General features: G+C 57.7%; 41 protein-coding genes. 18 read left to right on the top strand and 23 right to left on the bottom strand.

The window, feature by feature from the left end; all coding sequences use genetic code 11:
• Positions 1 to 1,284, top strand: a 1,284-nt coding sequence (locus tag WD429_RS03495; protein WP_368420781.1) for a PQQ-binding-like beta-propeller repeat protein, incomplete at its 5' end; no start/stop codon positions are given.
• Between the two features lie 230 nt (positions 1,285 to 1,514).
• Entirely contained in the window at positions 1,515 to 1,883 is a 369-nt protein-coding gene (locus WD429_RS03490) for an EF-hand domain-containing protein (RefSeq protein WP_368420780.1), read from the top strand.
• A gap of 16 nt (positions 1,884 to 1,899) precedes the next feature.
• Here the strand turns inward: WD429_RS03490 and WD429_RS03485 are convergent, their stop codons facing one another.
• The gene (locus tag WD429_RS03485; RefSeq protein WP_368420779.1) at positions 1,900 to 2,928 is read right to left on the bottom strand and encodes an ion channel; all 1,029 of its coding nucleotides are present in this window, start codon (positions 2,926 to 2,928) and stop codon (positions 1,900 to 1,902) included.
• 141 nt (positions 2,929 to 3,069) lie between these two features.
• On the opposite strand from WD429_RS03485, the gene WD429_RS03480 reads away from it, so the two are divergent.
• The 3 genes from WD429_RS03480 to WD429_RS03470 all read left to right on the top strand — a co-directional run bounded on the left by WD429_RS03480 (position 3,070) and on the right by WD429_RS03470 (position 8,276).
• Positions 3,070 to 3,954, top strand: a complete 885-nt coding sequence (locus WD429_RS03480) for an SDR family oxidoreductase (RefSeq protein WP_368420778.1) — start codon at positions 3,070 to 3,072, stop codon at positions 3,952 to 3,954.
• A 41-nt stretch (positions 3,955 to 3,995) separates the two neighbouring features.
• Positions 3,996 to 6,089: a catalase gene (locus WD429_RS03475; RefSeq protein WP_368420777.1), complete on the top strand. Its 2,094-nt coding sequence runs from the start codon at positions 3,996 to 3,998 to the stop codon at positions 6,087 to 6,089.
• Positions 6,090 to 6,164: 75 nt separating this feature from the next.
• Positions 6,165 to 8,276, top strand: a complete 2,112-nt coding sequence (locus WD429_RS03470) for a putative bifunctional diguanylate cyclase/phosphodiesterase (protein WP_368420776.1) — start codon at positions 6,165 to 6,167, stop codon at positions 8,274 to 8,276.
• Between the two features lie 184 nt (positions 8,277 to 8,460).
• Here the strand turns inward: WD429_RS03470 and WD429_RS03465 are convergent, their stop codons facing one another.
• Positions 8,461 to 9,231, bottom strand: coding sequence for a ferredoxin--NADP reductase (locus WD429_RS03465; protein ID WP_368420775.1), 771 nt, complete (start codon positions 9,229 to 9,231; stop codon positions 8,461 to 8,463).
• A 143-nt stretch (positions 9,232 to 9,374) separates the two neighbouring features.
• On the opposite strand from WD429_RS03465, the gene WD429_RS03460 reads away from it, so the two are divergent.
• Positions 9,375 to 10,256: a LysR family transcriptional regulator gene (locus WD429_RS03460; RefSeq protein WP_368420774.1), complete on the top strand. Its 882-nt coding sequence runs from the start codon at positions 9,375 to 9,377 to the stop codon at positions 10,254 to 10,256.
• Here the strand turns inward: WD429_RS03460 and WD429_RS03455 are convergent.
• Positions 10,251 to 10,856: a tRNA-(ms[2]io[6]A)-hydroxylase gene (locus WD429_RS03455; RefSeq protein ID WP_368420773.1), complete on the bottom strand. Its 606-nt coding sequence runs from the start codon at positions 10,854 to 10,856 to the stop codon at positions 10,251 to 10,253. The two genes, WD429_RS03460 and WD429_RS03455, sit on opposite strands and share 6 nt — an antisense overlap.
• Before the next feature lie 194 nt (positions 10,857 to 11,050).
• On the opposite strand from WD429_RS03455, the gene WD429_RS03450 reads away from it, so the two are divergent.
• Entirely contained in the window at positions 11,051 to 13,645 is a 2,595-nt protein-coding gene (locus WD429_RS03450; RefSeq protein ID WP_368420785.1) for a bifunctional aconitate hydratase 2/2-methylisocitrate dehydratase, read from the top strand.
• A gap of 175 nt (positions 13,646 to 13,820) precedes the next feature.
• On the opposite strand, the gene putP is transcribed toward WD429_RS03450, so the two are convergent.
• The 12 genes from putP to WD429_RS03390 form a co-directional block, all read right to left on the bottom strand.
• Positions 13,821 to 15,311, bottom strand: coding sequence for a sodium/proline symporter PutP (gene putP, locus WD429_RS03445; protein ID WP_368420772.1), 1,491 nt, complete (start codon positions 15,309 to 15,311; stop codon positions 13,821 to 13,823).
• Positions 15,312 to 15,809: 498 nt separating this feature from the next.
• Positions 15,810 to 16,589, bottom strand: coding sequence for an AraC family transcriptional regulator (locus WD429_RS03440; RefSeq protein ID WP_368420771.1), 780 nt, complete (start codon positions 16,587 to 16,589; stop codon positions 15,810 to 15,812).
• Positions 16,583 to 17,230, bottom strand: coding sequence for a dTMP kinase (gene tmk / locus WD429_RS03435; protein ID WP_368420770.1), 648 nt, complete (start codon positions 17,228 to 17,230; stop codon positions 16,583 to 16,585). Before tmk ends, WD429_RS03440 begins: the two co-directional genes overlap by 7 nt.
• Entirely contained in the window at positions 17,227 to 18,282 is a 1,056-nt protein-coding gene (gene mltG / locus WD429_RS03430; RefSeq protein WP_368420769.1) for an endolytic transglycosylase MltG, read from the bottom strand. The genes tmk and mltG overlap by 4 nt, the downstream gene beginning before the upstream one ends.
• A complete protein-coding gene (pabC, locus tag WD429_RS03425) occupies positions 18,279 to 19,094 on the bottom strand; it encodes an aminodeoxychorismate lyase (RefSeq protein WP_368420768.1) in 816 nt (271 codons plus the stop codon). Before pabC ends, mltG begins: the two co-directional genes overlap by 4 nt.
• A gap of 9 nt (positions 19,095 to 19,103) precedes the next feature.
• On the bottom strand, positions 19,104 to 20,351 hold the full coding sequence (fabF, locus tag WD429_RS03420) for a beta-ketoacyl-ACP synthase II (RefSeq protein ID WP_368420767.1): 1,248 nt from the start codon (positions 20,349 to 20,351) through the stop codon (positions 19,104 to 19,106).
• Between the two features lie 130 nt (positions 20,352 to 20,481).
• A complete protein-coding gene (gene acpP / locus WD429_RS03415) occupies positions 20,482 to 20,715 on the bottom strand; it encodes an acyl carrier protein (RefSeq protein ID WP_012136033.1) in 234 nt (77 codons plus the stop codon).
• A gap of 134 nt (positions 20,716 to 20,849) precedes the next feature.
• Positions 20,850 to 21,593 carry a 3-oxoacyl-ACP reductase FabG gene (gene fabG / locus WD429_RS03410; protein ID WP_368420766.1) on the bottom strand — a complete coding sequence of 248 codons (744 nt, stop codon included), beginning with the start codon at positions 21,591 to 21,593 and terminating at the stop codon, positions 20,850 to 20,852.
• Between the two features lie 16 nt (positions 21,594 to 21,609).
• A complete protein-coding gene (fabD, locus tag WD429_RS03405) occupies positions 21,610 to 22,548 on the bottom strand; it encodes an ACP S-malonyltransferase (RefSeq protein ID WP_368420765.1) in 939 nt (312 codons plus the stop codon).
• Positions 22,549 to 22,662: 114 nt separating this feature from the next.
• On the bottom strand, positions 22,663 to 23,664 hold the full coding sequence (plsX, locus tag WD429_RS03400) for a phosphate acyltransferase PlsX (RefSeq protein WP_368420784.1): 1,002 nt from the start codon (positions 23,662 to 23,664) through the stop codon (positions 22,663 to 22,665).
• A gap of 43 nt (positions 23,665 to 23,707) precedes the next feature.
• Entirely contained in the window at positions 23,708 to 23,887 is a 180-nt protein-coding gene (rpmF, locus tag WD429_RS03395; RefSeq protein WP_368420764.1) for a 50S ribosomal protein L32, read from the bottom strand.
• A gap of 89 nt (positions 23,888 to 23,976) precedes the next feature.
• The gene (locus WD429_RS03390; protein WP_368420763.1) at positions 23,977 to 24,531 is read right to left on the bottom strand and encodes a YceD family protein; all 555 of its coding nucleotides are present in this window, start codon (positions 24,529 to 24,531) and stop codon (positions 23,977 to 23,979) included.
• Positions 24,532 to 24,661: 130 nt separating this feature from the next.
• Here WD429_RS03390 and WD429_RS03385 point away from each other — a divergent pair, with 130 nt between their 5' ends.
• A complete protein-coding gene (locus WD429_RS03385; RefSeq protein ID WP_368420762.1) occupies positions 24,662 to 25,261 on the top strand; it encodes a nucleoside triphosphate pyrophosphatase in 600 nt (199 codons plus the stop codon).
• A gap of 6 nt (positions 25,262 to 25,267) precedes the next feature.
• Here WD429_RS03385 and WD429_RS03380 read toward each other — a convergent pair whose 3' ends face one another.
• The 3 genes from WD429_RS03380 to rluC are packed head-to-tail and all read right to left on the bottom strand — an operon-like array spanning position 25,268 to position 27,991.
• Positions 25,268 to 26,299 (bottom strand): S49 family peptidase, encoded by a 1,032-nt coding sequence (locus WD429_RS03380; RefSeq protein ID WP_368420761.1) that lies wholly within the window; start codon positions 26,297 to 26,299, stop codon positions 25,268 to 25,270.
• Between the two features lie 42 nt (positions 26,300 to 26,341).
• A complete protein-coding gene (locus WD429_RS03375; protein ID WP_368420760.1) occupies positions 26,342 to 26,989 on the bottom strand; it encodes an HAD family hydrolase in 648 nt (215 codons plus the stop codon).
• A 30-nt stretch (positions 26,990 to 27,019) separates the two neighbouring features.
• Positions 27,020 to 27,991 (bottom strand): 23S rRNA pseudouridine(955/2504/2580) synthase RluC, encoded by a 972-nt coding sequence (rluC, locus tag WD429_RS03370; RefSeq protein WP_368420783.1) that lies wholly within the window; start codon positions 27,989 to 27,991, stop codon positions 27,020 to 27,022.
• A gap of 734 nt (positions 27,992 to 28,725) precedes the next feature.
• On the opposite strand from rluC, the gene rne reads away from it, so the two are divergent.
• Both rne and WD429_RS03360 read left to right on the top strand, forming a co-directional pair.
• Positions 28,726 to 31,755, top strand: a complete 3,030-nt coding sequence (gene rne, locus WD429_RS03365) for a ribonuclease E (protein ID WP_368420759.1) — start codon at positions 28,726 to 28,728, stop codon at positions 31,753 to 31,755.
• Positions 31,756 to 31,758: 3 nt separating this feature from the next.
• Positions 31,759 to 32,301 (top strand): YecA family protein, encoded by a 543-nt coding sequence (locus WD429_RS03360; RefSeq protein ID WP_368420758.1) that lies wholly within the window; start codon positions 31,759 to 31,761, stop codon positions 32,299 to 32,301.
• Here the strand turns inward: WD429_RS03360 and WD429_RS03355 are convergent.
• Positions 32,286 to 33,176 carry a PHP domain-containing protein gene (locus WD429_RS03355; RefSeq protein ID WP_368420757.1) on the bottom strand — a complete coding sequence of 297 codons (891 nt, stop codon included), beginning with the start codon at positions 33,174 to 33,176 and terminating at the stop codon, positions 32,286 to 32,288. The two genes, WD429_RS03360 and WD429_RS03355, sit on opposite strands and share 16 nt — an antisense overlap.
• A gap of 87 nt (positions 33,177 to 33,263) precedes the next feature.
• Here WD429_RS03355 and WD429_RS03350 point away from each other — a divergent pair, with 87 nt between their 5' ends.
• From WD429_RS03350 to WD429_RS03340, 3 genes are all read left to right on the top strand, one after another.
• A complete protein-coding gene (locus WD429_RS03350) occupies positions 33,264 to 33,563 on the top strand; it encodes a YciI family protein (protein WP_368420756.1) in 300 nt (99 codons plus the stop codon).
• Positions 33,564 to 33,657: 94 nt separating this feature from the next.
• Positions 33,658 to 34,329 carry a TIGR04211 family SH3 domain-containing protein gene (locus WD429_RS03345; protein WP_368420755.1) on the top strand — a complete coding sequence of 224 codons (672 nt, stop codon included), beginning with the start codon at positions 33,658 to 33,660 and terminating at the stop codon, positions 34,327 to 34,329.
• 4 nt (positions 34,330 to 34,333) lie between these two features.
• Positions 34,334 to 34,624 (top strand): PilZ domain-containing protein, encoded by a 291-nt coding sequence (locus WD429_RS03340; RefSeq protein ID WP_368420754.1) that lies wholly within the window; start codon positions 34,334 to 34,336, stop codon positions 34,622 to 34,624.
• Between the two features lie 57 nt (positions 34,625 to 34,681).
• On the opposite strand, the gene rraA is transcribed toward WD429_RS03340, so the two are convergent.
• Together rraA and ppsA are read right to left on the bottom strand one after the other, a co-directional pair.
• A complete protein-coding gene (rraA, locus tag WD429_RS03335) occupies positions 34,682 to 35,161 on the bottom strand; it encodes a ribonuclease E activity regulator RraA (protein WP_368420753.1) in 480 nt (159 codons plus the stop codon).
• Positions 35,162 to 35,190: 29 nt separating this feature from the next.
• Positions 35,191 to 37,563 carry a phosphoenolpyruvate synthase gene (ppsA, locus tag WD429_RS03330; protein ID WP_368420752.1) on the bottom strand — a complete coding sequence of 791 codons (2,373 nt, stop codon included), beginning with the start codon at positions 37,561 to 37,563 and terminating at the stop codon, positions 35,191 to 35,193.
• Between the two features lie 124 nt (positions 37,564 to 37,687).
• Here ppsA and WD429_RS03325 point away from each other — a divergent pair, with 124 nt between their 5' ends.
• The gene (locus WD429_RS03325; RefSeq protein WP_368420751.1) at positions 37,688 to 38,503 is read left to right on the top strand and encodes a pyruvate, water dikinase regulatory protein; all 816 of its coding nucleotides are present in this window, start codon (positions 37,688 to 37,690) and stop codon (positions 38,501 to 38,503) included.
• 18 nt (positions 38,504 to 38,521) lie between these two features.
• Here WD429_RS03325 and WD429_RS03320 read toward each other — a convergent pair whose 3' ends face one another.
• Positions 38,522 to 41,446 carry an insulinase family protein gene (locus WD429_RS03320; protein WP_368420750.1) on the bottom strand — a complete coding sequence of 975 codons (2,925 nt, stop codon included), beginning with the start codon at positions 41,444 to 41,446 and terminating at the stop codon, positions 38,522 to 38,524.
• Positions 41,447 to 41,545: 99 nt separating this feature from the next.
• Between WD429_RS03320 and WD429_RS03315 the strand changes: the two genes are divergently transcribed.
• From WD429_RS03315 to WD429_RS03305, 3 genes are all read left to right on the top strand, one after another.
• The gene (locus WD429_RS03315) at positions 41,546 to 42,019 is read left to right on the top strand and encodes a hypothetical protein (protein ID WP_368420749.1); all 474 of its coding nucleotides are present in this window, start codon (positions 41,546 to 41,548) and stop codon (positions 42,017 to 42,019) included.
• A 102-nt stretch (positions 42,020 to 42,121) separates the two neighbouring features.
• Entirely contained in the window at positions 42,122 to 42,829 is a 708-nt protein-coding gene (locus WD429_RS03310; protein WP_368420748.1) for an MORN repeat-containing protein, read from the top strand.
• 50 nt (positions 42,830 to 42,879) lie between these two features.
• Positions 42,880 to 43,980 carry a response regulator gene (locus tag WD429_RS03305; protein WP_368420747.1) on the top strand — a complete coding sequence of 367 codons (1,101 nt, stop codon included), beginning with the start codon at positions 42,880 to 42,882 and terminating at the stop codon, positions 43,978 to 43,980.
• On the opposite strand, the gene WD429_RS03300 is transcribed toward WD429_RS03305, so the two are convergent.
• Positions 43,940 to 44,575, bottom strand: coding sequence for an NTP transferase domain-containing protein (locus tag WD429_RS03300; protein WP_368420782.1), 636 nt, complete (start codon positions 44,573 to 44,575; stop codon positions 43,940 to 43,942). The two genes, WD429_RS03305 and WD429_RS03300, sit on opposite strands and share 41 nt — an antisense overlap.
• Positions 44,576 to 44,707: 132 nt before the next feature.
• On the opposite strand from WD429_RS03300, the gene WD429_RS03295 reads away from it, so the two are divergent.
• Positions 44,708 to 45,559 (top strand): 6-pyruvoyl tetrahydropterin synthase family protein, encoded by an 852-nt coding sequence (locus tag WD429_RS03295; RefSeq protein ID WP_368420746.1) that lies wholly within the window; start codon positions 44,708 to 44,710, stop codon positions 45,557 to 45,559.
• Positions 45,560 to 45,854: the final 295 nt, after the last annotated feature.

Here is a 45,854-nt window from a genome sequence, read left to right as displayed (position 1 = left end):
GACATCAATTCCCCCTCCGGTGTTATTCGGGCCTATGACGTCAAAACGGGGGAATTAATGTGGAACTGGGACCCGGCCAATCCTGAGCAGACCCAGCCCATAAGCGCGGAGGAAACCTACTCCACCAGTTCGCCCAACAGCTGGGCTGTGGCCAGTGCCGATGAGGAACTCGGCATGGTGTATTTCCCAATGGGAAACCGGACGCCAGACCAGTTGGGCATGTACCGTACCCCCGAGGAAGAAACCTACTCCTCATCTGTAGTGGCCCTGAGCCTGGACACCGGTGAAGTCCAGTGGGTACAGCAGTTTGTTCATCACGACCTGTGGGATATGGACACCCCGGCCCAACCCAGCCTGGTGGACATCAGCACGCAGGACGGCGTTCGGCCCGGCTTGGTGGTCCCGACAAAACAGGGGGACGTGTACGTGCTGAACCGCGAAACCGGTGAGCCGCTGATTCCCATCACGGAGAAGCCGGCCCCTCAGGGCACGATCGACGGTGACTTTGCAGCGCCCACCCAACCTGTCTCCGGTCTGAGTTTTCGGCCGCCAACGTTGAAAGGCTCTGACATGTGGGGAGCCAGCCCCATTGACCAAATGATCTGCCGCATCAAGTTTCAGTCTTTACGCTATGAAGGCCAGTACACGCCTCCGTCGACCCAGGGTACCCTCGTCTACCCCGGCAACTTCGGGGTGTTCAACTGGGGCGGCGTGGCGGTAGATCCCGAACGCCAAGTCATGTTTGGCATGCCACTTTACATGGCGTTCACCTCACGGCTGGTACCAAAGACTGAAGAGGTCCGGGAGGAGGCCTCGAATAGCGGCGAACAAGGGCTTAACGAAAATGCAGGCGCGCCCTACGGCATTGAGTTGCAGCCGCTAATGTCGCCCCTTGGCATCCCGTGCCAGAGGCCCCCTTGGGGCTATGTTGCGGGCGCGGATTTGCGCACCGGAGAGATCGCATGGAAGCATAAAAATGGCACCATTGTGGATATGGCCCCGATCCCTCTCCCCTTGGAATTGGGGGTACCTGGCATTGGCGGCCCGATCATTACCCGCGGGGGCGTAGTGTTCCTCGCAGCCACGGTGGATGACTATCTTCGTGCCTACAACCTGACCGACGGCGAAGAGCTGTGGCGTGTGCGTTTGCCCGCAGGCGGGCAGGCCACGCCGATGACCTACCTCAACAGTGAAGGCGAGCAGATGGTAGTGCAGGTGGCCGGGGGCCATGGCTCGATTGGCACCACCATTGGCGACTACGTACTCGCCTATAAGCTTGAGTAGGCCGTTTCACCAGAAAGTTGGTAAAAATGGCAAAGAACAGGAAAATCTGACACTCAACCACTGGCATAACCGTCCCCTTGTAGGGGCCCACCTGCCGCCGCCGAGGGTTGGAGACCACGGGATAGAGGGGTCAAAGACATGAGGAACGAGAATGGCATAGAGGTTGCGTTGGCCTTTGCGCCGTCGGCTCAGACCGGCCACTCATCTCTTTGCCTCAATGGAGGATTATCATGTTTAAGAAACTACTCTATTCCACCGTGATCACCACTGCGCTGGTATCCACGCCTCTACTAGCACAGAGCACCGGCAGCGGTTCAGCAAACCCTCAGACCACTGGCCAGCAGCCGGGACAGAATGATGCCGGCGGCCAGGCCAGCAGCTCGTCACAAGGGATGAGCTTCGACGAGCTGGACCGTGACGGAGACGGACAGCTCGACGAAAAGGAACTTAACCGCTACGGCAGCACTGCTGCTGGCAACGAGCAGAGCGGCGCGAGCGATCAGGGCAAACAGTTTCTCGAAATGTACGATCGGGATGGCGACGACAAGTTGTCGAAAGACGAGCTGGAGCAGGCCCCCCAGTCCGGGGAAGGTAACTGAAGCAGCTTCACCTGAGCTATGCGGTGGGCGGCCATGTCCCGCCCGCCGATTCTACGGTGTTCCAATCCCAACCTTCCTTATGCGCAAGGGCGTGCAGCCTTGCACGGCGCTCGGCCAGCGGTTGAAAGGCGTCCACCTTGTTGTTCGTGATCGGCACCGCTAACTTTTGCAGAGCGTCAGTGTCGGATACAGGTGGCGTTATTAAGTGTGGCTTTTCATTGGGCAGCTCCACCCGCCTCAGATAATGTGCGAGAACCTTGCGAGCCTTGCTGAAGTTCAGTGAGCGAAACCGATAATTGGGTTGCAGGCCGAATTCAAGAATACTCAGGGCTTCATCCAGAATGGCCACCTGCAAACCGAGCGAAAAGCACTCCCACTTAGCGTAGAACAGATCCAGCATGGGATACGCGAGGCGCTGCTCACAGCACTGCATCACGTCTTCCGAAATGGTCTGAAGCTCATCCTCAAACGCCTGACGATTCCCCTCCTGCCATGCTGCCCAGGCCATCTCCTGCGGGTTAGCGCCCAGAAGTGAGACAGTGAAAGCGACCTTTCGCCGCATGATGACAGCCTGCACCAGTGGCACTGCGTAGGTAATAAACAAAGTAACCAGAACGAGCCCGTTGAACGCGGCCACAACGGTCAGCAGCATGGGAATCTCACCGCTTGGTTTGAAATCTCCAACCCCGAGTGTCGAGAGTGTGAACCCGATGAAGTAAACGCGTTCCGCCAGACTTGCCGCATCACCACTTTGCGAATTCACAATGCCAGTCGGGAATGCTCCGAATAACAGCGACCACCCCAACCACAAAGTGAGTAGCCAGGTAGTTCCGAGCAGCACAAGCGCGCCCGGCCCGATAGGGGCGAGCATCGCCCGCCTGCCGGCAACCGATAGCACGACTCTCGATAAACCTGCCGCACCTGCTGTCATTAGTCGGGTGATGGGTCCACTGCCCTGAGTCGTCAACGTTGTCCACACCACGTCGACCATCACTAAAACAATAAGGATTGACCCGCTGATCAAATAGAGCTGACTCTCGCCCATCCGTATCCCTTACCGAACACCGAATATTCACCGCAGTATCGTCAATTGACATGCGTGGTCATTAACACAGGTTAAATTCAGCGCTGAGGCCGTCTGTTTAAATAGTGAACTCTGGAGAAGTAAACGCCCACGGAGACGGACATGACAGGCACCGAAAACCAAGACCCTCGCTATCGATATCCTCGCCCCGAGTTCAAGGAACAGCCCCAGAATTTGCCCGGCCAGGAACGCACAATGATGCCTGAACCTGACCATGGTGAAATGACGTATCAGGGCTCCGGCAAACTGAACGGAAAGGTGGCGCTGATAACCGGGGGCGACAGCGGCATCGGCAAAGCGATTGCCCTGGCCTATGCCAGGGAGGGCGCAGACGTAGCCTTTACGTACCTGAGCGAAGATGTGGATGCAGCAAACACGGTAGAGCTGATACAGGATGCGGGCCGGGAAGCCCTGGCGATCAAACTCGACCAGAGTTCAAGCGAAGCCTGTGACGGTGTGGTCGAGAAAGTTCTACAGCAGTTCTCTCAACTCGACATACTGGTCAACAATGCCGCCGTCCAGAAAAGCTATGATCATCTGGAAGAGATACCGGATAACGAGCTCCGGTATACCTTCAACACCAATATCGAATCCTACTTCTACTTTTGCCGGGCGGCGCTGAGACATATCCCTCCAGGTGGCAGCATCATCAACACCACGTCGATTCAGGCCTTCGCTCCCAGCATTCACCTTGCGCCTTACGCTGCCACGAAGGCCGCTATTGCCAACTTTACTCTCGCGCTCGCTGCGGATGCCATCAAGCGAGGCGTGAGGGTAAATGGCGTCGCCCCCGGCCCGGTATGGACCCCACTGATCCCGGCAACCATCCCCGAGGGCAAAGTTCCGGGTTTCGGTTCAAATACGTTACTCGACCGGCCCGCCCAGCCCGCCGAGCTTGCCCCGGTATATGTATTCCTCGCGTCTCCTGAGGCGAGTTATGTCGTGGCCGAAATATACGGCGTCACCGGCGGGCGTATGCACATCTGATTCTTACGGAGTACGACCACACTGGCAAAGGAGAATGGACCATGGCCAAATCAAACGACAGCAATCAGGATCACGCGGTAGGTAACGGTGGCGAAACGCACCAACAAGCGACGGGCACGACCGACACCCTGACCACCCAGCAAGGAGCGCCGGTTTCCGATGACCAGAATACGTTGAAGGCGGGCCCACGGGGCCCCGCGTTGCTGGAAGATCACGTAATGCGGGAGAAAGTTTTCCACTTTGACCACGAACGCATTCCGGAAAGAGTGGTTCACGCCCGGGGGTTTGGTGTTCACGGCTATTTCGAAAACTACGAATGCCTATCAGACATTACCAAAGCCGATGTCTTTCAGCGTGCTGGCGAGCAAGTTCCAACCTTTGTACGATTTTCCACGGTGCTGGGCAATAAAGGCTCGGCCGACCTTCCCCGCGACGTGCGCGGTTTTGCCGTCAAGTTCTACACCAAAGAAGGGAACTGGGATCTGGTCGGTAACAATATTCCCATCTTCTTTATCCAGGATGCCATGAAGTTTCCGGATCTGGTGCATGCCGCGAAGCAGGAACCCGATAGAGGTTTCCCCCAGGCACAGAGTGCCCACGATAACTTCTGGGATTTTGTAACCCTGCTACCCGAAAGCATGCACATGTTGATGTGGGCCATGTCTGACCGGGCCATCCCACGATCGTTTCGATTCATGGAGGGGTTTGGCGTACACAGTTTCCGGTTTGTGAATGCGCAAGGGCAAGCGAATTTCGTCAAGTTTCACTGGAAGCCCGCTCTCGGGCTGCAGTCGGTGGTATGGAATGAAGCCCTCAAAATTAACGGTGCCGACCCGGATTTCCATCGCCGGGATATGTGGGATGCCGTCCAACGTGGCGACTTTCCGGAGTGGGAGCTGTGCGTTCAGGTGTTCGATGATGACTTTGCGGATCAGTTTGAATTCGACGTGCTCGACCCCACCAAAATCATTCCAGAAGAACAAGTGCCCGTCAGACCCATCGGGAAACTGGTACTCAACCGCGTGGTGGATAACTTTTTCGCGGAAACCGAGCAGGTCGCGTTCTGTACCCAGAACATTGTACCGGGAATCGACCATTCCAATGACCCACTGCTCCAGGGCCGCAACTTCTCATACCTCGACACTCAATTGAAGCGGTTGGGAGGGCCCAATTTCACGCAAATACCTGTCAATGCGCCGAAGTGTCCTTTCCATCATTTCCAACAAGACGGGCATATGGCAATGACCAATCCCAGCGGGCGAGCCAACTACGAGCCCAACAGCTGGGGCGAAGACGGCGGCCCCAGGGAAAACCCCGAGACCGGTTTCCAAAGCTATCCGGAACCGATAACAGGGGAAAAACAGCGAGTGCGCTCCGAAACCTTCGCGGACCACTACAGCCAGGCGAGGCAGTTCTATATCAGCCAGACCCAGGTGGAGCAGGAACACATCGCCGATGCGTTCGTATTCGAGCTCAGTAAAGTCGAGCGAGAAGACATACGGGCCCGGATGGTGGGCCACATACTCAACATTGACCAGGACCTGGCGAACACCGTGGCCGAAGGGCTGGGGCTGGCAACCATGCCTGAGCCCGCAAAAGCCGCCATGCCCACCCGGGAGGACTTACCCGCCTCGCCCAAGCTGAGCATTCTGCTAAACGGCCCCGACAGCTTTAAGGGGAGAAAACTGGGCGTGCTGCTCTCTGAGGGGATAGACGCCAATCTGCTCACCGCGTTCAAGGATGCGGTCAAAGCCGAAGGCGTCACTCTTGCAGTGGTGGCCCCCACCATTGGGGGCGTAACCGCCAGTGACGGCACCCGCATAGCGGCGGATGAAAAAATAGACGGGGGTCCGTCCGTCCTGTTTGATGCGGTGGTCGTCATGATCACCGGGGAGGGTGTGAAAAAGCTGATGAACCATGGGCCGGCCAGGGATTTCGTGAATGATGCCTTTGCGCATTGCAAATTCATCGGATACACCATGGACGCGTTGCCGTTGTTCAAGTCCGCAGGGTTGGAAAACAAACTGGACGCGGGCTGTGTTGCAATCAGGACGGCCGATGACGCCACCGATTTTCTACAATCCTGTAAGCCCCTACGCTATTGGCCTCGTCAGGACAGCGTAGATACGGTTTAAATCCGCGGAACATAGTGGTCCGGCGGCGGACTGGTCATCGATTTTTCGTCATTTACGTTGAAAGGGATACGACGGATGGTCTTACCCGAATGGATTCGAGCCAATTTGGAAAGCATCCTGCAAAGGTGGGAGGACCATGCCAGATCCCTGCTGTCACTAGAGAATTTATCGATCGACGAACTCCGTGATCATGCTGGAGGAATCCTGCTCTGGATCGCCGACGATATGGAGGCCCCCCGGACGGCACAAGAACAAACCCACAAATCCGGGGGGACGTCTGATGGGGTTCCAGCCGCAAGCTCAGCGAGTGACCATGGGGCTGAGCGTATGCACCTGGGCATGAATGCCCTCGATATGGTCGGGGAGTTCCGAGCCCTACGGGTGAGTGTGATTCAGCTCTGGCAACTGGAAAAGCGCTCCGAATACCGCGATGATTTTGACGATTTGTTTCGTTTCGATCAGGCGCTGGATCAGGTCCTGGCAGAGTCGGTGAAGCGCTTTACGGATGAAAAAGTACGGCAGGAGAAGGTCTTTCACACTATTCTTGCCTCATCTCCCGACCCCAGTTACATCCTTGACGCGGATGGACGGTTCCTCTACGCCAACAACGCTACAACCGCACTGTACAACACCAGCCGGGCCCAACTAATCGGTCGTTCCTATGCCGACCTGGGAGCCTCCGTTCCAAACGATCTGGATGCCCATGTCAGGCGCGTGTATCTCGAAAAGGCCCCACTGCACACGGAAGTCCGAATGCGGGAGAAGGCGGCTGATCGGCAATGTCACGAATACATCCATACCCCGGTCTTCGATAACAAGGGTCAGATTGAAGCCGTCGTGGGTATTGCGCGGGACATTACCCAACGGTGGGAGTCAGAGGCGAGGATCTGGCGTCATGCGAACCACGATGCGCTGACGGGCCTACCAAATCGTCGGCTTTTCCGGGACCGGCTTGCGCAGCAAGCTAAGCTCTCTGAACGCACTAAGGCCCCCTTTACTCTGTTCTTTATTGATCTGGATCGGTTCAAGCAAGTGAATGACCTACTCGGTCACGATGAAGGCGACCTATTGCTGATACAGGCCGGCGAACGCATCTGCAAATGTGTTCGGGAGACTGATACGGTCGCCCGGCTGGGAGGGGATGAATTCACCGTCCTGCTGATAGACACCGACGATCTCGACCAGATTACGAAAATCGCCGGGAATATTCTCACTGAGTTGGCCAAGGCGTTCTTTCTTAATCAGGAGACAGTGTATGTCTCCGGAAGTATTGGCATCACCCGCTACCCCTTGGACGGAGACCAACCCCACCAATTGCTGCGCAATGCCGACCAAGCCATGTACAACGCAAAAAAAGCGGGGCGCAACAAACCCTGCATTTTTGCCCCCAACATCGAGCAAGCCGCCACAGCACGCGCCCAACTGGTCAGTGAGCTTCAGGGCGCGCTGGAACGGCAAGAACTGCAGCTATACTACCAACCGATCATCGACCTGTCTGGCGGCCGCATCGCCAAGGCCGAAGCCTTGCTCAGGTGGCACAACCCCTCCCGGGGATTGTTGCTGCCCAGAGACTTTGTTCAACTTGCGGAAGAGACTGGGCTGCTGGCCGCTATCGAGTCCTGGACCTTTTCTGAGGCCGTCGCATTATCGAAACAGATTAACGACCTTGTCGGCCAGCCCTTTCAGGTGAGTTTAAACATATCCTCAGCAGGCTTTGCCGACCATACGCCAAGCCTTTCCTGGCCCGAGCAACTGAAAGAGGCCGGCGTTCCGGCTAGCAGCGTGGCGATTGAGTTTACTGAAAAGGTATTCTCGCTAATCGGGAATGGCCCAAGCGAGGAACTTAGCAGGCTCGGACAGTCCGGAATTGCATTGGCAATAGACGACTTCGGCATGGGCCAATCTTCCGTGGTGTATTTGAAAAAGTTTAATATTAGCTACCTCAAGATTCCCCCCTCCTACATACGAAACGAACTCCCAGATGTTTACAGTCGCGCTATTGCCGACACCATCATAGTGATGGCTCATAAACTGGGGCTGAAAGTCATCGCGGAAGGCGTGGAAACGCCGGAAGAAAAAGAATGGCTTCAGGCCGCTGGTTGTGACTACGCCCAAGGCTTTCTCTTTTCGAAGCCCCTACCAGCCAATGCCTTGAAAGCACTGTTGCGTGACAGCTCACTTTTATAAGCCACAACTTAACCTGTGATATTCGCCAGGTCTCTGGTGCCAGGCAGCATGGTTGCTCTTGCTTCGCGAAGAGGCGGTCTGTCCGGTAGCGCTTCGGAAACAGGAAGCCTGTCATAAGGGATCCCCCGGCGCACGGAAGTCGCCGGGGGCCTAAACGGTGACGCGAGTTGTGGGAGGCCTGTCTTTACTGTTCCACAAACGCCCGCTCAATAACGAAGTGGCCAAGGTCCCCGCCGCGGGCTTCCTTGAATCCCATATCATTGAGAATGCTGCATGTGTCCTTGAGCATGCTGGGGCTGCCGCAGATCATGAAGCGGTCATTTTCCAGGTCGAACTCCGACAGGCCGAGCTCGCGGGTAATCTTGCCGGTTTCCATGGCGTCAGTCAGGCGGCCCTGATTGCGAAACTCTTCCCGGGTCACGGTTGGATAGTAAAGCAACTTGCCATCAACCATGTCGCCAAAGAACTCGTTGTCGGGCAGCTCTTCAATTTCCTGCTGATACGCCAGCTCGGAGGTGTAACGAACGCCGTGAGTCACAATGACCTTGTCGTAGGCCTCGTAAACCTCGGGGTCCTTGATGATGCTTATAAAGGGGGCCAACCCTGTGCCAGTACTGATCAGCCACAGGTTTTTGCCCGGCAGCAGGTTGTCCATGATCAGGGTGCCCGTGGGCTTGCGGCTGACCAGAATCTCGTCACCGACCTGAATTTTCTGCAAACGCGAGGTCAGCGGGCCGTCCTGCACCTTGATGGAGAAAAACTCCAGCTCTTCTTCATAGTTCGCACTGGCGATGCTGTAGGCACGCATCAGAGGCTTGCCGTCTGTTTCCAGACCAATCATGGTGAAGTGACCGTTCTTGAAACGGAACCCCGGATCACGGCTCGTGGTGAAGCTGAACAGGGTGTCGTTCCAGTGTCGAACGCTGGTGACTTTCTCTTTGATCAGGTTGCTCATGATTAACTCTCGCCTGTTCGTGTCGCTTTAATGCGCGAAGTGATAAATCTATATTGCGTAAAGTCTAACCCGCGACTAACCTATCGACAAAATGGGATATTTTCATAACCTTATTCGACCAGATCGATTATGGCAGCACCTTTATGAAATACAGTTTTCGCCAGCTTGAAGTTTTCCTCGCCGCCGCCCACTTCCAGAACATTACTCGTGCGGCGGAATCCCTGGCCATGTCCCAGTCCGCAGCCAGCAGCGCGCTTAAAGAGCTGGAAAATCAGTTCGATATCCAACTGTTTGACCGGGTCGGGAAGCGCCTTCAACTGAATGAGCTGGGGCGTCTCTACCGGCCGAAGGTGGAAGCGTTGCTGGCTCAGGCCGGCGAACTGGAGCAGGCGTTCAGCAAGCATTCCGAGGTCGGTGCGCTGAAAGTCGGTGCCACACTGACCATTGGCAATTATCTGGCTGTCGGCGTGATGGCTCAATACATGAACACCCCTACCCATCCCAAGGTCGCGCTGGAAGTGGCCAACACCCGCACGATTGCCAAACGGGTCAGTGATTTCGAGCTGGACATCGGGCTAATCGAGGGTGAATTGCAATCCTCTGAACTGGAGGTGATTCCCTGGCGCGGCGACGAGCTCGTGGTGTTCTGTTCCCCCCAACATCCTCTGGCTGCGAAACAGAGCCTGAACGACGAGGACCTGCGCAACGCCACCTGGGTCATGCGTGAGCCGGGCTCCGGAACCCGTCAGAGCTTCGAGCGCGGCATGCACGGATTACTGCCGGATCTCAACATATTGCTGGAACTGGAACACACCGAGGCGATCAAGCGGGCGGTAGAAGCAGGCCTGGGGATAGGCTGCCTGTCCCAGGTGTGCCTGGCCGATGCCTTCCGCCGCGGCAGCCTGGTTCCCCTCGCCGTGCCCGAGTATCGCGCATTCGACCGGCAGTTCTACTTCATCCTGCACCGGCAGAAATACCGCAGTGCCGGCATTGATCGCTGGATGGAGCTCTGTCGGCAGCTATAGCACCGGGCCGCTGTGAAACCGGAATTCTGTGTCTGGCCGTTCGATCAAAGATTGCTCAATGTCAAGAAACACCCTGACCCGCTCGTCGACGGGGCTCCCATTGGCCTGCTCAGCGAGGCCAAGGTAATCCTCATAATGACGGGCTTCGGATTTCAGCAGGCTGTAGTAAAAATCCGCCAGGTTGTCATCCAGATGGGGTGCCAGAGCCGCGAAACGCTCGCAAGAGCGTGCTTCGATGATCGCGCCAACAATGAGCACATCGACCAGCCTTCCGGGGTCTTCCGTGCGCACCTGCTGCCGCAACCCCGCTGCGTATCGCGCCGGCGTGAGGTGATCGTAAGTCACCCCACGCTTTTCCATGATCGCCAATACCTGCTCAAAATGCCGCAATTCCTCCCGCGCCAGACGGGACATTTTGTGGAGTAACCCGGTGTTGTCCACGTAGCGGTACATCAGGCTCAGGGCGGTTGATGCCGCCTTTTTCTCGCAGTGGGCGTGGTCAATCAGCATAAGGCCCGGGTTGGCCAGGGCGTTTTCAATCCACCGTTCGGGTGTTTTACAGGGCAGGAAATCGTGAATCGCTTGCAGAGCTTGGTTCATAGTGCTGTTCAAATCAGGGCGTTAGGCGGCGAAGTATACATCACGTAGTAGAAGACTCCGACTACTGTCCAACTTAACTTTGAAACGGGTTTACTATAGAATACAGCGCCAACTTACCACCTTTTCGCCATAAAACTCCCGGCGGGCAAAGACGCCCACGGCGCGGGACATTCCAACTGATGAGGGTCCATATCGTGTTAGAAGCCTATCGTGAACACGTTGCAGAACGCGAAGCTCTGGGTATTCCCCCAAAGCCTCTGAATGCAGAGCAGACCGCTGCACTGGTCGAGCTCCTTAAAAAGCCGCCGGTCGGTGAGGAAGAAACACTCGTTTACCTCCTGGAAAACCGTATTCCGCCGGGCGTTGACGAAGCCGCCTACGTGAAGGCCGCTTTCCTGACCGCCATTGTTAAGGACGAAGCCGCCTCTCCGCTGCTGGAAAAAGCCAAAGCCGTCAAGCTGCTGGGCATGATGCAGGGTGGCTACAACATCGCCACGCTGGTTGACCTGCTGGACGATTCCGAGCTGGCCGAACTGGCCGGCGAACAGCTCAAGCGTACCCTGCTGATGTTCGACGCCTTCAACGATGTCAAAGACAAAATGGACGCCGGCAATGCCGTCGCCAAAGCTGTGGTGGAATCCTGGGCCAATGCTGAGTGGTTCACCAACAGGAAGAAGGTTCCCGAGAGCACCAAAATGGTGGTATTCAAGGTCACCGGCGAAACCAACACCGATGACCTGTCTCCGGCTCCGGATGCCTGGTCACGCCCGGACATCCCGCTGCACGCCCGCGCCGCCTATAAAATGGAGCGCGACGGCCTGAAGCCGGAAGAGCCCGGTGTGACCGGCCCGATGAGCCAGGTCGACGAAATCAAAGCCAAAGGCCTGCCCGTTGTGTTCGTGGGCGACGTGGTCGGTACCGGGTCTTCACGGAAGTCCGCTACTAACTCCGTTCTGTGGTTCTTCGGCGACGACATCCCGGGTGTGCCCAACAAGCGCGCCGGTGGTGTCTGTATCGGTAACAAGGTTGCCCCGATCTTCTTCAACACCATGGAAGACGCTGGTGCCCTGGTCTTCGAAGCACCCGTCGACGACATGAACATGGGCGATGTGATCGACATCCGCCCATACGAAGGCAAGATCCTGAACGAAGCCGGCGAGACCATCTCCGAATTTGGCTTCAAATCCGACGTCATCCTGGATGAAGTGCAGGCCGGCGGCCGTATTCCGCTGATCATCGGTCGTGGCCTGACCGCCAAAGCCCGTGCTGCACTCAGCCTGGGCGCAACCGACATCTTCCGTCTACCGACAGACCCGGCAGCCGGCACCAAGGGCTTCACCCTGGGCCAGAAGATGGTCGGCAAGGCCTGCGGCCTGGAAGAAGAAAAAGGCGTTCGCCCTGGCACCTACTGCGAGCCGCACATGACCACCGTCGGTTCCCAGGACACCACCGGCCCGATGACCCGTGACGAGCTGAAAGACCTGGCGTGCCTGGGCTTCCAGGCGGACCTGGTGATGCAGTCGTTCTGCCATACCGCCGCCTACCCGAAGCCGGTTGACGTGGAAATGCAGCACACCATGCCAGACTTCATCCAGACCCGTGGCGGTGTTGCCCTGCGTCCAGGTGACGGCATCATCCACTCCTGGCTGAACCGCATGTTGCTGCCAGACACCGTCGGTACCGGTGGTGACTCCCACACCCGCTTCCCGATGGGCATTTCCTTCCCGGCCGGTTCCGGTCTGGTGGCGTTTGCCGCCGCAACCGGCGTTATGCCGCTGGACATGCCGGAATCGGTTCTGGTTCGCTTCAAAGGCGAAATGCAGCCGGGCATCACCCTGCGCGATCTGGTACACGCCATTCCGCTGTACGGCATCAAGCAGGGCATGCTGACCGTTGAGAAGAAAGGCAAGATCAACGAATTCTCCGGTCGGATCCTGGAGATCGAAGGCTTGGAGCACCTGACTGTCGAGCAGGCGTTCGAGCTGTCCGACGCCTCCGCTGAGCGCTCCGCGGCCGGTTGTACCATCAACCTGTCTGAAGAGTCTGTGGCCGAGTACCTGCGCTCCAACATCACCATGCTGCGCTGGATGATTGCCGAAGGCTACGGCGATCCGCGTACCCTGGAGCGTCGCGCCAAGCAGATGGAAGAGTGGATTGCCGATCCGAAGCTGATGCGTGCCGACAAAGATGCCGAGTACTCGCATGTGGTAGAAATCGACCTGGCCGAGATCAAAGAGCCGATTGTGTGCTGCCCGAACGACCCGGACGATGCCCGCACCCTCTCTGAAGTCGCTGGCGACAAGGTCGACGAAGTGTTCATCGGTTCCTGCATGACCAACATCGGTCACTTCCGTGCCGCTGGTAAACTGCTGGCACAGAACAAAGAGCCCCTGAAGACCCGTCTGTGGATGTCTCCTCCCACCAAGATGGACCAGGCCCAGCTGATGGAAGAAGGTTACTTCAACATCTACGGCACCGCCGGTGTACGCACCGAAATGCCAGGCTGCTCCCTGTGCATGGGCAACCAGGCACGTGTGGCGGCCAAGAGCACCGTGCTGTCCACCTCCACCCGTAACTTCCCAAACCGCCTCGGCGATGGTGCCAACGTGTACCTGACCTCTGCGGAACTGGCGGCAGTCGGCGCGGTACTGGGCAAACTGCCCTCAGCCGAGGAGTACATGGAGTACGCCAAGGACCTGAACAGCATGTCGAAAGAGATCTACAAGTACCTCAACTTCGACCAGATGGAGAACTACACCAGCAAGGCATCCGAAGCGAACGTTGCTTAAGACCTGACCTTAACGGTTTAGCTCCACGAAAACGCCAGCCTCCGGGCTGGCGTTTTTTTCGTGTTAAATAAACTTTTGTAGCCAGATCGGGCCCGGGGTGGGCCCAGCCCCCTACAAAAAAAGGGGCCCCCGAAGGAGCCCCTGTCATTACTCAGAGCGTCATAAGCGCCCTTCTTTACCGCGTGATGTGCTGATACTCGCCGGCATCTTTAGTGGCAAGGCTCACCACCATAATGACAATCCAGGCAACGATGAAGCCAGGAATGATCTCATACACCCCGGGGCCACCCATGAACTCTCCGTTCCAGCCCAGCGAGATCCAGATGATAACGGTAGCAGCACCTGCAACCATGCCCGCGATGGCACCAGCGCCATTTGTGCGCTGCCACATCAGTGACAGGATGATCAGCGGGCCGAAAGCCGCACCGAAGCCTGCCCAGGCGTTACTGACCAGGGCCAGAACCTGAGAGTTAGGATCCGAGGCGATAACCGCTGCAACCAGACCAACCAGCACAACACAAACCCGGCCAACGTTTACGCATTCCTTGTCGTTTGCGTCTTTACGCAGGAAGAGACGGTAGAAGTCCTCGGTCAGTGAGGAAGACGACACCAGCAACTGACTGGAGATGGTGCTCATGACCGCTGCAAGCAGCGCGGCATAGAGGAAACCGGTGATCAGCGGATGGAACAGCAGATCCGACAGGATGATAAAGATGGTTTCCGGATCCTGTACATCCAGGCCGTTGCGGACGGCGTAGGCCCGGCCGAACACGCCCAGAGAGACAGCGCCGATCAGGGAAATAAGCATCCAGCCCATGCCGATGTTACGGGCCGTCGGTACCTCTTTCAGGGTGCGGATCGCCATGAAGCGCACAATGATGTGGGGCTGGCCAAAATAGCCGAGGCCCCAGGTAACCGCAGACAGCCAGCCAATGACCGTCAAGCCTTCCGTCCAGGACAGCAGCGTGGGATCGACTTCATTCAGCGTCTGTGACGCCTGCGCAAGGCCGCCGCCGCCTTCGCCAAAGAGCACAACCGCCGGCATGATGACCAATGCCAGCATCATGATGCAGCCCTGCACGAAGTCCGTCATGCTTACCGCAAGGAAACCACCAACGACCGTATACGCCAGTACAACGCCCAGTGTGATCACAATACCCACGGCGTAGTCACTCAGGCCGCCGAAGTTGAAAATCCCGGAAAATGCGCTTTCAAACAGTTTACCGCCTGCAACCAGACCCGACGCGGTGTAAACCGCGAAGAAGATAACAATGACGATAGCAGATACCGTGCGCAGGGACAGCGCCTGAGTCGGGAACCGGTTTGCCAGGAAGGACGGAATGGTAATCGCGTTGCCATAGTGAACCGTCTGTTCACGAAGGCGTGGCGCCACCAGGGTCCAGTTAAAGAACGCGCCCACGAGCAGGCCGATACCAATCCAGGCAGAGCCCAGACCAGATACAAAGAGCGCCCCGGGCAAGCCCAGCAGCAACCAGCCACTCATATCCGAGGCACCGGCCGACAAAGCCGCCACTTTTGGACTGAGCGCTCGGCCGCCCAGCATGTAATCTTCGGATGAAGACGTAGCTCTGCGCATCGCATAAACGCCAATGGCGATCATGAGCGCAAAGTAAGCAATTAGACTAATCCAAACACCAATAGCCATGAAACTCCTCCAGTTTATTGGGACGGAATCAGCTCCGACCGTGTCGGTACGCCAACAACGCTGAAACTGATCGTCGCGCCCTTTCTTTTTTCACGTTTACTATTCCAGTGATAACGCGCTACTACCTAAAATGCCGCAAGCCTCTGAATCGTGATGGATACCTCCTCCGTGTTAAGTAATAGTTATAGATTGCTCTGAGAGCAACATGTTCTTTAAACCTTTTTTTTGCGAACAGCCCAAGGATCGCTCAAGGTTTCACCCAGCTCGATCGATATGAACTCGCTACGACTGAGCCGGTTCTTAGCTTGGGTGCAGGGCTGAGAGTTTGATGGGGATAGGCCCTTACGGTATTGGCGGGCGTTATTCAGGGCACCCTCAATGTCCAGGCTGTATTCCTGCAACAACGTGCCCATACGTTAGTATCACTACGGATGAACGGCTTACAAAATTCTACGGAAGTTTTGCAAAAAACTCCGAAAGTGCCGACATTTTGTGAAATCAGGCGACTTTTTCGTCAATCCGTAACCGGGTCGGTGTGGTGCCTTTGTGTTTTCGAAGGGCATTGGTTAACGCACTCTGGGAAGAAAACCCCGTGCGGAAGGCGACTTCAGACACCGACAGCCCGGTAGAAACGAGCAGTTGGACGGCTTGATCGAGGCGGGTCCTGAGCAGGAACTGATGAGGCGTGACCCCGGTCACCTCACGAAACATTTCATGAAAACGGCTGACACTCAGGCACGCCACCCCCGCCAGCTCCGTCACCGAAATTTTGCGGTGCAGATTTTCCATAACGTACCGACGGACAGTGTCCGGGCGGATAACCTGGCGATGGACGGAGATTTTGCGGTGCTCGCTCAGGCGCACCGCCATGCAGTGCAGAATACTCGCGGCAAGATGCTGCTTGAGGTCATCGTTATTGGGCGAGCGATCGAATTCGCCCGCAGTAAACTGCACCAGGGTTTGCAGCTTGTTGTCCATGTCCAGGGTTCTGGCGCGCTCAAACAGGGGAGCCAGGCGTTCGTATTCACCATGGGCGGGGCTATTCAGCGCCGGCATGTGAGGATCAAGGTTAATGACCAGAACGTGATTCTGGTTATCACCACAGTAGTCGTGACGCGCATCGGTTGGCACCAGGCAGGCGCGCCAGGTATCAAGGTGGGAACCGGTACCGTCAACGCTCAGATCCGCCTCTCCTCTAACCCCCACGACAATTTGGTGATGCTCGTGGCGGTGCTGCTGTGACGCGGTGGGAAGCTTGAGCAGCCGAGCGTTCAGCATGCCGACTTGACTCCAGACCTGGCAAGCCCGCGTATGCGTACCGCCACATCATGGGTGACGGTTTCCAGCGCTCGGGCAGCATCAATCACCTGATAACGATCAGGGTCGGCGTCGGCTCGCCTGAGATAGGTTGCCCGAATACGCTCAAAAAACGCCACGGCCTCCTGTTCAAAACGGTCCAGCTCCCCCCGGTGGCGGGCACGGGTCATGCCGGTTTCAACGGGGGCATCCAGCAGGATAACCTGATCCGGGCGTACCTCTCCCTGCACCAGGTTTTCAAGCAACGCGATACGTTCCTCTGCTACGCCCCGGCCGCCACCCTGATAGGCGAACGTGGCATCGGTAAACCGATCACACAACACCCAGCGACCTGCATCAAGCTCCGGCAGGATACGGGTGTGCAAATGTTGGGCCCGGGCGGCGAACATGAGCAGTAATTCGGTGATGTCATTGACCGGCTCATCCCGAGGGGCCAGCAACAATTTCCGGATGGCCTCGGCCATCGGTGTTCCACCGGGCTCCCGAGTCACCACACATTCGATGCCTTCCGCCTCCAATGCTTGAGCGGCGGTGCGCAGCTGGGTAGATTTGCCCACCCCTTCGGTGCCCTCAAACGTGATGAACAGGCCGCGACGGGTCATGGGTTATCCTCGGTGACGACCGGTGCCGGCGAAGAGCGGTAGTCCGAGCGACGGTTCAACTGGAACTCCCGCACAGCTTGCTGATGCTCTTTGAGCGTTCGTGAAAATTTATGGGAGCCATCGCCCCGAGCGACAAAGTAATAGGTGTCGCCGTCCGCTGGGTTCAGCGCGGCATGGATCGAATCCTTGCCGGGCAGCGCAATGGGGGTCGGCGGCAGGCCATCAATCCGGTAGGTGTTATAGGGTGTATGGCGCTGCAGATCCTTGCGGGTAATGCGACCAATGTAACTGTCCCCCATGCCATAAATGACCGTTGGATCAGTTTGCAGGCGCATCCCCTTTTGCAGGCGGCGCACGAATACCCCCGCCACTTCGCCCCGCTCATGGGGCGCACCCGTCTCTCTTTCCACAATCGAAGCCATGATCAGGGCCTGGTACGGTGAGTCATAAGGCAGGCTCTCATCCCGGCTCTCCCACTCGGCGGCCAGAACGCTTTCCATCCGCTGAAAGGCGCGGCGCAGTATATCCAGGTCACTTTCCCCACGGCTGAACGCGTAGGTGTCCGGAAAAAACCGACCTTCAGGGTGCTCACCCTCCGCACCGACTGCGGCCATGACCTCGGCGTCGCTCGAGTCAGTGGTCTCTTTTGTCAGGCGCTCGGTGTTTGCCAGTGCCTGGCGCATATCCCGGAACGTCCAGCCCTCAATAAACTGTATGCCCCACTGCTTGGTGTTACCGTCCACCATCTGCCGGACAATGTCCCGGGGCGTCATGCCACGGGTGATTTCATACTCACCGGCTTTCACCCGCGTGTCTTCAGGGTGAAGACGGCCATGCAGACGCATCCAGAGCGAATCCTCTAGAAGCCCTTCGGCCTCGAGCCCGCGAGCAACCTGACCAAACCCGGTACCCCGGGGCACATCGAACAGCACTGGCTCCGCCACGCTGACCGGTACGTTCAGCGTTTCAAGGCCCTGCCATACCCACAGCGCGCCACCCGAAGCAGCCAGTGCGCCGACACATATAACGGAGATCAGTAACTTACGGATCAAACCTGAGATTCCAACAAGTCGAGAGGATTAAAGATTGTCGCAAGAGAGTTGTCGACTGGCAAATCCCGGCCAGTTATTTTGCGAACCGGCACCACACCGATCAGACTGTTCATCAGGTACATCCCCCGACATTCGGCAGAGTGCAGAATCCCAGGCGCTATCGCACGCTGCTCCACCCGCTCCCCGTTTTCCGCCAGCGTACGCACAACGTGGTCACGCATAATCCCAGCCACGGCCAGTTGACCTGTCGGCGGCGTTAGCCAGCAATCATCGGTTCTCACCAGAAGGTTGGTGCGGGTACCTTCAACCAGGTCTCCCGCCAGATTGGCCATGATCATTTCGTAAACATCGTCAGTCAGATCCTGGCTGGCCAGGACCTGCTCCAGGCGGTTCAGGGTTTTAACGCCCGCCAGATACGGATTGACCATCAGGGGGACTTTCGATACCGCGACTGATACGCCCCCATGGTCTGGGCACGGGGGCAGCGATCCGGTCGAGACGATGAGGTTCGGGATCATGTCACCGCTGGGTCGATACCCGCGACCGCCCACCCCGCGAGTCAGGATCAGTTTAAGTACCCAGCCTTCCGGTTCATGAGCCTGCCCGCAGGCCTGGCGAATAACGTCTCGTAGGTCGGGTTCGCTAACCGGGATACCCAGCACCGCCGCCCCGGCCATCATCCGCGCGATGTGGCTGTGCAGCAGAACGCCGCCATTTGCCTGCATGCGAATGGTTTCAAACACGCCGTCACCATAGGCCAGCCCGCGATCGGTTGTCGGGAGGGCAGTATCACCCGGCCAGATAATATTCATCGGAGCCGGTCAGTCCTCGAAGCGCTGAAAAATGAGGGTGCCATTGGTGCCACCAAAACCGAAGGAGTTCGACAGTGCGACCCGCACATCGGCTTTTCTGGCGGTGTTGGCGACAAAATCCAGATCACAGCCATCATCCGGGTTATCCAGATTGACGGTGGGCGGCAGAACGCCTTCGCGAATGGCAAGCACCGAGAAAATCGCTTCCACGGCACCGGCCGCGCCCAGCAGGTGCCCGGTCATGGATTTGGTACTGCTCATGGCCAGCTTGTGGGCGTGCCCTGCAAACACCTGCTTCACTGCAGCCACTTCAGCGACATCGCCTACCAGGGTCGACGTACCATGAGCGTTGATGTAGTCAATGTCTTCGGGGCGAATGCCGGCATCGCGGATCGCGTTCTTCATGGCGCGGGCTGCGCCCTCCCCGGTTTCCGGAGGTGCCGTGATGTGGTGGGCATCATCACTCATACCAAAGCCGGTCACTTCGCCGTATATCGTTGCGCCCCGGCGTTTGGCATGTTCGAGATCTTCCAGAACCAACACACCGGCACCATCACTGAGCACAAAACCATCACGCTCACGGTCCCACGGGCGACTTGCCTTCTCCGGCTCTTCGTTGCGGGTCGACAATGCCCTGGCAGCCGAGAACCCGGCCAAACCGGTGCGGGTGGTTGCCATTTCCGAACCACCAGCCAGCATGACGTCTGCATCGCCATAGGCGATAGTGCGGGCCGCGTAGCCAATGTTATGAGTGCCGGTGGTACAGGCGGTGGTAATCGCGATATTGGGGCCCTGGTAGCCGAAGCGGATGGCCACGTTCCCGGATATCATGTTGATGACAGACGCCGGCACGAAGAACGGAGAGACCTTGCGCGGTCCGGACTTGTCCATGGCCAGCACGCTTTTCTCAATGAACTCCAGCCCTCCGATACCCGAACCAATGGCAACACCCACCCGTTCGTTATCCAGTGCCTGGTACTGGTCCAGCCCACTGGCCTCTACCGCTTGCTGCGCCGCAATCAGCCCATAATGAATAAAGGCATCGAGTTTGCGCGCCTCTTTCGCAGACAGGTAGGGTTCGATGTCCAGATCTTTGATGGCTCCACCGATCCGGGTGTTGTAGGCGGAGGCATCGAAACGTTCGATGACCCCTATCCCGCTCCGACCAGCCTGGATTCCTTGCCAGGAGGACTCAACGCTGTTGCCCAATGGCGACAGCATGCCCATGCCCGTGATGACAACGCGTCGTTTTGTCATAACCCCTTTTCCTGAAGTAGACCGTGCGATACCGCCGGTCGGTGGAACCTGAAATTCAGCCAATAAAAAAGCCGTCCTCAGCGTTTACACAAGGACGGCTTTTGGCCTGGCTTATACTACGTGCAGAGTATCAGGTGTGCGCGACGATGTAGTCGATCGCGTCCTGAACACTGGCCAGCTTCTCGGCTTCTTCATCAGGAATTTCAGTCTCGAATTCCTCTTCCAGCGCCATGACCAGCTCAACGGTGTCCAGTGAGTCAGCGCCAAGATCCTCTACAAAAGAAGATGAATTCTGAACTTCGGACTCTTTAACGCCCAACTGTTCACAAACGATCTTCTTCACGCGCTCTTCAACTGTACTCATAATGTCCTCACTTTTGTGTCAACCAAGCAACCTAAGTGCTGCCAGTTTAGTTTAAACCCTACCTGCAAACAAGCAGGGATTCTGTCTAACATGTTGTGCGACAAGGCCTTGCGCACATGCCCGTTAAAACGGACTTATCCCATGTACATGCCACCGTTTACGTGAATGGTTTCGCCTGTCACGTACGCGGCCGGTTCCGATGCCAGGAAGGCAACGACCGCCGCCACCTCTTCCGGCTTACCCAGACGACCCGTGGGTATGATTTCCAGCATAGACTCGCGTTGCTTATCGTCCAGTTTTTTCGTCATATCCGTGTCGATGAATCCGGGTGCAACGCAATTTGCGGTGATCCCGCGGTTCGACATTTCCTTTGCCAGACTCCGGGTAAAGCCTTCCACGCCGGCTTTCGCGGCACAATAGTTACCCTGACCGGGGTTGCCCATGCTGGCCACCACCGAGCTGACATTGATGATTCTGCCCCAACGCGCTTTCGCCATGCCACGAAGCACCGCTTTGCTGGTGCGATAAACACTGGAAAGATTGGTCTCAAGGACCGCCCCCCAGTCATCGTCCTTCAGGCGCATCAGGAGGTTATCACGCGTGATACCCGCGTTGTTCACCAGAATGAGAGGCGCGCCTGTTTTGTCAGCCATTTCCTTCAGGCCCGCCTCGATGCTGTCCGGGTCGGCAACGTTCATGACGATACCGTAACCGTTAAGTCCGGCGTCTTTAAACGCCGCAGTAATGGACTGAGCACCTTCGGCACTGGTTGCCGTGCCGACCACTTCCGCGCCTTGCCCGGCCAACGCCTGGGCGATGGCCTTGCCGATGCCACGGGTTGCGCCAGTGACCAGTGCGATTTTTCCTTCCAGAGACATGTCGTGCTCCCTTTGTTTACGACTTTCCGAGTGCTTCTAACGCCTTGGCGAGCGCATCCGGTTCCTCAATTCCATACAGCGGCAGGTTGCGGTCGATACGCTTGATCAACCCCGCCAGCACCTTACCGGAGCCGCACTCCACCGCACCGCCGACCTCTTTGCTGACAAGCGTGCGCACCGAATCGGTCCAAAGTACCGGTGAATGCAACTGCTTGACCAGGTTCATCTTCAATGTATCGGAATCCACTTCGGCCGATGCGTTAACATTCTGTATGACCGGGATGACAGCATCGTTAAAACGGATGTCGTCCAGAGCAGCGGCCAACTCGTCAGCGGCACCCTTCATCAGGGCACAGTGAGATGGCACACTGACCGGCAGTGGCATGGCCTTGCGGGCACCTTTGGCCTTACAGGCCTCGATGGCACGTTCCACCGCCGCCGCTGCACCGGCGATGACTACCTGACCCGGCGCATTAAAGTTAACTGCCGATACTACATCACCATTGGCAGCCTCGGCACAGGCAGCGACTACATCCGCGTCCTCAAGACCGAGGATTGCGGCCATTCGACCCTCACCCGCCGGCACCGCGCTCTGCATCAGCTCACCGCGAAGGCGCACCAGCTCGATGGCGTCAAGAAAGTCGAGGCTTTCCGAGGCAACCAACGCACTGTATTCACCCAGGCTATGCCCCGCGAGAACATCCGGCCTGCTACCACCGGCTACGAACCACTGCCGCCATAGCGCAACGCTGGCCGCCAGCAATACCGGCTGGGTATTCATGGTCTGATTGAGCTCTTCGGCGGGACCTTTCTGGCACAGGTGCCAGAGGTCAAAGCCAAGGTGCTGTGACGCTTCTTCGAAGGTCTGCTCAATGATCGGCCAGTGCTCAGCTGCCGCTGCCAGCATGCCAATCGACTGCGACCCTTGTCCGGGAAAAATAAAGGCTGATTTCATAAGCGGAATCTTACCGTCATTGAGGGGTTGCGGGAGATTAGCCAATAGTACAAGTTAAGGCGTTTACGGGCCAATACGCTGATCCGGGGAGGCAGACTTTAGTCTCAGACGGGGCTAAATCATCAAATCGTCGAGGCGTTCGTTGATACGCTCGGGCACGTCAAGCTCTACTTCCGTGACTGCTTGCCTTATCGCCGCCAGCATAGCCCGCTCGTTGGCGTTGCCATGGCTCTTGATCACCACACCCTGAAGCCCGAGCAAGCTCGCACCATTGTGTCTGGAAGGGTCCATCAGCTGGAGAAGCCGCCCGATAATCGGCCGCGCCAACAGGCCAACGAACCGGCCATACAGAGTACGCGTGAAAGCCTGCTCCATCAGTTCAATCAGCAGGCCGGCAACGCCCTCGCCGGTCTTCAGGGCAATGTTGCCCACGAAGCCGTCGCACACGACGACATCCGCCACATCCCGGAACAGATCACTGCCCTCGACATACCCGATGTAGTTAATGGTATCGCACTGCGCCAGCATGTGTGACGCCAGCCGCACCTGCTCGTTGCCCTTGATCTCCTCTTCGCCGACGTTCAGCAACGCCACCCGGGGCTCCGGCTGAGCGCAGATGGCCGAGGCCATCAACGAACCCATCAGCGCGTACTGATAAAGATTCTCGGCGGTAGAATCGACGTTGGCACCAAGGTCGAGCACGTGGCAGCGGCCACGAAGGGAGGGAATCAGCTTGGCGATCGCCGGCCGCTCAATGCCAGGGTACATTCGGATAAGGGAGCGACCGAACGCCATCAGCGCCCCGGTATTTCCTGCGCTGACACACCCTTGCGCCTCACCGTCCCGCACCAGACCAAGTGCCACAGCCATTGAGGAACTGCGCTTATGACGCAGTGCATGAGAGGGACGCTCGTTCATCCGCACCACATCCGCAGCCTCGACAATTCGGATTCTGGGGTGTTCCGGATGCAACAAAGCCTCAAGCTCACTCCGGATTCCTACCAGAATAAGACTCAAGGCTTCGTTTTCGCGCACCGCGTCAAGTGCGGCGGAGACCACAACCGCCGCTCCGCGATCGCCACTCATGGCGTCAATCGCGACGGTAACGGGCGTCACCGGCTGAGCGTTTTGCATGGGGTTATAGCCTGATTGCAACGAATTACTCGTCGCGCGCTTCAACTACCTGCTTGCCACGGTAAAAACCGTCCGGCGACACATGGTGGCGACGATGAACTTCGCCAGTAGTGGTGTCGGTGGACAGAGGTGCAGCGCTCAGGGCATCGTGTGAACGGCGCATGCCACGCTTTGAGCGGCTCTTTCGGGATTTCTGTACAGCCATGATTATGCTCCTGACCTGTTAACGTAAACTAAAACAGTAACGTGTAATCGTTGATATCGCGCTGGCACCCCGCAGGACACCGCGCCCGGTTAATGCTTCTTCGCCTTGAGATCCGCCAGCACACTGAACGGGTTCTCACCTTCCGCTTTTTCCGGCGTTGCCGGTTCGGCATCAGGCTCATATGCTTCCAGGTCTTCCCGGGCCGGACACTCGTTCCGGTCATGAAGCGGGAACGGTGGCAGCACCAGCAGCAGTTCGTCTTCACACATCGACCAAAGGTCTGCGGTGAAACCGTCCGTCAGAAAGGGCTCAAGCTCCTTCGGCAACTGCTCAGCCTGCTCGTCACTGGTTACCAGCCCCAGCAAAAACTCTGAATCCAGCGTCAGGCGCATGGCATTCATGCAACGCTGACACTCCAGGTCGACCGCAGCTTTCAACTCTCCGGAAACGACACGGCGGCGCTGACTGTCCATCGAAAATGACAGACGAACCTGACACACAGCGCCCTCATCAGACCCCAGGATCGCTTCACGGAAACGCAACAACCCGTTCAGAGGGATTTCTCCCTCCAACACAGTGTTGTGCTCTGCCAATCGGTAGGGATCAACAGATTTTGGCAACTCGGCGTTAGAGGCTTTTGTCATAGGCGCGCAATTTTAGGGACCTGACCGGCCACTGTCAAAGACTTCATTGCCTTTTGAGCGGCGTTTCCGGTATGAATAAGGGTATTCTACGACAAACCCCGCCATGACCGACATACCAACAGGCTACTTCATGATCTCCAGACCACTGCTACTGGCCTCATCCTCTCCCTATCGGAAGGCACTGCTCGAGCGCCTGGGTTTACCCTTCACCAGTGCCAGCCCGGATATTGATGAATCGCCCGCAACGGGTGAATCGGCACAGCAGCTCGCCACCCGACTGGCCCGCGAAAAAGCGCAGGCCCTTGCGCCTGAACACCCGGGGCACTGGATCATCGGCTCAGACCAAGTGGCCTGTCTGCCGGATGGCAGCATCCTGACCAAGCCGGGCAACCGCGAGCTCGCCATCCAGCAACTATCACGGAGCAGCGGCCAAACGGTCTGCTTCCTGACCGGCCTCGCGCTGCTGGACGCTGACACCGGTGCGATACAGACTCATTGTGAGCCCTTTGACGTTGAGTTCCGAACCCTGACCCTGGAGGAAATAGAAGGGTATCTGGACCAGGAGGAGCCCTACGACTGCGCCGGCAGCTTTAAAATGGAGAGGCTGGGAATTGCGCTGTTCAGATCCCTGAATGGGCAGGACCCCAACAGCCTGATCGGCCTACCACTCATTGCGCTGACCGACATGCTACGCGACTGGGGCGTGAACCCCTTGCGAGCACATCGATAGCCGGCGCTATCGCAGTTCGTAACGAGCCTCCATCACGCGGTTCGCCAGGGCACCACCAACGGATACGCCGAACTGATCAACAATATTCTGGAACGGCGATTTGCGACGGCTATAGTCAACCAGCTCTTCCTCACCGACCACTTGGCGCGCCACATGCGAGGCACTCCCAAGGCCATCTACCAGGCCCAACTCAAGTGCCTGCTCGCCAGTCCAGATCAGACCAGAAAATAAGCGCTCGTCGTCAGCCAGCCGGTCACCCCGACCTTCGCGGACCTTTTCAATGAATTGCTGATGAGTGGTCTCCAGCACATCCTGCCAGAATGCCACTTCGTCGCCATCTTCCGGAGAAAACGGATCAAGGAAGGCCTTATTCTCGCCAGCCGTGTACAGCCTGCGGTCCACACCCACTTTTTCCATCATTTCGGTGAAGCCGAACCCACCGGCAACAACACCAATCGAACCGACCAGGCTGGCCTTATCGGCATAGATTTCATCGGCCGCCGCCGCGATATAGTAGGCACCGGATGCCCCGATATCGGAAATGACCGCGTAGACCTTCTTATTCGGGTATTCACCGCGCAGTCGCTCGATCTCATCATAGACATAGCCAGACTGTACCGGGCTGCCGCCGCCACTGTTAATGCGCAGCACCACTGCCACCGAACCCTCATCCTCAAAGGCGTTTCTCAGGGACTCGACAATGTTATCGGCGCTGGCCAGCTCATCGGCCGCTATCACACCATTAATTTCAATCAGCGCCGTATGCTGACCGGTGGTCGCGTCCAGGCTGTCGCCCAGCGGGAACTTGAACAGAAACAAAATCAAGAAGAGGTAGCCGAAGGTCAGGAACTTGAAGAAGATCCCCCAACGGCGACTCTTGCGCTGCTCCGACTGCAGGGAAAGCACCAGCTTTTCGATCAGCTTCCAGTCACGGCCGGTTTGCGGCGGCAGGTTGGGTTTTTTGCCACTTCGGGATGGCGGCAGTTGCTCCGGCGCATCACCCCACTCCGGCTTGTTATCCGAATTCCACTCACTCATATCCAGCTTCCCTTTAACATCTAACCTGACATCTGACAGGTATTACAAGCCCAGTACGGTCCGCAGATCCCGAACGGAATCCACGATAGCATGGGGCGCATACTGTCCCAGGACGTCTTTTTTGTGCACTCCCCACTCCACTCCAATGGATGGCATCCCGATGCGCTGGGCCATCTCCAGGTCGTAGCGGGTATCACCAACCATAACCGCCTCACGGGGCTGCACACCGTAAAATGAGAGAATGTCCCGCAGCATGGTCGGGTCCGGCTTTGAGCGGGCTTCATCCGCACACCGGGTGATCTCAAAATGAGGACCGAGACCGCTCGAAACCAGAGCGCCCTCCAGACCTTTGCGGCTCTTTCCAGTGGCAACCGAACAGCTACGGCCGCCAGCACGAAGATCCGTCACCACCTCGGCCATGCCCGCAAACACATTCTGGGGTGTGGTTACTTTGGCGAAGAAATAGCGCCCATACCCTTCACGAATGGTGCTCATTTCGTCCCGACTGATCCCCGGATAAAGCTTTTCCAGCGCTTCCACCATCCCAAGCCCAATAATATCCCGGTAAGCCTCCCGCTCACGAGCCGGGAAGCCCAGCTCGGTGGCTGCCTGGTACAGGCTGTCCGCAATGTGCTCCACGGAATCCACCAGCGTGCCGTCCCAGTCGAAAATAACGACTTTTACATCCATAGTACCGATCCTGTTACGCCGAAAGACCACCTACCGGCCTGAATTTTGACGGGATGCCAGCCTCTCCAAAACCTGCTGAAATGCCTCGTCATAGGGTGCTTCAAGCCGCACTTTTTCACCGCTGACCGGCAACGAAAACTCAAGAGCACGAGCGTGCAACATCAAACGCTGCCCGCCGGTCGCCCGAAATGCTTTCAGGCTGCCATCATCCATATACTTGTCGTCACCGGCAATCGGATGACCCGCCCACATCGCATGAACACGTATCTGATGCGTTCTGCCAGTGACCGGCGACGCCTCCACCAGGCTGTAACCGGCAAAATCAGAGAGTGACCTGAAGAGCGTCAACGACGACTTGCCGGCGTCATCAACTCTGACACGGCGTTCGCCGTTGGGCATCTCGTATCGCAACAATGGCTGATCCACCTGCCCGCTGGCTGTCGGCCAATTGCCAGCGACCAGCGCATGGTAATGCTTACGTATGCGGCGCTGGCGAAGCTCTTCCTGGAGAAAACGCAAGGCCGACCGCTTTTTGGCCACCATCACCAGCCCAGACGTATCCCGGTCCAGACGATGCACCAGCTCGAGAAAACGGGCCTCGGGCCGGGCCGAGCGCAACACCTCGATCAGCCCGAAACTCAGCCCGCTGCCTCCGTGCACGGCAATGCCGGCGGGCTTGTTCACCACCAGCATTTGCTCATTCTCAAAGACCACGGCCGCTTCCATGACCCCCTGAACTCGCGCACCAGGCGAGACCTGCTGCGGCTTTTCCTTAACCGTCACCGGCGGAATGCGCACTTCATCGCCGGCCTTAAGCCGGGTATCCGGCTTCACTCTGCCTTTATTAACCCTGACCTCACCTTTACGAATAACCCGATAGATGATGCTCTTGGGCACGCCACGCAGCTGCGCGAGAAGAAAATTATCCAGCCGCTGGCCCTCGTTGTCTTCGTCCACCGAGACCCGACGGACCCCCTGGCGAACGTCTTCCGGTGCCTTCACTCGGGCCGCGCCTGCATCAAACGGCGCAGACACAGGCTGTGACCGCCCGCCGGTTCTGGGCTTCTGACTCTGGGCGGCGCTGCCTCGCCGGGAGCCCGAACGCTGAGCGTGCCTTTTTCTGGGAGCTTTGGACATGAATACCTTATCGGTGACAGAACTGCGGGATTGAAGCCCTGGGCGAATACTGTTATATTCCGGCGTGCTTTGCCGTTTGTCTACGGCCTGACCAATTGAGTCAGAAGCCGGAGCGGCAGAAGTATACCGACACTATTTAAGAGTTTGAACGCCGCAAGCCCAATCATTAGCGGGTGCGGCGATTGAAATGCTCCCCGGCCACTACGGCAAGCCTAAAAAGGCCCCTGCCCGAATCCCGAGAGAGCGAAAACAACCGTACGGAAAACCGTCGGGCGACATCGCGAAGAATCATTACCAGCACGCAGGGCCGGGCCGTCCAGCTTACGAATACGACGTGAGACCTTGGCACCAGCGTGAACCTGAAAACGGATAACATGCGTCAACAGACACCAACATTACACGACATCTCCCTGCCATCAGGCAGACGGACCGTCGGCGGTGGTCTCAGGCTTTCGGGACAGTTGCCCTCAAAGGCCTGACCCGTCTGGCCACCGGTTTGCTTCAGTAGTATGAAGCCCGGGGCACGCACGTTCTGCTTCGTAGGTGTATTTCCCTCCGGTTTTCTGTCAAAACCAAACGACAGGAACCTTTCCTTTCCCATGAAAAGAATGCTCATAAATGCAACTCATCCTGAAGAGTTGCGCGTTGCCCTCGTAGACGGCCAGCGTCTGTTTGATCTTGACATCGAATCCAGCTCCCGTGAGCAGAAAAAAGCCAATATTTACAAGGGTCGAATCACCCGCGTAGAGCCTAGCCTGGAAGCCGCTTTTGTCGACTTCGGCGCAGATAGGCACGGCTTTCTGCCTTTGAAGGAAATCTCCAAGGAGTACTTCAAGAAGTCACCGGGTCAGATTGAAGGCAAGGTCAACATCAAGGACGTGGTCTCCGAAGGCCAGGAAGTCATCATTCAGGTGGACAAGGAAGAGCGTGGCAACAAAGGTGCCGCTCTGACAACCTTCATTTCCCTCGCCGGCCGATACCTGGTCCTGATGCCGAACAACGCCCGCGCCGGCGGCATTTCCCGCCGCATCGAAGGCGATGAACGCGCCCAGCTTAAAGAAGCAATGAGCGATGTGCAGGTGCCAAAATCCATGGGCATCATCGTTCGCACCGCCGGTATCGGCCGCTCAACGGACGAACTTCAGTGGGATCTGGACTATCTCGTACAGTTCTGGGAAGCCATTACCCAGGCTGCCAGTGAGCGCAAAGCCCCCTTCCTTATCCACCAGGAAAGCAACGTCATCATTCGCGCCGTGCGCGACTATCTCCGCCAGGACATCGGCGAAGTATTGATCGACGCTCCGGCTGTCTACGAGGACGTGCTGAATTTCGTGCGCGCGGTCATGCCCACCTTCGAGAACAAGATCAAGCTGTACAAGGACGAAATTCCGCTGTTCAGCCGTTATCAGATCGAAGGTCAAATCGAAACCGCGTTCCAGCGCGAAGTGAAGCTGCCTTCCGGTGGCTCCATCGTGATTGATCCGACCGAGGCGCTGGTGTCGATCGACATCAATTCCTCCCGCGCCACCAAGGGTCATGACATCGAGGAAACCGCGCTGCAGACCAACCTGGAAGCGGCGGAAGAAATTGCCCGCCAGCTGCGTCTGCGTGACATGGGCGGCCTGATCGTGATCGATTTCATCGACATGACGCCGGCCAAGCACCAGCGCGAAGTCGAGCAGAAGGTGCGCGAAGCACTGGAAATCGACCGCGCCAGAGTTCAGGTCGGCAAGATCTCCCGGTTCGGCCTGCTGGAAATGTCCCGTCAGCGCCTGCGCCCTTCCCTTGGAGAAACCCGCAGCGAAGTGTGCCCGCGCTGCGAAGGCCAGGGGACCATTCGGGGTATTGAGTCCCTCGCCCTGAGCATTATGCGCCTGATCTACGAAGAATCGTCCAAAGACAAAACTGGCGAGGTTCGTACGATCGTCCCGGTAGCCGTTGCCACCTTCCTGCTCAATGAGAAACGCAAGCAACTTGCCGACATTGAAGCTCGCCAGGAAGTCAGCGTGGTTGTGGTTCCTGCACCTCACATGGAAACGCCGCACTTCGAAATTGTTCGCATGCGCGACGATGAAAGCGGTGTCGAGCACGTATCCAGCTACCAGGTGGCTGAAGAATACGCCCAACACGAAGAAGACGTGTTTGAAGCGCCCAGCGCCCAACCACCGGTTCGCGAACAGGCGGCAGTAAAAGCCATCCGTCCGTCCACGCCGGCACCGGCTCAAGCAAAGGCAAAATCGACCGCCCCAGTCACTGAGCAGGAAGAAGGGCTGTTCCGCAAACTTGGGCGGAAAATCGCCTGTTTCTTCAGTGACGAAGCAGAGGCAGGCCCCGACCAGAGACAAAAGGCACAAGCTGCCCGAGATGATCGCCGCACGCAGGATCGTCAGGACCGCCGCAAATCCCGCGTGGCCAGGGACGATGGCCGGAGCAGCAACCGGAGTGGTGGCGACCGTCGCCAGTCCGGCCAGCAAAACCGTAGTAGCGACGATAACCGCAACCGCAATCGTAATCGCGGTGACGACCAGGCCCGTGGCAGCCAACAAGGCCGCCAGAGCACTGATGGCAAGAGTGGCGATAACCGTCGCGGCAACCAGAGCCGCGGTCAGGGTCGTAACCGTCCTCAACGGGACCAGAAGGATCAAAAGGACCTGAAAGGTCAGCGGGATCAGAAGGAGCAAAAAGACCCGAAAGATCAAAACGAGCTGAAAGACAACCGCGAGCAACCGGACAACACCGCCAAGGCACCGCAAGAGAAAAGCGGGGGTGATGATAAGCGCCGCAAACCGCGCCGCGCCCGCAATCGCGACGGTTCTCCGACGGACACTCCAGCTTCCACGCCTGCTGATCGCAAGGCCGCTCGCAGTGACCGGCATCAGAAGGATACCCAGCCGGAAGGTCACCAAGAGTCACCCAAAGTTGAAGCAAAACCCGATGCCAAGCCAAAGGCGGCAGACAATCAGGCACCAAAGGCGGAGGACAAACCCGAGCAGAAAACGCCTCGGGCAGAGAAGCCGGTCACGGCAGCGGAAATTCCCAAAGTCGACACCAAGCAGGGGCAGGCCCCGGCTATCGATGAGCAAAAGGTGTCTGAGACACCACCGGCAGAGCCTGTAAAAACAGCGAAAAAGGCAGAGGAGCCGGTCAAGGCAGAGGCCAAGCCGGTCGCTCCCAAACCCGATGCTACAAAACCGGAAACACCGAAGCCGGAAGCACCGACGCCGGAAATACAGAGTGAGGCCCCGGCCAAAGCCGTTAATGAAAAGCCCGAAGCTAAGGCAGAGGCACCAGCACCGGCACCCCAGGCTGAAGAGCCCGCACCCAAGCAGGAAAAGCGCGCGGCCCAGCCGAAAAAGCAAAAGCCGATTGCGGAAACCGACGCTGCAGCAAAGCCGGCAGAGACGGTGAAACAGCCTGAAGCCAAAAAACAGCCAGAGGCGGAAAAAAAGTCTGAGCCCGAGAAAAAACCTGAACCTGAGAAAAAGCAGGAAGAAGCCGCCAGCGAGCCTTCAAGCGCTGAGAAGCCACCCGAAGTACCGGTGACTCCTGGACGCGCCTACAATGACCCGCGGGAAGTTCGTAAGCGCCAGCGAGCAGCGGAAGAGGCCAAAAAGGCCGGGGGTAACTGAGGCATGCTATCCAACTCGGACATCGAAGCACTGGAAGACATCCTGTTCGCGGAGCCATCGGGCGATGACGCTCTGGACTTTTTTGGCTTTCACGGCGTGGTATGTGCCAGTGTTGTCGGGCCCGTTGAGCTGACGGCGGAAGACATCTTTCGCCTGGCGACGGGGAGCGAACAGCTTCCCGGAGGCCAGGTCCCTGACATCTTCAGCCACTGCGTCACTCAACTGACCAGGGACATGGCCCATGCGCTTGATATGGGACAGCCCCTGGAGCTTCCGGAACCGGAAGACGGCGACCCGATGAACGCACTGGAAAATTGGTGCGCCGGGTTCGTGGATACGTTCCTGGAAAGCGAGGATGCCTGGTTACACGCTGGTGGCGAAGATGAAACCGCAGACCTTCTTGTGCCCATGCTGACACTGTCGGGCCTGTTCGATGATGAGGACTTCCAGAAGGTCCGAAACAGCGAGACTCTGTCCAGACAGATGGCCGATGCGATTCCTGAATCACTAACCGACCTGTACCTGCTGTTTCACGCCCCTGACTGAACGGGCGATGGGACCCCGGCAGGTTCTTTGAAATGATGCCAGACCGGCTCCAGCCCGTCTGGCATTTTCATTATTTTCCCCAGCTCACACCAGGGCGCTCCGGGGAAATGAAAATCACTCCCCTGAGATGCCAGCAACTCTTGCTGACGGCACAGCTCCACCAGGAACCCCAGGTCCCCACTGGACTGGCCAGAGGTGGATACTTCAATGGAACGCCCTCCGGCCCGCTTGAAATCGTGGACAAGGTTCCGAAGCTTGGTTGCGGTCAGACGGTATTTTCGTGGGTGCGCCAGGACCGCAATACCGCCGGCCGCTGTGATCCACTGCACCACCTCCGACAGCTCGGGCCAGAACGCCTTGACGTCTCCCGGCTTACCGGCCCCCAGATAACGCTTGAAGGCCTGAGCGGCATCTTTCACCCTGCCCTCTTCCACCAGCACCCTGGCAAAGTGCGGTCTGCCGGGCACATCACCGCCCGCTTTGGCCGTTGCTTTTTCCAGCAGATCAGCCACCCCGGTTTTCTGCAACCGTTCGGTAATCATTCGTGCCCGCGCCCAACGATTCTCATGTTGACGCGCCAGCGCTTCACGAAACGCCGGGTTCGCACTATCAAAATCCAACCCTACGACGTGAATGGTCTGTGTTTTCCAGAGGCAGGACAGTTCCGTACCATTGATCAGCCGGATGCCGGAGCTCTCCGCCTGTGTACGCGCTTCGGAGAGCCCGTCAATGGTATCGTGGTCGGTTACCGCCAGGTGGGAGACGCCTTTCTCCGCCGCCCTTTGAACCAGATCGGCAGGCGCAAGCAGGCCATCAGACGCAGTACTGTGGCAGTGCAGATCAATGCAGAAAACGGGCGCTTGGGGTATAGTCACAAACATTCCTGAAGCTAATGGGTAACTTGGAACGGCAGTGTATCAGCCATCGAGTTGCCCGCGCCAAACATCGTTCTGGAGAAACCCATGTACTACGCCATTATCAGCGAGGATGTCGAGAACAGCCTACCGCTTCGTCAACCCGCCCGGCCCGCGCATATAGAGCGCCTTCAGACGCTGAAGGCCGAGGGTCGTTTGCTGGTAGCGGGGCCACACCCTGCGCTGGACACCCCGGAACCCGGAGACGCAGGGTTCACCGGCAGCCTGGTGATCGCGGAATTCGACTCGCTGGAAGCGGCTCAACAGTGGGCAGACGCAGACCCCTACGTCGCTGCCGGCGCTTACAAGAAGGTCTCCGTAAAGCCGTTCAAGGCCGTCCTGCCCTGAGCCCACTATCCATGAGCGTATCGTAATAATACGCAGCTTGAACAAAGACAGAGCTATGACAGAATTGCCTTTTTTGAAATCAGGAAACTACCCAGTGATGCTCATTCGCCTCATTCTCAGTGCTCTCATTATTGTATCCTCCGTGGCGGTTGCTCAGGCGAGAACGGTTTACGTGGATGACCAGATCTATCTTCCGGTCAGATCCGGTGCCGGCTCCCAGTATCGGATCGTTGAAAACGCCTTACCCAGTGGAACGCCTCTGGAGGTCCTTGAAGAACCCGGCGACGAATATACGAAGGTGCGCACCCCTAAAGGGCGTGAAGGTTACGTGAGGAACCAGTACCTCAGCGATACACCCATTGCCCGGGATCTCCTGGAAAGAGCGACCCGGGATCTGGCGAATGCTCGCAGCGAACTGGAGCAAACCAGAGAGCAATTGAACGACGTGACGGCGGAGCGCGATGAACTGCACAACTCCGAAGCCTCCCTGTCGAGCCGGTCCGAAGAGTTACAGCAGGAACTGCGTCGCATCAAGGAAGTCTCCGCCGACGCGCTCAATCTGCAACAACGCAACGGTGAATTGCGTGAGGACAATCAGAAACTGCGCAACGATCTCGAAGTACTCACAGCCGAAAATGAGAGACTGGAAGCCAGTAAAGAATCCGACTTTATGCTGCTTGGTGCAGCGCTGGTGCTCGGCGGGGTGCTGCTTGCTGTGGTCATCCCGATGCTCAAACCCACAAGAAAAACAGACAACTGGGCGTAAACCCATGAAAGACTACTCGGAAAAGCGTGACTTTCATCGCATGCAAGTCAATTCGGAGATCGAAATCACCGATAGTAAAGGCGAAACGTTTGCCGGTGTTTGTCGGGATCTGAGCGCCGCCGGGATGCAGCTATATGTGGAACAGCCGGTGGCCATTGGCGAGGAGTTGAAGACCGTGCTCCACCCTACCAGCGACCAGTTCCCGCCACTGGAAACGGTCTGTGAGGTGATCCGCTGTGAGCCAGAGGGCGACGGATTCCTGATCGGGGCCAACATCAGCGAAGTCACGCGCTGAAACAAAAACGGCGGCCATTGGCCGCCGTTTTTTTGAGCACATCAAAAGCTCCGCAGGTTACACCAACGGCTTTTCAGAGACGATAATGCCGTTATTGTCGGCATACACATAGTGCCCTGGATGAAAGGTCACTCCGTGGAAAGTCACCGGCACATCCAGGTCCCCTAACCCCCGCTTTTCGCTTTTACGCGGATAGGTGTCGAGGGCCTGAACCCCGAGGTTGGTGTTGCCAATTTCGTCCACATCACGGATACAGCCGTAAATAATCAGCCCGGCCCAGCCGTTGCTCGCTGCTTTTTCTGCCAGCATATCGCCCAGCAACGCGTGGCGCCTGGATGCCCCGCCATCGACGACCATGACCCGGCCCTTACCGGGTAGCCCCACCTGCTCCTTGACCACCGAGTTGTCTTCAAAACACTTAACGGTAACGATTTCGCCGCCAAAAGCTCTGTTGCCGCCATAGTTCTTGAAACCAGGCTCGGCTACCAGTACTTCCGGAAATTCGTCACATAGGTCCGGGGTTATAATATCCGCCACGTTGTCGCTCTCCTGTTGGGGAAATAAACTCAGTCGATTTTTTCGTCGGCCAGGAAGAACCAGGTATCCAGGACCGAATCGGGGTTCAGGGAGACGGTATCGATGCCCTGATCCATCAGCCACTTGGCGAGGTCCGGATGATCCGACGGGCCCTGCCCGCAAATACCAATGTATTTATTAGCTTTTTTGCACGCCTGGATGGCGTTGGACAGCAGCGCTTTAACCGCATCATTCCGCTCATCGAACAGGTGGGCAATGATGCCGGAATCACGGTCGAGGCCCAGGGTCAGTTGGGTCAGATCGTTGGAGCCGATGGAGAAGCCATCAAAATGCTCCAGGAACTGATCCGCCAGAATGGCATTGGCCGGCAACTCACACATCATGATCACACGAAGGCCATTGTCGCCCCGCTTGAGGCCGTTTTCCGCCAACAGGCTGACCACCTGTTCGGCCTCACCAACGGTGCGAACAAACGGCACCATCACTTCAACGTTGGTCAGCCCCATCTCGTTGCGGACCTTCTTCAGGGCACGGCATTCCAGTTCAAAGCAGTCACGGAAGGTTTCAGAGATGTAGCGGGATGCGCCCCGGAAACCCAGCATGGGGTTTTCTTCATCTGGCTCATACAGGGTGCCGCCAATCAGGTTGGCGTACTCGTTGGACTTGAAGTCCGACAGGCGCACGATGACTTTTTTCGGCGCAAACGCCGCCGCCAAGGTGGAAATACCTTCCACGAGCTTGTCGACATAGAAATCAACGGGCGATGAGTAGCCTGAAATGCGCTTCTCGACGGTCTGCTTGATATCCCGCGGCAGGCCATCGAAGTTCAGCAGTGCCTTGGGGTGCACACCAATCATTCGATTGATGATGAACTCGAGACGGGCCAGGCCGACCCCCTCATTGGGCAGCGCCTGGAAATCAAACGCCCGGTCCGGGTTCCCCACGTTCATCATGATCTTGAACGGAATATTGGGCATGGAATCGACGGTATTTTCACGCAACTCAAAATCCAGTGCGCCTTCGTAAATCATGCCGGTGTCGCCTTCGGCACAGGACACGGTGACGTCCTGGCCGTCTTTCAGTACCTCAGTGGCATCGCCACAACCGACCACCGCCGGAATGCCCAGCTCACGGGCAATAATAGCCGCGTGGCAGGTACGGCCACCGCGGTCCGTGACGATGGCAGACGCGCGCTTCATCACCGGCTCCCAGTCCGGGTCCGTCATGTCCGTGACCAGTACATCGCCCGGCTGAACCCGGTCCATCTCGTTGATGCTGTTAACGATCTTGACCGGGCCACTGCCAATTTTGTGGCCAATGCTGCGACCTTCCACCAGCACCTTGCCGGTTTCATTGAGCAGATAGCGCTCCATCACATTGGCAGATGTGCGGCTCTTAACGGTTTCCGGGCGAGCCTGAACGATGTAGATCCGACCATCATCACCGTCTTTGGCCCACTCAATGTCCATCGGGCGCTGATAGTGTTTTTCAATGATCACGGCCTGTTTGGCCAGCTCTTCCACTTCCGCATCGGTGATACAGAAACGGTTACGGTCTTCCTGTTCCACTTTGACGGTTTCAACAAACTGACCGTCGCCGGGGCTGGAGTGATAGACCATCTTGATGGCCTTGCTACCCAGATTACGACGCAGCACCGCCGGGCGCGCAGCCTCGAGGGTCGGCTTGTGCACGTAAAACTCATCTGGATTGACAGCGCCCTGCACGACGGTTTCACCAAGGCCGTAAGAGCCGGTGACAAACACCACGTCCCGGAAGCCGGACTCCGTGTCGAGGGTAAACATGACGCCACTGGACGCCGTTTCACTGCGCACCATCTTCTGGATACCGGCCGACAGTGCGACCAGCTTATGGTCAAAGCCGTGGTGCACGCGGTAAGAAATCGCCCGGTCGTTAAACAGGGACGCAAACACTTCCTTCACCGATGTGCGGACTTGCTCCAGCCCCACCACGTTGAGGAAGGTTTCCTGCTGGCCGGCAAACGACGCATCCGGCAGATCTTCCGCGGTGGCGGAGGAGCGAACCGCGACGGCCATCTGGTCGTTGCCATCCCGGAGGCTGGCATAGGCTTCTTTCAACGCATTCTCCAGCACCTCTGGAAAGGGCGTATCGATCACCCATTGGCGGATGCGAGCGCCAACACGGGCCAACTCGTTGACGTCATTCACGTCCAGCGTATCGAGCGCCTGGTCGATCTTGTCCTTGAGGCCATCGGTGGCGAGGAATTCACGGTAGGCGTGTGCCGTCGTCGCAAAACCACCCGGAACGGTGACACCTGCATTGGCGAGATTACTGATCATTTCACCGAGAGAGGCGTTCTTCCCTCCAACCCGGTCAACATCGGACATTCCCAGGTGATCAAACCAGATAATGTAATCTTCCAAAGCACGTCTCCCTTGATTCATTAGAGCATTCTGCGCTGCGCAGTCTCGAACTTGGCGTGTATGATACTGTAACCTGTGGCAATTACCTAGGGAACCAGTCGAATCCGGAGCCGGACGAACCACCATGAAAAGAACTGCATTTTTTATTTCCGACGGCACCGGCCTGACTGCCGAAGCCCTCGGAAACAGCCTTCTCGCCCAGTTTGACAAGATAGACTTCGAGCGCGTCACCGTGCCCTACATCGACGATGCGGACAAGGCCCACGATATGGTCCAACGCATCAATAAAGCCACCGAAACCGACCAGAGCCGACCCCTGGTGTTTGACACCATCGTCAACAGTGACATCCGCGACATTATCTCGGCGGCCAACGGGTTTATGGTGGATATATTCGGAACTTTTCTCAACCCGCTGGAAAAAGAACTACAGGCGTCTTCCTCCTATTCCGTGGGTAAATCCCACGCCATCAACAACGAAGGCAGCTATGAACGTCGCATTAAGGCAGTCAACTTTGCCCTGGACAACGACGACGGCGCGCGCACCCGCCACTACGACGAGGCAGACCTGATTCTGGTCGGCGCTTCACGCAGCGGTAAAACACCAACGTGTCTTTACCTGGCCCTGCAATACGGGGTGAAAGCGGCCAACTACCCGATCACCGAGGAAGACCTGGACGACCAGCAGATGCCGGGCGCGCTTAAGCCTCACAAAGAAAAGATCTTCGGGCTGACCATCGAGCCGGAGCGCCTGGCCACCATCCGTAATGAACGCAAGCCGAACTCCCGCTATTCGTCGATGAAGCAGTGCATGCACGAAATCGAGGAGATTGAACTGATGTACCGTCGTGAACGGATTCCGTTTCTCAACACGACGGCGTATTCAGTAGAAGAGATTTCAACCCGGATCATGGTTTCCACCGGGCTGAAACGGAACCGCTAACCGCGGCTCCTTACCGACCTAGAGCTCCCGAATAGCCAGCCCCAACGCCTCAGCACGAACGCGGTTCTCCGGGCTGGTTACCACCGCAGTACTGGCATTTTCCGGCACCAGCCATTGACTGGCCACTCGCTTCAGATCGTCCAGGGTGACCGACAGAACCCGCTCGCGGAATCTGGCCCGCTGCTCAGGCGAACGGCCAAACAGTTTGTTGTGGAACGCGTGACGCGCCGCACCTGCCGGCGAGCGTGGCCGATCCAGTTGACCAACGACACCAAGAATGGATTCTTCCAGCTCCTGGGGGTCGTGCTCTGTTTGCTGAAGCCAGGTCAACGCATTATCGAAGTCGTCCAGCGTTTCCTCAAGGCGAGGATCGCGGTATGAGAAGAAGCGAAACGCCCCATTGACGCTGTCCTGCCCGGCACCGCCACCGTAGGCACCGCCCTTTTCACGGATCGCACGGTGCAGGTAGCCGTTGCGCAGAAAGCCACCGAGAACCGTTAGCGCTGCCGAGTCGGCATGGTCCACGGCCACAGTGCGGTAGGCTTTGGCGCAGAAGTTCACTTGGGTGGACGTCAGCCAGGCCTCACGGGTGGTGTAGTTGACCGGATCCATCTTCCAGACATTAGCTCCGGCATCCGCGACGGGCTCCCAGCAGGACTTGAGATCGTCCAGCATCGGATCAAGCTGGGCCTCCTCGCCAATCACCAGGAATTCCCGTGCCTGGTTCCGGACTTTCTCATGCAAGGCCGCCAGCCGGTCGCACAGAGCCTCCAACTGGCCAGGGTCGTTGAGTGATTTGTCCAGCGCTCGAGTGCCGCGAATGGCTTCCAGGCCACCGATGCGGAAAGACAGCCAGGCCCCCGGGCTCATGCCCTGAGAGGCCGCGCCCATGGCAAGAGCATGACCACTTCCAGTGACGGCCTGATCCCGGCGGGCGCGAATCTGCGCCACCAGTTCCCGCACCCGTTCTTTTTCATCAAAACGGGCACCGTGGAACGCGTCGTTCAGCAGACGAGTGAGCGCGCTGCGATTACGCGCCAACGCTTTGCCGCTGAATATCAGGTAACCGGTCAGGTCCTGCACATCGTCAATGCGACCCTTCGCCGAGAACGAGGCACCGATACCACCGGATTCGGCGGAAATACGGTCCTGCATCTGCAGGTAGTCCAGTTCGCCGCAACCCACTTCCGGTATCAGCGTGGTGTAATAAGGCAGCAGCAACAGCTCGTCTTCGGTCAGCGCGGGCACGGGCAGCACCACCTGCTCGTAGACCAAGCCATTAGTGCCCCGGGCAAATACCGTGGCGGCGATCTCACCGTCATAGCGACTTTCCGGTTCCGGCAACTGCAACGGCACGTCGGTCAGGTCTACTTTCGGCAGGATGGAATCATCATCCTTGCGCTGCTGGCGCTCTTCAAGCGCATTGGCACGCTCGACAATCTGCCGGATTTCGTCGTCGGTCAGCTCGGCCTTGCGGCGAGCCAGTGCGTCACGAATGGCCTGCTGGCGACGGCTTTCCAGCTGCTCATCCGGGCGCAAGGTCAGGGTGACCCGATGCGGGTTTTCCAGCAGTTTGCGGCGAATCAGCCCGGGAACGTATTCCGGATCGCGGATCTTCTCACGCATCAGCGCCAGCACCGGCTCCAGGTCCAGCAGCTCGACCGGGTCACCGCCGTGCACCATCGGTGAAATGGCACTCATGATCAGTTGCAGGCCGTAAGGGAACTGGTCGCCGGCGATTTCTCGCTGATGCAGTTCGAGCTGGTGCAGTATCGCGTCCAGACGCTCTTCACTCACACCCTCCTCAACCACGCTCTGCAGCGTTGTCTCAATCAGGGCCTCCAACGCTTTGTGCTGCTCCGGTTCGCTGCCTTCGATGCCACATACAAACGTCATCTCACGGTTGGAATCCTCAAGCCCACACATCGGAGACGGGGCATGGCCGATATCGGTCGTTTCCAGCGCCCGCATCAAGGGCGACGCGCTGTTCTCAAGAAGCACCGCAGCCAGCAACTGGCCTTCCAGGCTTTCCTGCAGGTCAAAGCTGTGACCCAGCAGCCACCCCATGACAATGTGGGTTTTCTCCTCGGTGCCCTCACCTTCGTTCACCGCATACCCCTGCTCTACCCGCACCGGCGCGAACATTCGCTTTTCATCCCGCACCGGCAATTCGATGTCCAGACGGTCGAAGCGTTTCAGCGCAAGCTCTTCAAAGCGTTCATGATGCTCATAGGCAGGGATGTCGCCATAGGTGGCGAAAATCGCATTGCTGGGGTGGTAATGGTGCCGGTAAAACCGGACCAGTTCCTCGTACTCAAGATCCACGATGTGATCGGGCTCGCCGCCACTGTTGTAGTGGTAGGTGGTCGTCGGGAACAGGTGGCTGGACAGGTTCTGCCAGAGCTGGGACGTGGGGGAGCTCATCGCCCCCTTCATCTCGTTGTAGACCACACCGCGATAAACCAGATCGGTAGAGGGATCGTCCGGCTTATCAAACTCCAGGCGGTGGCCTTCCTGCGCGAAATCCAGTGGGTCCAGCTTCGAGAAAAAGACCGAATCCAGATACACAGCCAACAGGTTGTCAAAATCCTTGCGGTTCATGCTGGCGAACGGATAGGCGGTCCAGTCGCTGCTGGTAAAGGCGTTCATGAACGTATTCAGCGAGCGGCGAATCATCATGAAAAACGGGTCCCGCACGGGATAGCGCTCACTGCCGCACAATGCGGTATGTTCCAGAACATGGGCGACACCGGTGGAGTCCATCGGAAAAGTCCGCAGTGCAACGAAAAACACATTCTCATCGTTATCGGCCGCCATGTGGAGATGCCGCGCTCCGGTTTTCCTGTGCTGATACTCTTCCACCGTCAGGTTCAGGGTATCGATCCGGTGGCTGCGGAGCTTCTCGAAAGCCGGATGGGTTGCGTTGTCGATCACAGCGGCCATTCAATCTATCCTGTCTTTAACAAAATGAGGGTTGTAGGGTAACACGGTCTATCGATTATCATGCATCAGTCCTGTCGCCATAAGGTAGCGTCCGAATCCATGACCACCGCTGAAAGCCATATCAAACCAAGTACGGGTTCTGTTCAGGGTCCGGAAGTTGCCGTCTGGTGGGCCGAACGCCGCCGCTACATCGAACAGATCCGCAAAGTGCCGGACGTGCGGCAGCGTTTCTGGCGCGAGGCCGGCCTGTATATGCTGCGCCGGATTCTATGGTCATTCGGTTTCTTCCCGGTGTTTATCGCGTTTTGGGTACCGTTTGTGATGTCGAGCTTCAACCCGGTGGTTATGGCCTCGGACCTGATCCCAGTACTCCAGGGGTTTGTGGATTCCAACCCCGAAGTACAGGCAACCAACCTGAGTACCCTGGCGATTGCCTGGGTCTCGATCGGCTTTTTCTTCCTGGTATTCGACTTCGTTCTGACACCTTTTCGCTCCCCCTACGAATACGAAGCCGACGTCTATATGCGCTCATGGGAACAGCTCAATCATGATCCGCTTCCGGACAAAGTGTGATTTGTCCTGCATTCTCGTTAAGTTCAGACACTTTGTGTTACATAACGTTGCATTCACTGGTTAAGATGACGGGATCTGGAATGCAGGAATGCGAGGTTCCCCATGGTCGACTTCAGGCCACTTCTGTTCGTCAACGCACTGGTTCTGATGCTGCTGGTCACGGCCGGATTTGCCTCTGTTCGCCAGGAAGCCGCACTGCCTGACAGCCTGGTCACCGAGCCGGATCAAGCCATTGAGCCCGTTCGCACCATGGAACCCACTCCCGTGGAACCCCCAGCTCCGCCCAGGGCAGAACCGTTTGCCATCGCTCCAATGCCCGAGAATCCCACCGTGGTCGCACTGGCTGAACCCCCTGCAACCATGGAAACCCTTTCCGACGTGCAGCCGGAGCCAGTCAGGCAGCCTCCGACGACGGGCAAGCTGGATGCCTACACAACCGTCAACTTCCAGAACGGCAACTGGATCGGAGGCGTCAAAACCGGCGATGGCACCTATGAAGACAGTCACGGTCTGCGTTACGAGGGCCACTTCGTAGATGGGCAGTTCCACGGCCAGGGCAGCCTTACCTACCCCGATGGCCGCCACTACGAAGGCGAATTTTCCAACGGCCATTTCCACGGTAAGGGGCTGCTTCGCAACCCCAGTGGCATTTCCATCGAAGCAACCTTCAATCAGGGCGAGCCTTATGGTCAGGTGCGCCTGACCACCGCGGCCGGCGAGATCTTTACCGCCCGCACCAAAGAACCCGGTGTTTGTTATCGGGACAAGAGTTACCGGGCCACCCAGTGCCCGCAACTGAAAGGCTGGTAACCCACCCGCCCGATAATGAACACAAAGCTGTAACAGGTTGAGGTTGTGACATGGCGATCAAGAACGCACTTCTGGTGGACGACTCCAAGGTAGCAAGGTTTGCCCTGAGCAAATTGCTGGCAAGCCGGGACATGGAGGTCAACATGGCCGGCTCCGCGGAGGAAGCCCTGGACTTCCTGAACAGCGCGCAGCGTCCGGATGTGATTTTTATGGATCACCTTATGCCCGGCATGAATGGTGTAGAAGCCATCAAGGCCATCAAGGGCAACCCGCATACCGCGGGCATCCCCATCATCATGTGCACGTCCAAGAAATCCTCATCGTTCATGGAAGAAGCGCAAAATTTTGGCGTCTACAACATCCTGACCAAGCCACCACACACCGAAGGTCTTAGCCTGGTGCTTGAACAGCTTGCCAGCGATGTTTCCGGAGGCACACTGCCAGAGCCACAGGAACCCGCACAGGTCGACGCTGCACCGGACGCCGATGAAGAGCCCCTCAACCTTCCGGCTGACGCCTCGCTAAAATTGTCGCCCAAGTCAGAATCCGGCCCAAAAACCGACGGCGAGTCGCCCCAGGTCATGCCCCTCACCAGTGACCTGATTGAACAAATCGCCCGTTCCGCCGTAAAAACTCACATCCACAACCGTCTGCATGAACTGTTAAGTGACTTGTTCGACGAACAGTTTGATCACCTCAAACGGGCGTTGGACGATGCCGGAAAACGACAGAAAGGCGCTGTAGACGATAAGCTCAAGGCACTGGCCGAGCTGGTGGATGAACGCACCAGCAATCTGCGGGATGAAGTGGCCGCTGAAGTGAACCTCAACCTCGGCCGGGAGCTCGCGGACCTGCGCAAGGAATTCGCCCACAACAGTGGGTTTACCAGCAAACACATGGCGGAGCTGAAAGACCACATCACCAGCGTTCAGACCATCGACACTGGTTTCTGGCAGACCCTGCAGTCCGAGGCCGTTCAGCAGGCCCATGAGATTTCACGGGATACGGCGGAAGACATCGCCCAGCGCACCATCGATCTGTTCGTGGCCCAGCAACGCTCAGCCACGTCCAAACTGTACACCATGGGTCTCGCGGTCAGCCTGGGTATCTTTACGGTCGGTATTGCCTGGTTGGCGGGCCTGTTTGCCTAAGGCGTGGCCGGATCGCTGACCAATCCCCGGGGGTATCGATATCATCCCCGGCCCCGGGGATTTCCACCCGGGTCGCACCGGCTTCGCGTAACACTGACGAGGCACCACGATCGCCTTCCAGGGTGAGAACCTCTGGCCATAACCAGCGTGGCACCCAGGCCGGCGCACCAGGCCGCCCGCCGTAATCGGCCGCAACCGGCTGCTCAGGCATAAATCGGGCCGCCTGACCCAGCGCCGTCAAGGCTCCGGGCTCCAGAAGCGGTTGGTCCGCCAGCAACACGAATACACCTCTCGCATTCGCTTCCAGGCTCTCTATGCCTGCGCGCAGTGACGCGGCCATACCTTCCTCCCAGTGCGCCACACGTAACCAGCGTGAAGGCTGTATTCGGCCACGAAAACGCACCAGCGGGTACCCGGCACCAACAGCAACGGTCACTTGCGTGCTCATCAGCCGTGCCTGCTCTATGGCACAATCCAGCAGCGTACCCTGACCGGTCTCCAGCAATGCCTTGGAGCGCCCCATGCGTCGGGAGGCACCCGCCGCCAGAACCAGTGCGGGGAATTGCTCATGGAGGCCTGTCGATGGATTATCTATGGTGGCACCCTCTTAGTGTGAACTTTTTAATGGAACGGCAAAATAGCGCTGTATGATCGACAGGCTGCTAGCTTTCCCGGATTTTTGCTAGAATCCGCCCATCAATCAACCTCACCCTGTTCGGACTGCCCGATGAATCACCTGTTTGTGGACAACCTCACCGTTATCGATTTCGCCTACCTGGACCCGAACCGGGGCCTGGTTGGTGAAAGCTGGATTGCCGATGTGGTCCTCGGCGGTGAACTGGACGACCAGGGCATGGTGTTCGATTTCAGTAACGTGAAGCGCACCATCAAACGGGTGATCGACGAGCGGGTGGATCATCGCCTGGTGGTTCCCCGGGGCTATGGCGGCGTCGCCTGGACCGAGGACGCGCCGGATACCTTTACCTGGACCATGACAGACGGCTCGAGGCTCGTCCATCGCTCACCGGACGAAGCTGTGGTCTGGCTGTCAGCCGAGCGGGTGGTGCCGTCTGCGGTTGCCACTCTGCTGGAGCGCGAGTTGATGGCGGTATTGCCGGGCAATGTCACCGATGTCGAGGTCCGTCTTCGCGAGGATGTCATCGAAGGCGCGTACTACCACTACGTTCATGGCCTGAAGAAGCACCTGGGTAATTGTCAGCGGATTGCTCACGGCCACCGCTCGCCCATTCGCATTGATCGCAACGGCCACCGAGCTTACGACCTGGAAAGCCGCTGGGCCACCTTGTGGCGGGATATTTACGTGGGCTCCGAAGAGGACGTGACCCGGCGTTGGGTGGCCGAGGATGGCATTGCCTATGTGACCTTTGAGTATGAGGCGAACCAGGGCGAGTTTGCGCTGACACTGCCGGAGCGCCGGGTGTATATGATGGCGACGGACACAACGGTGGAGTTGATCGCTGCGCATATGGCGGATCAGCTCAAGGCGGAGTTTCCCGAAGACGCCATTCGGGTCAAAGCCTACGAAGGGGTTGGCAAGGGGGCGATTGCTTCACGCTAGCATCTAAAGCCCTCTGGCTCCGAGTTTGCGCGCGGCGGGAAGAAGCCTCCCAAAACACGCCGTGAACCCATCCATGGGGGCTTGGTGTTGCCATCCCTGGCAACACACAGTTTTGGGAGGCTTCTTCCCGCCGCGCGCTCCAGCTTCCGAGAATGCTTTCCAATTTTCCTGCAGGCACAAAAAAACCGCCCGAAGGCGGTTTTTTTGATGGCTTTTCGGTGGACTAAACCGTTAAGCCGTATTGGCGTCCCCTAGGGGGTTCGAACCCCTGTTGCCGCCGTGAAAGGGCGGAGTC

It is taken from the genome of Marinobacter sp. (assembly GCF_040904845.1).
Classification (GTDB): Bacteria; Pseudomonadota; Gammaproteobacteria; order Pseudomonadales; family Oleiphilaceae; genus Marinobacter.
Note: the sequence above shows the minus strand (reverse complement) of the source record. Positions and strands in the feature narration are given on the sequence as shown.

Coding starts and splice junctions, on each gene's coding strand:
- WD429_RS03490 (WP_368420780.1), top strand. CDS start 1,515: ATGTTTAAGAAACTACTCTATTCCACCGTGATCACCACTGCGCTGGTA.
- WD429_RS03485 (WP_368420779.1), bottom strand. CDS start 2,928: ATGGGCGAGAGTCAGCTCTATTTGATCAGCGGGTCAATCCTTATTGTT.
- WD429_RS03480 (WP_368420778.1), top strand. CDS start 3,070: ATGACAGGCACCGAAAACCAAGACCCTCGCTATCGATATCCTCGCCCC.
- WD429_RS03475 (WP_368420777.1), top strand. CDS start 3,996: ATGGCCAAATCAAACGACAGCAATCAGGATCACGCGGTAGGTAACGGT.
- WD429_RS03470 (WP_368420776.1), top strand. CDS start 6,165: ATGGTCTTACCCGAATGGATTCGAGCCAATTTGGAAAGCATCCTGCAA.
- WD429_RS03465 (WP_368420775.1), bottom strand. CDS start 9,231: ATGAGCAACCTGATCAAAGAGAAAGTCACCAGCGTTCGACACTGGAAC.
- WD429_RS03460 (WP_368420774.1), top strand. CDS start 9,375: ATGAAATACAGTTTTCGCCAGCTTGAAGTTTTCCTCGCCGCCGCCCAC.
- WD429_RS03455 (WP_368420773.1), bottom strand. CDS start 10,856: ATGAACCAAGCTCTGCAAGCGATTCACGATTTCCTGCCCTGTAAAACA.
- putP (WP_368420772.1), bottom strand. CDS start 15,311: ATGGCTATTGGTGTTTGGATTAGTCTAATTGCTTACTTTGCGCTCATG.
- WD429_RS03440 (WP_368420771.1), bottom strand. CDS start 16,589: ATGCTGAACGCTCGGCTGCTCAAGCTTCCCACCGCGTCACAGCAGCAC.
- tmk (WP_368420770.1), bottom strand. CDS start 17,230: ATGACCCGTCGCGGCCTGTTCATCACGTTTGAGGGCACCGAAGGGGTG.
- pabC (WP_368420768.1), bottom strand. CDS start 19,094: ATGAATATTATCTGGCCGGGTGATACTGCCCTCCCGACAACCGATCGC.
- fabF (WP_368420767.1), bottom strand. CDS start 20,351: ATGACAAAACGACGCGTTGTCATCACGGGCATGGGCATGCTGTCGCCA.
- acpP (WP_012136033.1), bottom strand. CDS start 20,715: ATGAGTACAGTTGAAGAGCGCGTGAAGAAGATCGTTTGTGAACAGTTG.
- fabG (WP_368420766.1), bottom strand. CDS start 21,593: ATGTCTCTGGAAGGAAAAATCGCACTGGTCACTGGCGCAACCCGTGGC.
- fabD (WP_368420765.1), bottom strand. CDS start 22,548: ATGAAATCAGCCTTTATTTTTCCCGGACAAGGGTCGCAGTCGATTGGC.
- rpmF (WP_368420764.1), bottom strand. CDS start 23,887: ATGGCTGTACAGAAATCCCGAAAGAGCCGCTCAAAGCGTGGCATGCGC.
- WD429_RS03390 (WP_368420763.1), bottom strand. CDS start 24,531: ATGACAAAAGCCTCTAACGCCGAGTTGCCAAAATCTGTTGATCCCTAC.
- WD429_RS03385 (WP_368420762.1), top strand. CDS start 24,662: ATGATCTCCAGACCACTGCTACTGGCCTCATCCTCTCCCTATCGGAAG.
- WD429_RS03380 (WP_368420761.1), bottom strand. CDS start 26,299: ATGAGTGAGTGGAATTCGGATAACAAGCCGGAGTGGGGTGATGCGCCG.
- WD429_RS03375 (WP_368420760.1), bottom strand. CDS start 26,989: ATGGATGTAAAAGTCGTTATTTTCGACTGGGACGGCACGCTGGTGGAT.
- rne (WP_368420759.1), top strand. CDS start 28,726: ATGAAAAGAATGCTCATAAATGCAACTCATCCTGAAGAGTTGCGCGTT.
- WD429_RS03360 (WP_368420758.1), top strand. CDS start 31,759: ATGCTATCCAACTCGGACATCGAAGCACTGGAAGACATCCTGTTCGCG.
- WD429_RS03350 (WP_368420756.1), top strand. CDS start 33,264: ATGTACTACGCCATTATCAGCGAGGATGTCGAGAACAGCCTACCGCTT.
- WD429_RS03340 (WP_368420754.1), top strand. CDS start 34,334: ATGAAAGACTACTCGGAAAAGCGTGACTTTCATCGCATGCAAGTCAAT.
- WD429_RS03325 (WP_368420751.1), top strand. CDS start 37,688: ATGAAAAGAACTGCATTTTTTATTTCCGACGGCACCGGCCTGACTGCC.
- WD429_RS03320 (WP_368420750.1), bottom strand. CDS start 41,446: ATGGCCGCTGTGATCGACAACGCAACCCATCCGGCTTTCGAGAAGCTC.
- WD429_RS03315 (WP_368420749.1), top strand. CDS start 41,546: ATGACCACCGCTGAAAGCCATATCAAACCAAGTACGGGTTCTGTTCAG.
- WD429_RS03310 (WP_368420748.1), top strand. CDS start 42,122: ATGGTCGACTTCAGGCCACTTCTGTTCGTCAACGCACTGGTTCTGATG.
- WD429_RS03305 (WP_368420747.1), top strand. CDS start 42,880: ATGGCGATCAAGAACGCACTTCTGGTGGACGACTCCAAGGTAGCAAGG.
- WD429_RS03295 (WP_368420746.1), top strand. CDS start 44,708: ATGAATCACCTGTTTGTGGACAACCTCACCGTTATCGATTTCGCCTAC.